General features: G+C 47.9%; 51 protein-coding genes and 1 tRNA gene (2 of these 52 running past the window's edge). 10 read left to right on the top strand and 42 right to left on the bottom strand.

Annotated features, from left to right (window positions below; translation table 11 throughout):
• The 5 genes from ACETK5_RS07720 to ACETK5_RS07700 all read right to left on the bottom strand — a co-directional run.
• Positions 1 to 534: the 5' portion of a GNAT family N-acetyltransferase gene (locus ACETK5_RS07720; RefSeq protein WP_394054932.1), read on the bottom strand. The gene continues 273 nt to the left of window position 1, outside the view; only the first 534 of its 807 coding nucleotides appear in the window; it begins with the start codon at positions 532 to 534; its stop codon lies beyond the left edge, outside the window.
• A 101-nt stretch (positions 535 to 635) separates the two neighbouring features.
• Positions 636 to 1,355 carry a DsbA family oxidoreductase gene (locus ACETK5_RS07715; protein ID WP_394054930.1) on the bottom strand — a complete coding sequence of 240 codons (720 nt, stop codon included), beginning with the start codon at positions 1,353 to 1,355 and terminating at the stop codon, positions 636 to 638.
• A gap of 132 nt (positions 1,356 to 1,487) precedes the next feature.
• The gene (locus tag ACETK5_RS07710; protein ID WP_394054928.1) at positions 1,488 to 2,072 is read right to left on the bottom strand and encodes a uridine kinase family protein; all 585 of its coding nucleotides are present in this window, start codon (positions 2,070 to 2,072) and stop codon (positions 1,488 to 1,490) included.
• A gap of 172 nt (positions 2,073 to 2,244) precedes the next feature.
• Complete coding sequence (locus ACETK5_RS07705) at positions 2,245 to 2,505, bottom strand: YqkE family protein (RefSeq protein ID WP_071220257.1); 261 nt, start codon at positions 2,503 to 2,505, stop codon at positions 2,245 to 2,247.
• 132 nt (positions 2,506 to 2,637) lie between these two features.
• Positions 2,638 to 2,710 (bottom strand) — tRNA-His (locus ACETK5_RS07700).
• 192 nt (positions 2,711 to 2,902) lie between these two features.
• Here ACETK5_RS07700 and ACETK5_RS07695 point away from each other — a divergent pair.
• Positions 2,903 to 3,751 carry an alpha/beta hydrolase family protein gene (locus tag ACETK5_RS07695; RefSeq protein ID WP_394054926.1) on the top strand — a complete coding sequence of 283 codons (849 nt, stop codon included), beginning with the start codon at positions 2,903 to 2,905 and terminating at the stop codon, positions 3,749 to 3,751.
• Between the two features lie 73 nt (positions 3,752 to 3,824).
• On the opposite strand, the gene ACETK5_RS07690 is transcribed toward ACETK5_RS07695, so the two are convergent.
• From ACETK5_RS07690 to ACETK5_RS07655, 8 genes are all read right to left on the bottom strand, one after another.
• On the bottom strand, positions 3,825 to 4,340 hold the full coding sequence (locus tag ACETK5_RS07690; RefSeq protein ID WP_394054924.1) for a GNAT family N-acetyltransferase: 516 nt from the start codon (positions 4,338 to 4,340) through the stop codon (positions 3,825 to 3,827).
• 2 nt (positions 4,341 to 4,342) lie between these two features.
• The gene (locus ACETK5_RS07685; protein WP_394054922.1) at positions 4,343 to 4,798 is read right to left on the bottom strand and encodes a RidA family protein; all 456 of its coding nucleotides are present in this window, start codon (positions 4,796 to 4,798) and stop codon (positions 4,343 to 4,345) included.
• A 130-nt stretch (positions 4,799 to 4,928) separates the two neighbouring features.
• A complete protein-coding gene (locus ACETK5_RS07680; protein WP_394054921.1) occupies positions 4,929 to 6,533 on the bottom strand; it encodes an S-layer homology domain-containing protein in 1,605 nt (534 codons plus the stop codon).
• A gap of 105 nt (positions 6,534 to 6,638) precedes the next feature.
• Complete coding sequence (gene pulA, locus ACETK5_RS07675; protein ID WP_394054919.1) at positions 6,639 to 8,591, bottom strand: type I pullulanase; 1,953 nt, start codon at positions 8,589 to 8,591, stop codon at positions 6,639 to 6,641.
• A 12-nt stretch (positions 8,592 to 8,603) separates the two neighbouring features.
• Positions 8,604 to 9,908 carry a DUF4129 domain-containing protein gene (locus tag ACETK5_RS07670; protein ID WP_394054917.1) on the bottom strand — a complete coding sequence of 435 codons (1,305 nt, stop codon included), beginning with the start codon at positions 9,906 to 9,908 and terminating at the stop codon, positions 8,604 to 8,606.
• Positions 9,905 to 11,011 (bottom strand): DUF58 domain-containing protein, encoded by a 1,107-nt coding sequence (locus ACETK5_RS07665; RefSeq protein WP_394054915.1) that lies wholly within the window; start codon positions 11,009 to 11,011, stop codon positions 9,905 to 9,907. The genes ACETK5_RS07670 and ACETK5_RS07665 overlap by 4 nt, the downstream gene beginning before the upstream one ends.
• A 12-nt stretch (positions 11,012 to 11,023) precedes the next feature.
• A complete protein-coding gene (locus tag ACETK5_RS07660; protein ID WP_394054913.1) occupies positions 11,024 to 12,004 on the bottom strand; it encodes an AAA family ATPase in 981 nt (326 codons plus the stop codon).
• A gap of 220 nt (positions 12,005 to 12,224) precedes the next feature.
• Positions 12,225 to 12,611 (bottom strand): antibiotic biosynthesis monooxygenase family protein, encoded by a 387-nt coding sequence (locus ACETK5_RS07655; protein ID WP_394054911.1) that lies wholly within the window; start codon positions 12,609 to 12,611, stop codon positions 12,225 to 12,227.
• A gap of 149 nt (positions 12,612 to 12,760) precedes the next feature.
• Between ACETK5_RS07655 and ACETK5_RS07650 the strand changes: the two genes are divergently transcribed.
• On the top strand, positions 12,761 to 13,060 hold the full coding sequence (locus ACETK5_RS07650; RefSeq protein ID WP_394054910.1) for a hypothetical protein: 300 nt from the start codon (positions 12,761 to 12,763) through the stop codon (positions 13,058 to 13,060).
• 148 nt (positions 13,061 to 13,208) lie between these two features.
• Here ACETK5_RS07650 and ACETK5_RS07645 read toward each other — a convergent pair whose 3' ends face one another.
• The 16 genes from ACETK5_RS07645 to ACETK5_RS07570 form a co-directional block, all read right to left on the bottom strand.
• Complete coding sequence (locus ACETK5_RS07645; RefSeq protein WP_394054908.1) at positions 13,209 to 14,141, bottom strand: NAD(P)/FAD-dependent oxidoreductase; 933 nt, start codon at positions 14,139 to 14,141, stop codon at positions 13,209 to 13,211.
• Positions 14,142 to 14,310: 169 nt separating this feature from the next.
• Positions 14,311 to 15,540 carry a chromate transporter gene (locus ACETK5_RS07640; RefSeq protein ID WP_394054906.1) on the bottom strand — a complete coding sequence of 410 codons (1,230 nt, stop codon included), beginning with the start codon at positions 15,538 to 15,540 and terminating at the stop codon, positions 14,311 to 14,313.
• Between the two features lie 288 nt (positions 15,541 to 15,828).
• Positions 15,829 to 17,058 (bottom strand): CynX/NimT family MFS transporter, encoded by a 1,230-nt coding sequence (locus tag ACETK5_RS07635; RefSeq protein ID WP_100537935.1) that lies wholly within the window; start codon positions 17,056 to 17,058, stop codon positions 15,829 to 15,831.
• A gap of 167 nt (positions 17,059 to 17,225) precedes the next feature.
• Positions 17,226 to 18,590, bottom strand: a complete 1,365-nt coding sequence (locus ACETK5_RS07630; RefSeq protein ID WP_394054904.1) for a transcriptional regulator — start codon at positions 18,588 to 18,590, stop codon at positions 17,226 to 17,228.
• 42 nt (positions 18,591 to 18,632) lie between these two features.
• Positions 18,633 to 20,012 (bottom strand): helix-turn-helix domain-containing protein, encoded by a 1,380-nt coding sequence (locus ACETK5_RS07625; RefSeq protein ID WP_394054902.1) that lies wholly within the window; start codon positions 20,010 to 20,012, stop codon positions 18,633 to 18,635.
• A 303-nt stretch (positions 20,013 to 20,315) separates the two neighbouring features.
• Complete coding sequence (locus tag ACETK5_RS07620) at positions 20,316 to 21,704, bottom strand: helix-turn-helix domain-containing protein (RefSeq protein WP_100537938.1); 1,389 nt, start codon at positions 21,702 to 21,704, stop codon at positions 20,316 to 20,318.
• 295 nt (positions 21,705 to 21,999) lie between these two features.
• Entirely contained in the window at positions 22,000 to 23,433 is a 1,434-nt protein-coding gene (locus ACETK5_RS07615; RefSeq protein WP_394054900.1) for a VanZ family protein, read from the bottom strand.
• A gap of 81 nt (positions 23,434 to 23,514) precedes the next feature.
• On the bottom strand, positions 23,515 to 26,106 hold the full coding sequence (locus ACETK5_RS07610; protein WP_394054898.1) for an ABC transporter permease: 2,592 nt from the start codon (positions 26,104 to 26,106) through the stop codon (positions 23,515 to 23,517).
• Positions 26,103 to 26,786: an ABC transporter ATP-binding protein gene (locus ACETK5_RS07605; RefSeq protein ID WP_100537941.1), complete on the bottom strand. Its 684-nt coding sequence runs from the start codon at positions 26,784 to 26,786 to the stop codon at positions 26,103 to 26,105. Before ACETK5_RS07605 ends, ACETK5_RS07610 begins: the two co-directional genes overlap by 4 nt.
• Before the next feature lie 24 nt (positions 26,787 to 26,810).
• Positions 26,811 to 27,749 (bottom strand): VanZ family protein, encoded by a 939-nt coding sequence (locus tag ACETK5_RS07600; RefSeq protein ID WP_394054896.1) that lies wholly within the window; start codon positions 27,747 to 27,749, stop codon positions 26,811 to 26,813.
• Positions 27,750 to 27,844: 95 nt separating this feature from the next.
• Positions 27,845 to 28,843 carry a sensor histidine kinase gene (locus ACETK5_RS07595; RefSeq protein WP_326113069.1) on the bottom strand — a complete coding sequence of 333 codons (999 nt, stop codon included), beginning with the start codon at positions 28,841 to 28,843 and terminating at the stop codon, positions 27,845 to 27,847.
• On the bottom strand, positions 28,844 to 29,527 hold the full coding sequence (locus tag ACETK5_RS07590) for a response regulator transcription factor (RefSeq protein WP_394057352.1): 684 nt from the start codon (positions 29,525 to 29,527) through the stop codon (positions 28,844 to 28,846). It abuts the gene before it with no gap.
• Between the two features lie 321 nt (positions 29,528 to 29,848).
• A complete protein-coding gene (locus ACETK5_RS07585; RefSeq protein ID WP_100537944.1) occupies positions 29,849 to 30,643 on the bottom strand; it encodes an ABC transporter ATP-binding protein in 795 nt (264 codons plus the stop codon).
• Positions 30,643 to 31,563 (bottom strand): ABC transporter permease, encoded by a 921-nt coding sequence (locus ACETK5_RS07580; RefSeq protein ID WP_096774428.1) that lies wholly within the window; start codon positions 31,561 to 31,563, stop codon positions 30,643 to 30,645. The genes ACETK5_RS07585 and ACETK5_RS07580 overlap by 1 nt, the downstream gene beginning before the upstream one ends.
• Before the next feature lie 61 nt (positions 31,564 to 31,624).
• A complete protein-coding gene (locus ACETK5_RS07575) occupies positions 31,625 to 32,665 on the bottom strand; it encodes an ABC transporter substrate-binding protein (RefSeq protein WP_394054893.1) in 1,041 nt (346 codons plus the stop codon).
• Between the two features lie 281 nt (positions 32,666 to 32,946).
• Positions 32,947 to 33,585 carry an SGNH/GDSL hydrolase family protein gene (locus ACETK5_RS07570; protein WP_076322084.1) on the bottom strand — a complete coding sequence of 213 codons (639 nt, stop codon included), beginning with the start codon at positions 33,583 to 33,585 and terminating at the stop codon, positions 32,947 to 32,949.
• 201 nt (positions 33,586 to 33,786) lie between these two features.
• Between ACETK5_RS07570 and trhO the strand changes: the two genes are divergently transcribed.
• Entirely contained in the window at positions 33,787 to 34,692 is a 906-nt protein-coding gene (gene trhO / locus ACETK5_RS07565; protein WP_100537947.1) for an oxygen-dependent tRNA uridine(34) hydroxylase TrhO, read from the top strand.
• Between the two features lie 101 nt (positions 34,693 to 34,793).
• Here trhO and ACETK5_RS07560 read toward each other — a convergent pair whose 3' ends face one another.
• The 3 genes from ACETK5_RS07560 to ACETK5_RS07550 all read right to left on the bottom strand — a co-directional run bounded on the left by ACETK5_RS07560 (position 34,794) and on the right by ACETK5_RS07550 (position 37,243).
• The gene (locus tag ACETK5_RS07560) at positions 34,794 to 35,042 is read right to left on the bottom strand and encodes a YuzB family protein (protein WP_015736210.1); all 249 of its coding nucleotides are present in this window, start codon (positions 35,040 to 35,042) and stop codon (positions 34,794 to 34,796) included.
• Positions 35,043 to 35,133: 91 nt separating this feature from the next.
• Entirely contained in the window at positions 35,134 to 35,925 is a 792-nt protein-coding gene (locus ACETK5_RS07555; protein WP_326094713.1) for an SDR family oxidoreductase, read from the bottom strand.
• A gap of 235 nt (positions 35,926 to 36,160) precedes the next feature.
• Positions 36,161 to 37,243, bottom strand: coding sequence for a lactonase family protein (locus ACETK5_RS07550; RefSeq protein WP_394054890.1), 1,083 nt, complete (start codon positions 37,241 to 37,243; stop codon positions 36,161 to 36,163).
• A gap of 173 nt (positions 37,244 to 37,416) precedes the next feature.
• Here ACETK5_RS07550 and ACETK5_RS07545 point away from each other — a divergent pair, with 173 nt between their 5' ends.
• Complete coding sequence (locus ACETK5_RS07545; protein ID WP_165789659.1) at positions 37,417 to 37,584, top strand: hypothetical protein; 168 nt, start codon at positions 37,417 to 37,419, stop codon at positions 37,582 to 37,584.
• A 75-nt stretch (positions 37,585 to 37,659) separates the two neighbouring features.
• Here the strand turns inward: ACETK5_RS07545 and odhB are convergent, their stop codons facing one another.
• From odhB to ACETK5_RS07525, 4 genes are all read right to left on the bottom strand, one after another.
• Complete coding sequence (gene odhB, locus ACETK5_RS07540) at positions 37,660 to 38,934, bottom strand: 2-oxoglutarate dehydrogenase complex dihydrolipoyllysine-residue succinyltransferase (RefSeq protein ID WP_100537950.1); 1,275 nt, start codon at positions 38,932 to 38,934, stop codon at positions 37,660 to 37,662.
• Between the two features lie 5 nt (positions 38,935 to 38,939).
• Positions 38,940 to 41,816 carry a 2-oxoglutarate dehydrogenase E1 component gene (locus tag ACETK5_RS07535; protein ID WP_394054887.1) on the bottom strand — a complete coding sequence of 959 codons (2,877 nt, stop codon included), beginning with the start codon at positions 41,814 to 41,816 and terminating at the stop codon, positions 38,940 to 38,942.
• A 229-nt stretch (positions 41,817 to 42,045) separates the two neighbouring features.
• Positions 42,046 to 42,948, bottom strand: a complete 903-nt coding sequence (locus ACETK5_RS07530) for a DUF72 domain-containing protein (RefSeq protein WP_394054885.1) — start codon at positions 42,946 to 42,948, stop codon at positions 42,046 to 42,048.
• A 116-nt stretch (positions 42,949 to 43,064) separates the two neighbouring features.
• Positions 43,065 to 43,574: a metallophosphoesterase family protein gene (locus ACETK5_RS07525; RefSeq protein WP_326120194.1), complete on the bottom strand. Its 510-nt coding sequence runs from the start codon at positions 43,572 to 43,574 to the stop codon at positions 43,065 to 43,067.
• A gap of 244 nt (positions 43,575 to 43,818) precedes the next feature.
• Between ACETK5_RS07525 and ACETK5_RS07520 the strand changes: the two genes are divergently transcribed.
• Entirely contained in the window at positions 43,819 to 44,454 is a 636-nt protein-coding gene (locus ACETK5_RS07520) for a LysE family transporter (RefSeq protein ID WP_100537954.1), read from the top strand.
• Here ACETK5_RS07520 and ACETK5_RS07515 read toward each other — a convergent pair.
• Positions 44,451 to 45,827 carry an amino acid permease gene (locus tag ACETK5_RS07515; protein ID WP_326113059.1) on the bottom strand — a complete coding sequence of 459 codons (1,377 nt, stop codon included), beginning with the start codon at positions 45,825 to 45,827 and terminating at the stop codon, positions 44,451 to 44,453. The genes ACETK5_RS07520 and ACETK5_RS07515 overlap by 4 nt on opposite strands.
• Before the next feature lie 223 nt (positions 45,828 to 46,050).
• On the opposite strand from ACETK5_RS07515, the gene ACETK5_RS07510 reads away from it, so the two are divergent.
• The 3 genes from ACETK5_RS07510 to ACETK5_RS07500 are packed head-to-tail and all read left to right on the top strand — an operon-like array spanning position 46,051 to position 49,714.
• Entirely contained in the window at positions 46,051 to 47,169 is a 1,119-nt protein-coding gene (locus ACETK5_RS07510) for a GerAB/ArcD/ProY family transporter (RefSeq protein ID WP_394054882.1), read from the top strand.
• On the top strand, positions 47,166 to 48,578 hold the full coding sequence (locus tag ACETK5_RS07505) for a spore germination protein (RefSeq protein ID WP_326113056.1): 1,413 nt from the start codon (positions 47,166 to 47,168) through the stop codon (positions 48,576 to 48,578). The genes ACETK5_RS07510 and ACETK5_RS07505 overlap by 4 nt, the downstream gene beginning before the upstream one ends.
• Positions 48,575 to 49,714, top strand: coding sequence for a Ger(x)C family spore germination protein (locus tag ACETK5_RS07500; RefSeq protein ID WP_394054880.1), 1,140 nt, complete (start codon positions 48,575 to 48,577; stop codon positions 49,712 to 49,714). Before ACETK5_RS07505 ends, ACETK5_RS07500 begins: the two co-directional genes overlap by 4 nt.
• Positions 49,715 to 49,804: 90 nt before the next feature.
• Here the strand turns inward: ACETK5_RS07500 and nagE are convergent, their stop codons facing one another.
• The 4 genes from nagE to ACETK5_RS07480 all read right to left on the bottom strand — a co-directional run bounded on the left by nagE (position 49,805) and on the right by ACETK5_RS07480 (position 55,986).
• Positions 49,805 to 51,280, bottom strand: a complete 1,476-nt coding sequence (gene nagE / locus ACETK5_RS07495) for an N-acetylglucosamine-specific PTS transporter subunit IIBC (RefSeq protein WP_326113054.1) — start codon at positions 51,278 to 51,280, stop codon at positions 49,805 to 49,807.
• A gap of 359 nt (positions 51,281 to 51,639) precedes the next feature.
• Positions 51,640 to 52,137 (bottom strand): PTS sugar transporter subunit IIA, encoded by a 498-nt coding sequence (locus ACETK5_RS07490; protein WP_100537960.1) that lies wholly within the window; start codon positions 52,135 to 52,137, stop codon positions 51,640 to 51,642.
• Position 52,138: 1 nt separating this feature from the next.
• Positions 52,139 to 53,026, bottom strand: coding sequence for a BglG family transcription antiterminator (locus ACETK5_RS07485; protein ID WP_100537961.1), 888 nt, complete (start codon positions 53,024 to 53,026; stop codon positions 52,139 to 52,141).
• 275 nt (positions 53,027 to 53,301) lie between these two features.
• Positions 53,302 to 55,986, bottom strand: a complete 2,685-nt coding sequence (locus ACETK5_RS07480; protein ID WP_394054877.1) for a CHASE3 domain-containing protein — start codon at positions 55,984 to 55,986, stop codon at positions 53,302 to 53,304.
• A 250-nt stretch (positions 55,987 to 56,236) separates the two neighbouring features.
• On the opposite strand from ACETK5_RS07480, the gene ACETK5_RS07475 reads away from it, so the two are divergent.
• Positions 56,237 to 56,803: a cupin domain-containing protein gene (locus tag ACETK5_RS07475; RefSeq protein ID WP_394054875.1), complete on the top strand. Its 567-nt coding sequence runs from the start codon at positions 56,237 to 56,239 to the stop codon at positions 56,801 to 56,803.
• Between the two features lie 67 nt (positions 56,804 to 56,870).
• Here the strand turns inward: ACETK5_RS07475 and ACETK5_RS07470 are convergent, their stop codons facing one another.
• Positions 56,871 to 57,248 (bottom strand): DivIVA domain-containing protein, encoded by a 378-nt coding sequence (locus ACETK5_RS07470; RefSeq protein ID WP_009590687.1) that lies wholly within the window; start codon positions 57,246 to 57,248, stop codon positions 56,871 to 56,873.
• Between the two features lie 237 nt (positions 57,249 to 57,485).
• On the opposite strand from ACETK5_RS07470, the gene ACETK5_RS07465 reads away from it, so the two are divergent.
• Positions 57,486 to 57,671, top strand: the beginning of a protein-coding gene (locus ACETK5_RS07465; RefSeq protein ID WP_100537963.1) for a TraR/DksA C4-type zinc finger protein. 378 nt of this gene lie beyond the right edge of the window; the window shows 186 of its 564 coding nt (coding positions 1-186); the start codon lies at positions 57,486 to 57,488; the stop codon falls past the right edge of the window.

Genomic DNA, 57,671 nt, shown 5'->3' with positions numbered 1-57,671 from the left:
GCTCCATCCCGGTCGTGAATACAATACACGATTATTCGAGGCTACAGATGGAATTCCTTGATCAGGCAATCCTGTTCCACGGCAATGAACTTTAGCATAATCCTCAAATTCATCTTTGTCTATTGTTCTGATCACAATTCCATTACCTTGCACCCCCTCCAGCTCCTGCGGGTTCATATACATGGCATTATGAAAAGCAGATTGATAGAATCCGCGATCGGCAAGCGCAGCCAGAACTTCCTGATTCACCAGGCCGGGTACAATCTCGAACTGGAACTTGCGATCCCTCGATTGATAAAAGTCGATGATATCATCCAGGTTATATAGATCCTCTGAACGCAGTCCTTTCACCGTGTTAAAAGAAGGCCAAGGCATCGTCTTGCTGTATAAGCACAGCGCATGGCCGAAGCGCTTCATTTCGACCCCTTCGGGATTTCCGGTCCGACCTTCGATTGCTTTCATTCGATCAAACATATAATCCGTTTCCGAATCCTGAATTCGATGGATAAGTTCCTCAGATGGAAGATGCTGCATATTGCCTCCTATGTATTAATGATTAGTTCTCCTTAACGTGTGATAAAAAGAGCCCGAAGATCGCTTACTGATGCTTCGGGCTCTTACTTGCTGTGTATGTTTTATTTCGCGCTGCCCGGCAGATCGCATGATCCGTCGGCGCACATGCCGTCGCTGCTGTCCGAATCATTCATCATCACTAGCGGATTCGCTTCACGATAAGCTTTATCTAGAGCGTCCGTGAACACTTCCAGCGGCTGCGCGCCGGATACGGCGTATTTGCCTCCCAGCACAAAAAACGGCACTCCCCGAATTCCCAAATTGGTTGCTGCTGCTTCGTCTGCCCTTACTTCGGATTGGAAGTCGTCACCCTCGAGCGCGGCCACAGCCTGATTCCGCTCCAGGCCGACTTCAGCTGCCAGATCAGCAAGCCGATTCTTATCACCAAGATTCTCGCCGTCTGTAAAGTATGCACGGAACAACCGCTCCGTCATTTCTTTCATTTTACCATGCCCGGATGCAAAATGAACCAGGCGGTGAGCATCAAATGAGTTGGCCGGGATGACGCGATCCATGTGATAAGTAAGCCCGACGCTTGCCGCTTGCTGGGTCACGTTGTCGTTCGCAGCCTTGGCCTGCTCGATACTCATGCCGTATTTGGATGCCAAGATCTCGTCCATGGTAACCCCGGCCTTATACGATGCATTGGGATCAAGCTCAAAGCTGCGATATACCACTTCAACCTGATCTTTATTAGGAAATTGCTCGAGTGCCGATTCGAAACGGCGTTTGCCAATATAACAGAACGGACACATAAAATCCGACCATATTTCAACTTTCATTCTTTTCGCCTCCTAGCGAGCATGAATACTAACTTACTTATTGTAACCCGCTTTCAGCATGACATCAACACCTCGCATAAATATGGAAAGGTCTAAGAAGGATGTTTACGATACCGAGTACAGGCGCGCCAGTTATCCAAGCTGTTTTCTGTTCTCCCGTAATCTGGTAAAAATCCAATCCGTCACAACCTCGACGCCTTGATTTCCCGCCAAGGAACTATTCATCACCAGATCCGCATGCCAGCGGGTAGGCTCAACATATTCATCGTGCCTGTATCTTACAAGCTGCAAATATTCCTGAAGCACACTTTCCTCGCTGTGTCCCTTATCTATAAACCACCGGTTCCTGCGAAGCATTCTTTCATCCGCGGGGCAGTCTACGAACAGCTTCAAATCAAGCGAGTTCCGAAGGTATTCGAATTGATACAGGAGAAATCCTTCAACAACGATTACATCGTATTCGCCACTATGGACGGCGTGCTCATAGTCCTCGGTCAGACGCTCGATATCGACGGCATCCGGATGGTTAAAATCCTCAAATATTTGATTGGTGAAGGGCGCCTTGGCCAAGGGCCTAACGGACTTATAGTATTTATCCATATGGAAGATGGCCACCCGGTACTCGCTTAATCTCTCCTTGAGCTTAAGACTTAGCGTTGTCTTGCCGCTGCCCGAACCCCCGCCAATCCCGATCCTTAAAGTCTGCCTACGCTCCATATCCTTTCATCTTCCTCCGTATGTATGTCCAGTGTATAGGTTCCATTATTATACAACCGATCCCAGGAAGTTGAAAGTTCCTGCGTTACAAGAAAAACCTCTCCCGCCCCCGGCGTAAGATCACAGAAGACAGACCACGATAATAAAAAAACAGACAGCATACCGCCGCCTGTCACTTATATTTTTTCCAATCCATCTCGCTGTGTTCCAGTAAATATTCAAAATCATTGTCGCGCCGTTTCTGTTCGGCCTTGCGCACAGCTTCCCGTTCCTGCCTTTCCTTCTCCAGCCGCTCGGCTTCATTGGCTTTCAAGGATTCGGTTGTTGCCTTCAACTTCGCCAGAACTTGAGGGTCCAGCATATCCTTTAACGTTGCGGGTTTATCGGCAGCTTCGGTTCGCGGCAAGGGAGACTTCTGTTTCTTTTTTGCCATGTTCATTCACCTCGATTTCCACATTATTATATCATCTTATGAAGGACCTGGCATCTATATCTGCTTGGTTATAACCACGAAAAAAGAGAGCCTCTCGGCTCTCCTTCTCATTATGTATACTTTACTTTTGAGGGCGATCGATGGGACTTGAACCCACGAATGCCGGAGCCACAATCCGGTGCGTTAACCCCTTCGCCACGACCGCCATGACAATGAGCAATGGATATGCCCGAGATCATAATTTATCAGATATTTAGCTATTTGGCAAATTGTAATTTCTTACATCCCATTCTTGATTTCAACCGAAAGAACATACTATACTTACTTGATTCCAACTAGATAATAGCGCCCTTATTCGATACAACATGATGATATAAGCACGGGAGGAAGCACATCGATGATCTATCATATTGACTATGTCTCAGAGGGATTGCATGTCAAGGGGTATCTGGGTCTGCCGCCGCAACTGCCCCGTTCGAGCGCCCATGAGATGTCCGAAGCGTTCAACGCAATTCACGGCGTTACAATAACCGGCACGCTGGCATGCTCCTTAAATAAGGACACTATCCGGGAAGGATTCTCAGGATCGACTGCCCCTAAGCTGCCGCTGGTCCTGTATTGCCGCGGCGGCATAGGCCGGATCGGCGCGGTAAGGTTAAAGTGGGTCGAAGAATTCGCGGCGCAAGGATATGCCGTGTTTGCTCCGGCCTATCGCGGAAACGAAGGCGGCGAGGGCAGGGATGAATTCGGTGGTGCCGATACGATGGATGTGATCACTGCAATCGAATGGCTATCACGCATTTCATGGATAGATAACAGCCGTATTCATCTGTTGGGCTTTTCCCGCGGTGCGATCAATGCTGCCGTGGCAGCTGCTCTGTCACCACATGTATCCAAAATGATTCTCTGGAGCGGTGTCTCCGACCTGACGCAAACCTATGAGGAACGGATCGATCTGCGCAGGATGATGAAACGCGTCATTGGCGGTACGCCAACCAAGTTTCCGGAACGATACCTTCTTCGGTCCCCAATCCATTATGCGGATCGAATTCAATGTCCCGTTCTAATTGTCCATGGGACGCGGGACGAGCAGGTCCTGGTGGAACATAGTTACCGGATGATGAACAAGCTTCAAGAGCTGGGACGCCAGCCCGAAGCCCACCTGTACGAAGGGCTTGGGCATCATTTCCCGCCACCGCAGCATGCAGCGGCGATCCACCGAATGTTCGACTGGTTAAAGAAATAAGTAGAAGTTGAGGAGCGCGCCTCTCCTTCTACCTATCTCCCTCCAAGCAAATGTTGATTGGCAATGCTTCCAACTAGTTGTGCAAGGCAGCCGTCTCAATCCAGTATTTACACGTCCCGTTCGTAATGGAACTTAACTCACCGTGATTCGTTTCAATGATGCGACGAGAAGCCAGGTTGAATTCATCGCAGGTCAGAAGGACACGGTATATGTTCTTCTCATTGGCTTTCTTGACCAGCTCCGCCAGCAGCCGCTTGCCATATCCTTTCCCACGCTCCGACGGCCTGATGACATACCCGATATGTCCCCCTAGCTCTAGCAGATTGTCATTCAAGCGGTGTCTCAGCTTACCATATCCTACAGGCTTGTCGTTATCGTACAGCCAATATATCGTCTGGGGAACATACTGATCCGGCAGATCGATGCCTCTGCCCATTTCGTAATTGCGCTGTACCTTGGAAGCGAACTGTTCCATGCTGCCGCTATTTAGTCCATTAACGAAGCCGTTCCCGCCCTGGCCGATTTCCTGGACCATGAGCAGCAGACTTTCATCCTCCTTCACCTGCAGCTCCCTTAATGCTAATGCCATGACTATTCCTCCACTTGAAAGATCGAATCTACAATGACGGGCAGCTGATCCCGTAAGGATACGGCTCCGAATACGGATCTGGCGTGAATCCCTTGGTCCCCGAACACCTCTAGCATCAAGTCCGAGAATCCATTCAGCACCTTATGATGCTCCTCATAGTCGGTTGTTGCGTTAACGAAGCCTTGAACCTTAACCACGCGCTTCACTTTATCAAGTGACCCCAGCCCTTCTCTTAATACGGCCAGAACTTCAATCCCGGTCAGACGCGCATATTCATACCCCTGCTCTGTTGTATAATGCTCCCCGAGCTTCCCTCTTGGCTGTCCTGGGGGACCCTTACCAGAAACATACATCATCCCGTTAACGACAACATAGTTGGCATACTTGGCTGCTGGCGTGCCGGCTTTAGGCAGGCTAATGCCCAGCTGCTTCAGACGTTCCTCGGCATGAACGGTCATATGATCACTCCTACAGGAAAAATATTCTATATAAATTTTAACTATTGTATCACGGAAAAACCTTTTTACAAGTAAAAAAAAGACCAACCTTACTCTTCGAGGCTGGTCTTAAATTCAACATATCGGATGTTTAGATCCGGAACGAATAATAAGCATAACGCTCCGCATTATGAATGGCCTGCCATACGTCCGTCGTCTCGGCGCCCGGATACCAGTAGGCATAACCGGCAATCTGATATTTGGAGGCCATCAGATGCTTCATGGATAAAGAGCGGGACTCCTCGGTCCATATGCGATGCGGAATGCCGCCGCTGCTATAAGCTGCTTCATACTGCGCTACGTTGGCATTCCATGCTAAGGAAGCCTTGTTCAGACGAATCCGATGTCCCTGTTCAATCAAACTGATGTCCTGCGAGGATACCGACGAAGCGATCTGCCAATCCCTCGTGTACAGCGGATACGCGATGATGCTCTTCTTAGCCGGCACTTGGGTCCGCAGCTTGCTCAGCGCGGATTCACTCCATGGCAGCGAGGATACGGAGCCCGCTTGGGGCGAACCACCCCAGTGCTGGTCATAACTCATGAGCACCATATAGTCCACCTGAGTGCCAAGGGTTGCGTAATCGAATGCAGCCGTCCAATCCGTATTCAGATCAGGTGAAACATCGATGGATAACTTGGCTCCAAGCCGTCTCATCTCGATGGATAATTGCGTGATAAAGGCCGTCAGATTCTGCCGGTCCTGAGGCATGACGTTCTCAAAATCAATATTGATCCCATCCAATCGATACCGGGATACATTCGCTGCAATACGGTCAACGACAGATTTCCGGGTCTGTGCGCTGCTTAAAACTTGGTGAGTTCCTTCCGCATTCCCACGGTTCCCTACCATGGCCCACACCTGCCGACTGTTGTTATGAGCCCAATTCAACAGCTCCTTGTCGGTATGGTCCGTCACCTTGCCGTCAGCCTCTATGTAGTACCAGCGCGGTACCAGAACATTCAAGCCGGCCCGTTTGGCATAGGAAATGTATTGCTTCGTTGTACCATTATATAACCAGCCCATATGAATATTGGCAGGTGTCTGGCTATCGATCATGGACTTCACATTTCCCGATTGGAGGACCCGATCCAGCAGCATCGCCGTCTCTTCCCGGGTGATCGGATCCTGCGGTCTGAATTGCCCTTTGCTTCCTTGCAGCCAGCCTGTATTCGTCGCTTTGCCAACCGCATTCCAAGCCCATTCCGCGATCGAACCCGAATCCGTATATAGGCCGGCTGTATTTCCGTTATCATATCCACTTTCTTTCATGGCACGAATAACCATGACCGCGGCCTCTTGTCTTGTTATCGAAGCATTCGGAAAGAACTTGTAGCCGTTCCCCTCCACGATGGATAGATTAAGGCCTGCATGAATCCAGCCGTAGTACCAAGCTGATTTGGATACATCCTGAAAGGCGGACAAATCATTCTGAACGGGCTCCATCCTGAGCATTCTGGCAACCATGGCCATGAATTCGGCCCGCGTAACCGGATTTCGCGGCAAAAAAGCTCCTGTGCCATCCCCGCTTACGATACCTCTATTGGCTAGACGATGGATCGCGTCTTTTGCAAAGCTTGCCGAGATATCGTGAAAATCGGTCGGACTAGGAGCTTGAGCCGCTGTTGCCTGAAGAGGGCCAAAAAGCGGTGTAAATGACAACAGCAAACAAAGTGACAGGAAATATTTCTTCAAAGGGACGCCTCGATTCTATTCTATCATCTGATACCTTCAGCATATCAGATGATCATAGAATCAGGCATTATTCATTTCTTGGTAATAATCGCTGCCAGTATCGATTTAAGAGGATAAAATGACAGCACCGATCCCTTTTACAACAAGAGAATTCCGGGTTAAACGCGTAATATGCTCTTCGCCAAGCAGAATCTTCCATTCGCCCAGCTCAGGTAAAGCCAGGGAGGACTCTTTCCGTGCGGCATAATAGAGCACATAGATATGTTTCTGTGGATCGCCGCCCGCATGATCTCGAAGCGTGTAAGCGACAGTATGCTCAGGACATCGTTCAAAGTGAAGATGCTTACGAATCGACGCAGCATCCCTTAATCTGAATGCCGGATGCTGCTTGCGGAGCTGAACGAGCCGTTGAATGTATTTCACGCCATCCTGGTGCTTCGATGCCATACCCCAGTCCAGCCGATTCACTTCATCACTAGAATTGTAGCTGTTCTCCACTCCGTTCTTGGAACGGTAATACTCTTGGCCCGCATGCAGGAAAGGGATTCCCTGACTGGTCAGAATCATGGCCGATGACAGCCGGTGCATATCGCGACGTATGGCATCATTCTCCCCTTTGGTTGACAGCATAATTTTGTCCCATAGGGTATGGTTATCATGACACTCCACATAGTTTACGCACTGATCCGGCTCAGAAGCAAACGCCTTGATATCTTCGGAATACGGGATGCCGCCTACGATGCCCTGCTTCACCTTGTCTTCATATCCATCTCCGCCGCTCACAAAGCCTCTATAATCAAACTGGAAGATGTCTCCTTTGACCGTATCTCGAAAACCGTCGTTAAAATGTGCGATTCGCGGCATCACAGCTGCTTGCTGCTGATTCGCTCTCTTCTTCTCGTCCAGCTCGGTATTCATGACCCAACCTTCGCCGATCGTGATGAGGGTCGGATCGATCTCGTCCAGGCGCGCCCGGATTTCATTCATCGTCTCCACATCCAGCAATCCCATCAGGTCAAATCGGAAACCGTCAATCCGGTACTCCTTCACCCAGTGCAGGACGGATTCCACAATGAATTTCCGCATCATCGGACGCTCGGATGCCGTGTCATTACCACACCCGGATCCGTTGGAGAATTTGCCGTCCTTCGTATAGCGCAGGTAATATCCGGGAACCAGCTTCGTGAAATTGATCAGATACCCGTCATATACATGGTTATACACTACATCCATGATGACTCGAAGGCCTTGATCGTGGAATGTCTGAATCAGCTGCTTCAGTTCACGAATCCGAACCTCAGGCACATACGGATCCGTAGCATACGAGCCTTCGGGAGCATTGTAGTTCTTCGGGTCGTATCCCCAATTGTACTGCGGCTCATCAAGCCTGGTTTCGTCCACGCTTTCCGTTGCAAAATCGTAGATCGGGAGCAGCTCCACATGGGTGGCCCCAAGCTCGACAATATGATCAAGCCCTGTACGAATCCCTCCGGGACCTCGGGTACCTGTCTCCGCCAGACCTTTAAACTTGCCTTTATGCTTCACTCCGCTGTCTTGATGAATGGTGTAATCACGAACATGCAGTTCATAGATGACGGCATCTAGAGGACTATGGAGCGGCGGTTTGTCCTCTGTCCAGAGTTCTGGATCGGTCGAGGCCATATCCAAGATGTAGGCACGATCCCCATTGACGCCTACAGCGGCGGCATAGGGATCGACAGCTTCGTTCCATTGATCCCCGATAAGGACCTGATAGGTGTAGAACATGCCTTGAAGGTTTTCTCCTACTTTCAGCAGCCAAGTTCCTTTCACATCACGAGTCATCGCGAACCGCCGGGCTTCTGCTGCCTGCCAATCCGGATAGAGCAGAACGTATGCCTCACTTGCCGTCGGTGCCCACAGGCGAAACGTGGACTCTTGAGGTTGATAAGTTAAACCCAGATCCGTTCCATCGTAATAAAATAACTTGTCAAATTCCTTATCAAAGACGGAGACTCCCCCGGTGACCGCGGGATCTCCGTAGTGAATAACAGCATTGCTTTCTTTTTGTACCGACAAGATGTTCACTCCTCATGTATGCTTCCTATCCAATCGCACCTGTTCAACTTCTTCTTCCGTGATGGTACGGGTACCATAGCGGGCTTCCTCGTAAAGCTCAATCAAGGATTGTGGAATACGTTCCTTCCGCCCGTCCCATTCCTTAAGATCGCTTTCGGTTTCCCGCGGTGTTAGCGACGCTTTCCAATTATAGCCTTCCCTGATGCTTCGGGAAAGTATCATGCGATACATTTGGCGAATTTTCTCATTCAAATGCTCCGATCCTTCTCCTGCCCGAAACTTCCCGCCGATACGCATGCCGGACAACAGCCGTTTGAGCCGCTTGGATGCCGGGTCATGTTCAATATTCTCCACTTCATCCTCATAACCTAGCGAGGGCTGAAGGTTCTGTCTGTTCATCATCCTGTTCATCCATGCAGAGAATCTTCTATACAGCTTAGGCAGTATTTTGCCAAACCTGAATAGAACATACAGTATCCCGATCCCGATAATGGTGAACACGCCATAGATCAGCACTTGCTCCAGTACTTTCATCCATGGACTCGGCGGCTTGGTTTCTTCATCGAGAAATGACATTTCGGGCGGAGGCTCCGACATCGAAGGCGGCTCCGGGGCCTGCTCCGCTCCGGAGCCGAACCATCCGGAGATCCATGCAGCGATCCCCCGAGCCATATCAGAGACCCATTGCTGCAGCTGCGGTAGAAAAGCGACGACCGCAACAAGAAGCAGCAATACGATGATAAACCAGCGATTGTAGCGCAGCACGCGCCGTTCCAATACGGGCTGATCATTGCCTGGCAGCGTCTCATCCAACACCAACTGCCGATTGACAATCAACAGGGTCAATCCTAACGCGGCTGCCCCCATCCAGGTCAGAGACGATATTCCACCACGGAACGAATCCATGAAACTTAATATGAAACTGCTGACCCCGTACACAATCAAACCGATTAAGAAATACGTCCCCGGAAACATCAGATTCCAGCTTACCTGCTCCATTCGGCTTCCGCGATAACTGGCAATAAAGATCAAGGGGATAAAATAAGCTAGGGTAATATCGACGCCTATAAATGCGATGGATACCGCAATGGAAACCAGGCAAGCCCATAAGGTTGCCTTAAACTGACGATCCAGCTTGAACCATTGCGCACCTGTATAGCCAAGTAAGTACCCGCCTAATACCAGGGCAGGCCATACCCAGCGGTACGATTCAGTTAGCAGATAGAAAGCCGGAATAAAGAGTACCGGAAAATAGAGTACGCATTCCACGAATCCCTGCAAAGAAGCCTTTATAAATCCAGAACCTCGAGAGGTCATGCCGACACCTCCTTCGCAGGAGTCGGCACATCACCGAGAGGAAATACCTGAATCGTGTGCCCATTGTCCCGAAATCGCTGAAACATCTCTTCCAGCCTGGGGCTGACGTAAGTGCTCAAAATGAGGATATCCCTTGCCTCTTCATGCCGGGATAGCTCATGGGCCAGATAATCATGGAAAGAAGCCTTTCGGATCAGCTCCAGCCTCGCCAGCATTTCAAATATCAGATGCTGCTGGGTCATGCCGCCTGCAACCGGGACAAATGCCTCATCGGTGGAATCCTCGCCAAGCGTTCCATTCGTCCCCATTCCGATCTCCATGCCCTGCGACAATAAGTGAGCTGTAATGCCGGCCGCCAGGCGGATGCCATACTCGATCGGCTCAGGCCGCGTCGCTTTGCTCCACATCTGCTCATGATCCTCTATATTCAGATAGATTAAGAGTCGGCTGTCCGCTGTGGTATCCCGCCTGTGGACCTGCAGCGTGCCCGTTCGTGCGGTCGCTTTCCATTGAATATCCTTCAGCGGATCGCCGTCGCGATATTCGCGTACGCCCGATATCAGGAAAGGGTCCTCCAAGATCCATCTTCGGACCAGCATTTCGCCCATCCAAGTCTGGACCGGGAGGGCCATGTCCGACACATCCATCGGCATCGGGTACACGATAATTCCACCGGACAACGTCTTGCTCTGGACAATCGACTCCATTCCGACCAAATCACCCGTCGTCATGGATACCGTTCCCAGCTTGTACAGACCTCTGCGCTTAGCGATAATCCGATGTCTGCGAAGGATCTTGGTCCAAGGCAGAAGACTGAAGAAGCTCTTGTGGTTCTGATTGAATTGCCCCTCACTGATATCCAGGTTCAATTGGTTATCAAATGCCAGGCCCGAACGAAATTGGGATTCTACCCTTAACCAGGGTACAGGCAATGCTTTGCGGTTCTCAATGATTTCGATCAATTCCACGGAATCTCCCTCATAACAGGTCGACACCTTAAAGGAACGGCTGTAGTTCAGCCTTTTCAATGCCATCCGTTTGAAAAGCTTGCCCTGAACAACGATGACCACTGCGGCGATTAACAATATCCAATAGGCTCCCATCGCCATCCGCCCCTACGACGAAATTCCTTCTTCTGTCGGTACGGGAACCTGCTGCAGCAGCCGTTCGATCACTTCTTCCGCCGCGGCAGCGCCGCCGCGGCTGTGGAGCGTCCCTCGAAGCTTCAACCGGTGCGCCCATGTCGGCACAGCCAAATCTTTTACATCATCAGGGGTAACAAACTCCCTGCCCTTCAGGACGGCTTGTACCTGCACCGCCTTCAATAATGCTTGGCAGCCCCTTGGGCTTACGCCGGAGGCAACCGCTTCATCCCTTCTTGAATGCTCGGAAAGCGCAACGATATAGGATAACATCTCATCACTGACATGTACTTTGCTGACGATATGTCTGGCTTGTACGATCCGCTCAGACGTTGCAATTGCCATGAGAGACTCCAAGGGCTGATCCTCTTTAAATCGCTTCAGAATATTCACGCTTTCCTCTGAGGTAGGGTATCCCATATTCAGTTTGAACAAAAAGCGGTCCAGCTGTGCCTCCGGCAGCGGAAACGTTCCTTGCTGTTCCAGCGGATTCTGCGTCGCAATGACCAGAAACGGTTCTTTCAGCTGATGGGTTACCCCGTCAATGCTGATCTGGCGTTCCTCCATGCACTCCAATAGACTGGACTGCGTACGAGGAGTCGCCCGGTTGATTTCATCGGCTAGAAGGATATTCGTGAACAGAGGCCCCGGTCGGAATTCAAACGTCGCGGATTGTTGATTATAGAAATAAATGCCGCTCAGATCCGACGGCAGCAAATCCGGCGTAAACTGTACTCTCTTAAACGTGCAATCAATCGACTTCGAGATGGATTTGGCCAACAATGTCTTACCTGTACCCGGCACATCTTCCAACAGAACATGACCTGAAGTGACCATGGCAATAAACAGTCTGTCAATCAGCTCCTCTTTACCTACCATAACTTTGGAAACGTTTGCTCGAATGTCGTCGGCAAGACGGCGAACGCCATGATAATCTATAGTGATTGTAACCACCCCTTATGTAGTTTAACTTAACAACAAAGTTCGTCATGACATCCCATAATTCCTGTTATTCGGGACAAAATAAGACCGATTGCCTCATATATGGCTTCTCTTTCCGTTACCATGAGGATATTTACGGATCTCCCGCACTCCGATACGCCAAGAAGCCGTCCAAGGACAGCTTCCGAGAATGCACCCTATTGACGTACGACCTGATATTACTAAGCTCTGATTATTCTGCCGTCCTCTCTTCATGGGAAGCTGAATCCGTCCCGCTTTCCGGGATCAATAGTTTCGTCAGCTCCGCCTCAGCCTGCTCGCGGCTATCGATCCGGATATCGATATAATGCCTAACCTCAGGCGGCCGGGTATAAAACGGCTCCAGTGACGCAGTCCATAGCTTATAATCCGGATGTCCGCGGAAGCCGATCAGGCGATCCTTAATACCGCTCCAACGGACGAGGAATATATATTCATCCCGGTTCTCCACGCACTTGTGAAGCTCATGGCTTACATATCCCTTTTTCGTTAACAGAACGCCGGAAACTTCCCGAAAGACACTTTCAAACTCGCTTGCCAGCCCCGGTTTGATATAAAGTATCGCTGATTCCAGTATCATATCGTATCCCCCTCTTCGATATCCATCCGATCAACGGTAAAAAATAACGCTTGTATTTGGCAGCGCCATGCTAGGAAAACAAGTAGGTGCAGTCAAGTATATGCTGATATAATGAGAAGCATGAATACACTTATAAGGATGAGACAAACATGGCATTCGGCATCTCGAGACAGGAATTGCAGCAATGGAAGCAGAAGGTCGCACAAGGCGACATCGCTTTTTTGACCCATTATTGGTACGACAAGCGGTTTCCGGAGTTCCATACCGTAACCAAAGTAGGCTGCTCGAACATCCAGCGCCTTGAGGACTGGTGTGTATCCAACGGGCTTAATCCGAAATATATCCATTACCGCCAACATTACCCGCACTTTGATCTGATCGGTCCCAAGCAAACCGAATTACTGCAAAAGTATAGGCTCGATGAGCATATCACCCGATTCGGTCTGTAAATACCGATCGGCGTAATATTATCAAAACCCGCCTTGATCCGCCGGCCCTTCTCGCTCATGCCGTGCCTGATCAGGCGGGTTTTTTAGAATGCTTTATCAACCGGATCGTTCCGAGGTTTTCTAATGGTTCTGTTCTATTTCTATACCCTCATGTAAGGGCTTCGCTAGTCATCTTCTTTAATGTCTTGTTGATCCAGATCGCAGCCGTCGCGCCTTCCCCCATCGCCACGGTGGTTAATTCGGAATGGACGCCCAGGTCACCGGCCGCCCAGAGTAATTCGACACTCGTCATTTTGGACCTTGGATCGGTCTTGACATGACGGTTGTGCTCCAGCTCTGCCCCCAGCTGCTCGGCCAATTCGGAATAGATCCTATTCCCGCCAAAAGATATGAACCCCCGCTCTGCGGGCACGATGCTCCCATCCTCCAGCACAACGGCCGATAGGATGCCGTCCTCCTCCCGAATTTCCGACACCTTTTTCTCTATATACGGAATCCCTAGATCCGCCAATTGGGACATATGCTCGGAAGAAGCCGGCTCCCGCTCATGATTGATGTAGATGATATCCTTGGTCCGCTCCGATAGCAGCACGGCCATACTGGCACCGGGATCGCCCGATCCCAATACGACGGTCTTACGATCTTGAATTTCATAACCATCGCAATCGGGGCATACAAAGACGGATGTGCCCAGCGTGGACATCAGGCCTGGCAGCTTGGGAAAACGGTCCATCACGCCTGTTGCGAGCAGCAAGGTTTTGGTCCTGTATTGAACGCCGTCTTTACCGGTTAACACAAAATATTCCGCTTCATCCCGTTCCGCTTTCCGGATATCATCGGCTGCAAACGAAACGCCGACAGACTCCGCCTGCTGACGTCCCCGCCCCCTGAGCTCTTCACCAGATACCCCATCCGGCCATCCGAGGATGTTGCGGTAGCTCTTGCATATGGTGGAACGCCCCGTTCCCCGGTCGATCACCAGGATATCGTAGGCAGAATACCGCCCCAGCTGTATAGCCGCCTGCAGACCTGCAATCCCGCCGCCTAGGATAATGCAATCTTTCACTTCGGTATGCAACATGTAGGTTTATCCACTCATTTCTATATCGAATTAAGGCTGGAACTCTTGGCATCAAGATTTACTTCAAGAAGAGAGGTACACCCTAAATATTTAACCAATCGGCCGTGATTTACTCCTGAAAAATCAAATAGACCCCGGCACAATGCGCCGAGGTCTGAAAATCAATGAATCACAGGAGTAGCTGTCCGGCTAATGCACCGGTAATCACAACAAGCCACGGAGGGCTCTTCCAGAACATCAGCATCCCGAACAGACCCGCGCCAATCACAAATTCAAGCGGACTATGGATAGAGGATGTCCATATGGGATGGTACAAAGCGGCCAACAGAATTCCGACCACTGCGGCATTCATGCCTGTCAGCACGCCTTGCAGTTTAGGGTTTCTGCGGATGCTGTTCCAGAACGGCATTGCCCCTACGATGAGCAGAAATCCAGGCAAAAAGATCGCAAGTATAGCAACGACACCTCCGGGTATCCCCTGAATCAAGACCCCAAGGTAAGCGGCAAAAGTAAATAACGGACCGGGTACAGCTTGTGTTGCCCCGTAACCGGTTAGGAAATCCTCTTTAGACATCCAGCCGTTCAATACCGTCTCACTCTCCAGCAGCGGGAGAACAACGTGCCCTCCGCCGAATACAAGCGATCCGGCTCGGTAGAAGCTGTCCACAATGGCTACCCAACCATTATCGGTCAGCCCTCTAAGGAGCGGCAGACCCACTAATAACACGACAAACATTCCCAAGCAAAAAAGTCCGGCTCTCCGTCCGATCGGCATCTTGATCTCAGGTGCAGCCTCTTCGTTTGCTTGACGCTTGAACAACCACAGTCCCGATATGCCGGCCAGCGCGATGACCGTCACTTGAGAAACGGGACTCTGCCACAGCAGAACGACTGCCATCCCTATTAACGCTATGGCCGCCCGCACGGGACCTGAGGCCAGCTTTCCTGCCATCCCAAGTACCGCTTGAGCTACGATGGCGACTGCGACAATTTTGAGCCCTTGAATCCAGCCTGCCGAGCCGGGATCGAAGGTTTGCATCAGATAGGCGAAAATCATGAGCATAAGCACAGATGGTAACGTAAAGCCGAGCCAGGCGACGATACCGCCCCAAAGTCCCGCTCGTATCATCCCAACACCAATGCCCACTTGGCTGCTGGCCGGTCCGGGAAGAAATTGGGCTAGGGCCACCAGATCCGCATAACTTTTTTCGTCCAGCCATCCTTTGCGCCGCACATAAGTCTGGTGGAAGTATCCAAGATGTGCGATCGGTCCGCCAAACGATGTGAGTCCCAACTGCAGAGCGGTCCACCAGGTTTCGCTGAGGGCACGCCACCTGCCAGAGGGCTGCCTATTGCCGACTTGAGCTTGTACTTGTTCTTTCTCTGTCTCCGGATTCAATATCCATCGCTCCCCATATGCTTGGTGTAATGTAATAGAACCTCGTAACCCGTTTAACCCTTAGGTATACAGATCATCTTTTATCAAATTTCAGAGTATACCAAGTCCTCATTGTCAATCTACCCATTTATGTAAACGCTATGTAAAATCTATAGATTTTTTTGAATGCTATCAAGTGAAAACCGGACATGCTCTAAAAAAAGAGCGACCCAACAGAACTTTTGTTCCATGGATCGCTCTTAGTATCATACTTACTGTATGCGTCAATACAATGTGACTTCTATACCTTTAAGCCTCCGGCTTCGTTTCGTTTGGCACGGAGAGATAACCCGGCTTCGCTGCCCCGAAACCGAAGATGAACAACACCACAACAACGGCGGACAGCACCGCCAGCGGCACCTTCCATCCTCCTGTCGCATCATGCAGGAACCCGATCAGCATCGGACCGACGGCGGCCAATAAATAACCCAGTGACTGCGCCATTCCGGATAACGCGGCAGCTTCTTGAGCCGTTTTGGTACGAAGGGTGAAGAACATCAGGGATAAACTGAAATTGGCCCCGCCTGAAATACCTACCAGCATCACCCACAGCAAATTCAACGAAGTCATGCCGGAAAATAAGCCTGCATATCCGGTCAGCATGCACAATGCAGAGATCGTTACCAGCATACGCTGATTGGGATTCCGGCCAGCCAGAACAGGAATAATGAAGGAAAATGGCAGGCTGACAAATTGGAGAATCGAGAGCATCCATCCCGCAGCACTATAATCCATGCCTTGGCTTCTCAGAATCTCGGGCAGCCATGAGACGTTCACGTAGAACGTAAACGATTGAAGTCCCATAAATAAAGTAATGTACCAAGCAAGCGGTGACCTCAGCACACTCTGTTGTTTGGTTGAAGTCGAACGGACCTCAGCTGTTTTTCCGGAACTGCGGCGCTGGATGATCCACACAATCAGAGCCAAGACGGACAATGAACCCCAAATGAGCAGGGACCCTTGCCAACCAAGCCCTGCTTGGGTAGCCAGCGGAATGCTAATCCCGGATGCGATGGCGGCGAGCAGGTTCATCGAGGCAGAGTATGTGCCCGTCATCAATCCGATATGCCGCGGGAAATCCCGCTTGACCAGACTTGGAAGCAGCACGTTCCCTACAGCTATGGCCATTCCAAGAAATGCGGTTCCGATTAACAGCGTATATGGGGATGATACCGAGCGTATGCCGATTCCGAATGTCAGCACCACCATACTCAGCAAAAGGGTATTCTCCAGTCCCCATTTTTTGGCCATGGCCGGTGCCATCGGCGACAGCAGGGCAAAGGCTAATAGCGGCAGCGTGGTGAGCATACCCGCCAAGGTGTTCGAGATTCCCGTATCGTCGCGAATGATCCCGATCAGCGGGCCGACCGATGTAATCGCCGCTCTCAAGTTAATAGCAATAAGGATGATTCCTGCAAACATCATCCATGTGCGCCCTCCAGAATTTGTGTTTTGATCTATTGATGTTCTTGATGTCATGACATGGACTCCTTACTTTCAAGCGATATGTAAAAATAAACTTATCCGAGTTTATCACAAACCCGGGCATTAGGCCATAGCCTCGGGATGCTATCATGGCAGCTTTTAGGGCCAGTCCGCCGCCGATTCAACGTTGTGCATTAGCCTGTAGACGCACAGATAGAGCCCTACACAAGCGGGCTCCAAGCATACACGGATAATTTTTGGACATTGCGAATGAATTCATTATACCGTTTCTGTATTTCCTCGGATGCGTACTGACGGAACTGCTCGAAGATTCCCATGCACCGCAGCATCCCGTTGTCACTTTTGATTCTGATCGAATACTCGAGACTATCCAGGATATAGGATAACCCGCGATCATACTGTTTAGCATTCAAATAGTATATCCCTAACTCAGCGAGGAGGCGGGTGTATTGGTTTATTGTAATTTGCTCACTAACCTTTCCGAATTTGTTACTTTGTAATTTAAGTACCAAGTAATCACGAAACTGTTCCAGTATATGATCTATGTTGAAGTGATGTCGATTAGCAGCTATTACAATATTGCATAAGGCTGCAAAAATCTCAGCTCTTCTTGTGATAACATAATTTACATATTCAGGTAGGATGCTAGAATGACCAGCCATCAGTTTATAATAGTAACGATTCGCTTTTGCCCAATCTTTAAACTGATTAATAGTTAAAGTTTCTTCATCTGTGGGTGCTGTTATCCAATTAGTGTATTCATACATGGAGAGATAACCTAATGCCTCATCAAAGTTTCCTGCTTCACGACAGACATTGGCTCGAATTAGATACGAATATAATATGTAAAATATAACTGGCTTCTCTTGTTCATATTTGTAATTGTTTTCATATTTTATTTTTGCCTTAAGACCCATTTTTTCGGCAAGAACTTCCACCGTATCCCACCGAAGCAGTGAAATATTAACGTTAATAAGCTTCCTATAAGCTTCTAACTGGTAAACTTCATCCAACCGATCAATATAATGCTCAAAAGTTACGGCCAATTGTAAATTAGCTTCCATGTTATCACTTAGCCCCAACCCAAACAGCCGATAATGACATAATGCAAGCCTTTCAGAGTGTTGGAACTTTTCACTTTCAGCAACGCATTCATATAGTATAGCTGCCGCCTTATACTTTTCCTCATTGAAAAACTCTTCCGCCGTTTCGAAAAGCATCGGTGCGTAAATCATGTTTTCCATCGTCATACGGGCTGCTAGTTGCAGACAATCCAGTTTATCTAACTCTGCACAACGTTGAAGAAAAGCTCCTAGCCGCCTCCAGTCAGGGGTTGTATGAAATATACATTCAAAAATGTAACGGTCGTAAAAATACCCTTCAGAATGTCCTATACTTGTAGTGATACGATCTAATTGATTTACCGACATTGGGCGATTTCCGTTAAGTATACTACTCAAAGATCCACTGTTTATATTTGATATTTTCGAAAACTGATTAATAGTCAAACCATGTTCATGCAAATATCTAGCTATTTCACCGCGAATTGTGGCTGTCGTTTCCAAGTAACAACACCCCCAGAAAAATCTATATTTAGCATTTCCCCCCTACACAAGCGGGCTCCAAGCATACACGGATAATTTTTGGACATCACGAATGAATTCATTATACCGTTTCTGTATTTCCTCGGATGCGTACTGACGGAACTGCTCGAAGATTCCCATGCACCGCAGCATCCCGTTATCACTTTTGATTCTTATCGAGTACGCGAGGCTGTCCAGGATGTAGGATAACCCCCAATCATACTGTTTAGCATTTAAATAGTATATCCCTAACTCGGCGAGGAGGCGGGTGTATCGGTTTATTGTGACCTGATCGTTAACCTTTCCGAGCTGATTTTGCCTCTCTTTGAAAACCAAATGCTCCTTATACCGATCCAATATATGATCGATATGTAGTTGATAGCGATTGGCTGCGATCATAATATTACATAGCGCCAAAAAAATCTCGTCTTCCCTTGAGTCCACATAATCTACGTACCGGTTTAAAGCATCTGGTTGTCCGCTCATTAAACCATACATATACCGATTAGCCTCAGCCCATTCCTTGAACTGCTCCATAATCAGTGATTCTTCCTCACTAGGTTTGTTTATCCAATCAGGATTTTCATATAATGATACATAATAAAATGCATTATCGTAATCTCCACGTTCTTGATGCGAAGAGGCCTGAATTAAATACGAATATAATATGTAAAATATAAAGGGTTTCTTTGGATATTCGTAAGCACCAAAAATATTTCTATTTTGTTGATAATGAATTTTAGCTTTATGTCCCATCCTTTTGCCAAGAGCTTCAATTTTATCCCACCGCTGTAAGGATATATTCACATTAATCAGCTTAACATACGCATCCAATTGATACATATCATCCAATCTATCGATATAGGGTTCAAAGTATACTGCTTTTTGTAAATTCTCTTCCTGATTCTCACCTAATCCGATTACGAATAATCGATACTGACAAAGAGCTAACCGTTCGGAATACTGAAACTTTTCACACTCAGCCACACATTCATATAACAAAGCTGCCGCTTCACGCTTCTCCTCGTTGAATAAGGTCTCCGCCATATCAAAAAGCATCGGTGCGTAGTTAATATTTTCCATCGTCATTCGTGCAGCTTTATGCAAACAGTCCAATTTATCCAATTCCGCACATCGTTCAAGAAAAGGTCCAAGCCTCCGCCAATCTGGAGTGGTATGAAAAATACTTTCCGTTATGTAAAGTTCGTAAAAGTGCCCCTCTTCCAGACCCATCCCTTCGGTAATCCGGTCTAACTGGTGCATGGACATGGGACGATTTCCATTCAGGATATTACTGAGTGTCCCGCTGTTGATACCCGATATCCTGGCAAATTGGTTGATTGTCATACGATGATTCTGCAAATATCTAACTATTTCTCCGCGAATCGTGGCTGTCGTCTCCAAGTAACAACACCCCCAGATGGAAAACCAAATATTAGTATAGTAAATAATTAATTACATGCTATTATTTTACAATCGTTAGGTCAATAGTAGATGAACTGAACATGCCTTTAATATTTCTATAAGATATAATAAAAGACGCCTCCGATGACTCGGAAGCATCTTACTATGACCCACCTGTTCGAGTTTAAAGACAATTATGTACCGCCAGATCCAAATCCATGAGTTAAAGTTGAAAATACCGCTATTTCTTTGTTATTGTCAGCATGAATCGTTGAAGTTGGAACAGCAAATGTCCACACGATACTAAACATAACTAATAGAGAAACCAATTTTTTTCTCATTTAATTTTTGCACCTCGCTAACTAAATTAGTATACCGTTTTTGTGATTCAAAAGATGAAAAATGACGATACTGTTCGAATAACCCCATGCATCTCAGCATGCCATTGTTACTATTAATTGTAATGGAACTCCCCAGACTTTCCAATATAAATTCTATTCCTTTATCATATTGCTCCGAATTTATATAGTAGATCCCTAATTCGGCCAATAAACGCGTATGTCTCTCTAATGTTACTTGCTTACTAACTTTACCTATGTGATTTCGTTGTTGCTTATAGATTAAATATTCTTTGTAATCTTCCAAGATATGATCTACCTGAAATTTATGTCGATTGGCCGCTATCATTATGTTACACATTGCCACAAAAATCTCGTCTTCACGTGTCGAGACGTATTCCATATACTCAGAAAGAACCTCAGCTTGTCCGACCATTAACTGGTACACATATCTGTTAGCAACTGCCCACTCTTTAAACTGGTTAATAATTTGTAGTTCTTCATTATTAGCGTTACTTATCCATGAAGGATCAGCATATTGTGATACATAGTATAGTGCCTTTTCATATTCTCCACGCTCACTGTAGCTATATTCTAATGATAAATGTGCGTATAGGATATAAAAAATAAGTGGATTCTTCCTCTTTATCTCAATATGATTTTTTGTCTCAATATACTTATACTCAATTATTGCTTTATGCAACATTAGCTCAGCGAATTCCTCAACTTTATCCCAACGATGTATAGAACCATTTACATTAATCAAATCAACTAGTGCATCCAATTGATATACTTCATCTAATCTATCAATATAAGGTTCAAAGTATACTGCAGCCCTTGAATTAACCTCCTGATCATCGCCTAACCCAAGCGTAAACAACCGATACTGACACAGAGCCAACCGCTCCGAATGCTGAAATCGTTCACTCTCAGCCACGCTTTTGTAGAGCAGAACGGCCGCTTCATGCTTTCCCTCTTTGAAAAAAAACTCTGCCGTTTCAAAGAGTAAGGGTGAATAAGAGATATTATCCATCGTCATCCGGACAGCCTTATCCAGACAATCCAGCTTCCCCAGCTCAGCGCATCGGTGAAGATACGGACCCAGACGACGCCAATCCGGCGTAGCATGGAAAATGCATTCATCTATGTACAGCTCATAAAAATAACCCTCTTCCAGACCCATACCTAACGTAATCCGGTCTAACTGCTGCATGGAAATCGGGCGGTTCCCATTCAGAATGTTGCTGAGCGTGCCGCTATTGACACCCGATATCTCAGCAAACCGATTAATCGTCATTTCGTTCTTATGTAGAAACTCTTCCATTTGTTCGCGAATCGTGGCTGTCCTTTCCAAGCTAACACCACCCTTTAGGATCAGAACCCAAATATTAGTATATTTCTCTATACAGTAATCATATTGATTAATATTCCAGCGGTCAATACTTAAATACGTCATTTTTTTACAAAAAATAACCAATACAATTTAAAAATGCCAAATTCAACACTTTTCTTTACTATTTATATATCGTCAAATTGATGACTACGATGAGAAAAAGCGCTCCGAAATTTTCTGAGCGCTTTGAAAGTTGGACAACAATAACGGCCCTGACTTCAATCATGTCAGGGCCGATTACCTACGATATACTCTCCTAGCTTCTTCTTGCCTGAATTAATGTGAACCAATTTGTATCCCCATTAAATACACCGTTTACTCTGTATACAGGCTGATAGAAGTTCTTTGTGTCATAAATGAATGATAGCTCAATCCCTGTTATATCAAGTCGGTCACCTTTTTTAATAACGAGTTGATCCGGCTTTAATATTGCATTTCTTTTGATTTGAGGAAATTCACCATTCTTTATACGCTCATATACCTCTGCAGGAGACCGTATATCTACTTCCTTCATAAATTGATTCTCTTGAAGCCCATTATTTATCGAGTAGATAGTGCCATCTTGTTTAAGAGCGAGTAACAGTTCGCCAGTCCAATAACTTTCGTTTAACCCCGCTTTATCCGGGAGGGACCATTGATATTCCCCGCCATCCAATGCTGTAAAATCAGCGTCTTGAGGGAGTAGGCCAAGATCGGCCATTATGGTTCTGGCCTTTTGTGATAGCAGTTCTTGGTCATTGAATGAAGCTCGCTCCGGTGTATCATTGTTCTCGGTTAACGACCAGTTTCCCTCTTGGGATTGATAGAATGTATATGGTGTTCCTGATTTATCTTTCAATAGAACCTCACGATCGCCATCCCGATCCTTAACCTTCAACTCAGATAATCCTAACTTCTGCTGCAGCAAGGCTTCGACTCCTTCCGGCTGAGTGATTTTCTTGTAGACGGGGGCCACTGCAGGTGCCGAGCTCAGCTGAAGGGATGTTGTCACATGAACATCTTTCATATTCCATTTGGTAAACGAGTTTATGGCCAGGTTACCGAACTCCTGCTGAAAGTAGACGATATTTATGCCGACAAATAACAAACCCATCAATAAAGGGATCGCCAGGTTTCCCAGCAGGCTTTTCATTCTTATTCTTTTGTTATGAACAATGGAAGCAGCAAGTCTGTATAATTGATATCCAAAAATACCACCAAGCGTGTTGTTTATGATATCATCAAGCTCAAACAGCCCTGCGCCTGTAAGCGTCTGGTAGGTTTCAATAAATAGCGTAGAACTTACAACGACCAGAAGCAGCCACTTGAATGCTTTACATTTTTGGCTGATGAAAGGCAGCAATATTCCCATCGGGATAAACATGATGATATTAAATAACCCATTCTGAAGATCACGTAAGGAATACTTATTCCATGCTTCAATATAACCGCTGAATGGATGGAGATTCATCTGCAAGAAATGGGAGTGGCCGCGGCCGAACATGGTGAGCTCGAGCACAAAAACAACATATCCGATGAACAAGGCACCGAGAAAAAGCTTTTTCATGTGAATCCGTGGCTTTCCCTCTGATTGTTGATTTCTATAATAAAGGTAATAATATAGTCCGATTAGAACGAATTCGATCCCGATAATTACGATGACCGGCAGCAATAAAAAACGTAGATTAATATAAATTTCATCGATCCCCAAGACGAGGTCCTCCTTATGATTTTATCCTGATGATGATTGACACTATCTTGTCATGCCACTTCAAGTCAGAGCCGGTCACTTTTATATACTCTCCTGCTTTAACGCGTCGATAATGTTTTCCTTTTTTACTTTCGCGCTGGAATATAGCATGGCAGAACCGACAATGACAAATACGGCGGCAATGACAGATAGAATACTCATCCAGGGGAGGACGAATCCGTAGCTAAATTTGTTTGCAAAGGCCATATAGATCATATACATCACGACGAAGCTGATAGGAAGCCCGAACAGCAGCGACTTGGCTCCATAAAAAACACTCTCGTAGTTCATCATTTTCGCAAAGCCTTTTGGCGTCATTCCAACGGATTTCAGCATCGCAAATTCCCGCTTTCGAAGCGAGATGCTCGTTGCGATCGTATTAAAAATATTCGCAATACATATCACTGAGATTAATACGATAAAGCCATAAGAAAAGACGGACATCAATAGTATCATCTGTTCTTCCTGTTTTCTGGATTGATACAAATTGTACACATGCAGATTAGGCTCTTTCATTTCTTCGATTTCCTGCTGCGTTTTCAGCGGGTCCGCACTTTTCAGATAGAGAAAGGTTTGAACGAACTCTCTACTCTTATCGTCTGCCAGTTGATTCAGGACTCGTTCCGAGACGACGATATTTAACCCGCCTGTTCCGATTGAGTTCATCCCCATCGGAGATTGATCCGTCAACGCCGCAATGTACACTTTACTTACATCCGTCTCTTGTTCCGTTTCCTCATGGATCGTTGTCAAATCGAGACTTTGCCCGACATTCGCATGAATAGCCTTCGTTTGGACGTATTTTCCCGTATCCATATCTTTATAATCGATGGTATCGATCACAATTGCGGCGGGACGATCCGGATCCGTCAGTAACTCGAAATCTGCGCCGACTGCTTTGGCATAGGCTTGCAGGTTCGAATCGTTTAGTGCATTGATTTTAATATCGTAAGGATATTTTCCGTCCTTCAGGATGCTCTTATCCTGCTTGACCGCCTCCTGCAATTCATCGGCGATGGACGCTTCTTCGATCCAAGCGTTCCTATACAATTCATGAATCACGCTGTATTCCGATACATCCGAAAGGGATGCAATGGACTGAACCAACCGATCGTCTATTCTTTTTTCATTGCCGTAAGATAGTTCTATATCATAGTTGACGCCTTCCTGCGACATGGCCAAGGATTGTTTCAGATTACCGGTAAAAAATGATACCGTTAAAAACAGAACGATGCTGATCACGAGCGAAAATACGGTGGCATGGTATCTCCGCTTGTTCCTTTTTAAGTTTTTCAATCCGATCTCCGCTTCGATTCCGAAGAGCTTTCGAATCCATTTTGACGTTTCCACGCTTTTGCCCGTAAGCTTCACATCGGTTGTTTGACGAATCGCATCCATGGCGGAAATCCGGGATGCTTTGACGGCCGGGAGATACGTCGAAATGAAAATCGTCAACATGGAAACAGCGCAGGCAATCAAAAGCGATAACGGCGTGACGATTACCGTTAGCCTTTCAGTGATTCCTAAAGCCCCTTGAATGATAACGTTTATGAACTGAAAGGTAATGCCGATCCCGGCAAGACCGCATAGGATCCCAACGGGAATGCTGATCAAGCCAATAATGACCCCCTCAAAAAACACCGAATTTCTCTTCTGCCTTTTCGTAGCCCCCACGCTTGCAAGCATCCCTAAATGGCGAGAACGTTCCGAGACGGAAATCGCAAAAGCATTATAGATGAGCGAAACCGAGCCGATCATAATGACCGCCATCAGGATCACCGATAAGGAGAACATCGTGCTGTACGAGGCTTCGCTTTTGGAGACGCCATAATAATGCAGCAAATCGTGATGATATTGGACCGTTTCGATATGGTTGCTCTCTGCCAAGTTTTCCGCATGAGCGAACAAAGACTGATTGACTTTTTGCAATACTACCGCCGCATGGACTCGATCGTTTGCCCCGATGAGGTTTTCATCGACATAGCTAATGGTCGTATACCCCGGGGCCCACGCCGGTTCCCATACGGGAGGCTTGATGAAGCCTACGACCGTGTAATCCCTTGTCTTTATATGTTGCAGCGTTTCGTTCTTTTCGTTATCTCTCATACGCAGGGATTCCGTTTGACCCAGCGGTTGATCGTTCCCTACCTCGAATCGTTCGCCAACGCGGAGAGTGAGACGATCCCCGATTTCATATTTCACCTTGGCGTTTGTCGCAGCGGCTTCAGAAATCACAACTTCCTTGTCGGTTTGCGGCAGACGCCCCTTGCTCAATTCAATCGGAAATTGCGCTAAACCTTGTGCATCATACGCCTTGATGAACCAATATGGCTTATTGGGATTTTGTCCCCCTTCTAATGGGGCATAGCCAAGATCGTTTGTGATCGCAAGGGTCTTGGTTGCGTCATCGTTTTTTATCGCTGCAAGCTGTTTCTTGTTTACATCTTGATATAGGACATGCCATTCCCCTTCATCTGCGATGGTTTGCCTTTTCATTAAATCCAAGTAAGAAAAACCAAGCGTTGCAACAGCCGTCACCATGGCAACTGACATGATGACACCTATGATGGTTACAAGCGTTCGTCTCTTGTTTTGCCTCAAATGTCTGACGGTGAGTTTATTGACAATATTCAAGGGCGAATCACCTCGTCTTTGGCAATCCTTCCGTCTTCAATCGAAATGACTCTGTCAGCTTGCAAAGCGATTCGTTCGTCATGCGTGATCACGATCAATGTCTGGTGATAGGTTTTATTCAACATTTGCAATAAGTCGATGATCTCGCTGCTATTCTTGCTGTCCAGATTCCCGGTCGGCTCGTCCGCCAGCATAATGGCAGGATTACTGATGAGGGCTCTGCCGATCGACACCCTTTGCTGCTGTCCGCCTGATAATTGATTAGGCAGATGGTTTAAGCGACGCTGCAGATTCAAAGTCTTCACGAGACCATCCAACTGCTTCTTGTCTACCTTTTGGTTATCAAGCAGGAGCGGGAGCGTAATATTCTCTTCCACCGTCAAGACGGGAATCAGATTGAAAAACTGGTAGATCAGTCCGATTTGTCTGCGCCTGAAGATAGCCAGCTGCGTTTCGTCCAAGTTATACATATCCGTATCCTCTACGAGGACCTTGCCGCTCGTCGGCAAATCCACACCGCCCAGCATGTGCAGAAGCGTGGATTTCCCCGATCCGGACGGGCCAATGATCGCAACAAATTCACCTTTTCGAACCGAAAAGGAAACATCGTCAAGCGCCTTTACCGCCGATTCGCCTTTACCGTATATTTTAGACAGATGATCTATCTTTAAAATTTCCATTGCCATATCTCCCTCCCTTCATGCTCAATTCCAGCTATATACCATCTCTTTATATCCAACATCCCACAGGGTTACATTTCCCTCAATGGTTATCGTAAGCTCATTGGCCTGTGGGAGAAAAATGGAGGTCATATCCGGCTCATGGCGTCCGGCTTCTACAGATACAGTCAGGTACTCATGTCCATCGGCGGTAACCCTAATGCTGCCTTGGGAATCCTCCTGATCGGGAATTCCATAATTCAAAAAGAGGTACACCTCCTTCTTATTGCCTAACGTGTACCTGTACGTTTCCTTGTTTTTGCCTTCAATGCTGTACATATTATATTGGGGTTCCACGTTTTGACCGCCTATCTTAAGACGGTTCGGTTTCGTTCCCGTTGATGGATTGCCGTTACTATCCTTCCATTCGTTTATCGCCACAAAGGGGCCCATCTCTTTGGTGAACACTTGATCAACCACCCCGAAGATCCCCCACACCCCGAGCATCATAACAACGCTGGAAATACCCGCAGCAACAATATTTCTCCAGATGTTTTTCGCGCGAAAGGCAAGTTTGTACGTCCCGAAGCCGATGGCTGCGCCCGTTGAGTTCTGTATGACGTCGTTCATGTCGAAGCTGCCGAGGAAAGTTAGTGCCTGAATCGTCTCCAGCACGAGAATGGACAGGATGAACAGAATCATGAAGCGAACAAAGCTAGTCCGATATAACAACGGAATCAATATGCCAAAAGGAATGAAAGCAGCGATGTTCCCGAAACCCACAAAATCCATCAGCGTAGGATGTAGAAGATCTGATAGACTTGGCACCCTAAAAAAACTGTCAGGTAAAAACATAAAGGTGTACTCTGAGATTTGATCTACCTTACCCACTCTGCCGAAAGCGAAAAACAAAAAATAAAGAATAAACAGGGTGTAGAAAAACGTGATAGCTAAAATAATCTTGCGTTGTTGCTTCAAATGCATGGTCCGTACCTCCATCGTTCATCTGTTGAATATCATTTTATCTGTCTAAAATGACTTTTCAGTGACGATGAAGGTGACAATTTAGTCACTTACGATTAAATCACTTGTTTATAGAACTTCATTCGAAACTGCGTACCCTTGTCGCTGCTTGTCACATCGATCACTCCGTTCTGACTTGCAATAATGCTGTAAGCCATCGCAAGACCAATACCGATGCTCCCCTCGCTCGCATTTTTCCCTTTATAAAAACGTTTGAAAATATAAGGCAAATCTTCTTTTGGGATTCCTTTTCCGTTATCGGCTATGATAATTTCCGTAAATAGCGCATTTTCGGAAAAAGAAATGGCTATGAGTCCGCCTTCATGCGTGTGCTCGACGCCATTTTTCAAAATATTGATAATCGCTTCGGCCGTCCATTTGAAATCACCGACAAAAGAGACGCTGTCATCGCCCTTGATGGAAACCGTTTGGTCCTTGATTTCCATCGGAATCAACACCGGTTCTAATGCCTTTTGTATCAGCTTATGAACGAATACTTGATCTCTTTTGAACTGGATGGTCTTTTCCTCGATTTTCGATAGCTTTAACAAGGAAGAAACAAGCCAATCGATTCGTTCAAGCTGAATACGGATATTGCGGGTGAACTCCGTTCTTTTCGCAGGTGGTAGATCGGGTTTGCTTAATAAATCCGCCATGACCGTCATGGAGGTAAGCGGTGTTTTAAGCTGATGCGAGATATCGGAAATGGCATCCGTTAGCCCCGTTTTGTCTCGCTGCAGAAGCGAACGCTGCTCTGATAGCATGAGCGTCACTTTATAAATATCATTTTTTAATATGCTAAGCTCGCCTTCTTGATTATCGCGAGCGTCAAGTGAATAATTGCCGCTGTTAATTTCACGCAAATAGACGGACAGCTTTTCAAGTTCGCGGTATCTCCATCTCGTGAATAACAGACTGCTTCCAACAAGTAAAAAAGACATGATGAAAACGAGCGTCGCAGCAGCAGACGAAATGAAAGCAGCGGCAACGACCCCCGTTAAACTGATTGAACCCATGATGAACAATAAAATTCGAATCTCTCGATTACGCAGCATCTAATCACCGACCTTATATCCTAAACCGCGTACCGTTTTGATCATCGTAGGATGCTGCGGATCATCCTCCAGCTTTTCCCTTAGCCTTTTGATATATACCGTTAGCGTATTGTCGTTCACGAAGTCGCCTGCCACGTCCCAAATCTGCTCCAAAAGCTGATTTCTTGAGAGAACTTGTCCAATATGGTTGCCAAAAATCAATAATAAGCGATACTCCAAAGCGGTCAATGAAATTTCGGCGCCGTTTTTATACACTTTTCCTTCCAGCGTATTCATGCGAACCTGGTCCATGTTAATGATCCCTTGGGTCTGAGACGACTTATGGTATCTCCGCAAGACCGACTTGATCCGCGAGAGAAGCTCGCGAATACGAAAAGGCTTTGTAATATAATCATCGGCTCCCATGTCAAGCCCCATCACGACATTGACCTCATCGTCGATCGCCGTTAAAAAGATGACCGGAATATCTCGTCGTTCTTTCACCATTTGGCACAATTCATAACCGCTTCCATCCGGAAGCGATAAATCAAATAAGCATAGAGCGAATTGATCTATATCTTCAGTGAGCACTTTTTTTGCAGAAACGATATCATAGCAAAGAACGGTAGAAAAGCGATCTTGCTGCAGCGAATATTCCAGCCCGGACGCGATCGTTTTATCATCTTCCACTAATAATATTTTCATTTGCAGATCATCTTTATGAACAACCATGAAGAAATAAGCCTCCTACATTCAAATGTCCGCTAGTTCAAGCTTAGCGGTCGTCAGGAATTTCAAAACACACTCTTGATGTTATTCCCGATACAAGATGTGGCTCACCCAACATTAACACGTTAGCAGGAATCCATGCAAAAAGCGATGGAATCAACACCAGCCATATCATGAACCGACCTCGGCAGGTGACTGACCAGAAAGAAATTAACGTATAAAAAAACGCTAAGCCTGTCAAGATTGAAGGCTTAGCGTTATATTCGTTAACATGTTTCCCGTCTCAACGCAAGATGCTTACCCAAGAACCAAACGATCATCCGACAGCTTATGGCCGCTAATCTGCTCAAATTCCCCGAGCAGCTGCTCCACCGTCAGCGATTTCTTGCGCTCTTCGTTCACATCCAGAATGATACGTCCTTTGTCCATCATAATGAGGCGATTGCCAAGACGGATGGCTTGCTCCATGTTATGCGTGACCATGAGCGTGGTCAGCTTCATGTCCCGCACGATGTCATCGGTAATCCGGGTAATCAGCTCCGCACGCGCCGGATCGAGCGCTGCCGTATGTTCATCCAGCAGCAGAATTTGAGGCTGCGTGAAGGTCGCCATCAGCAAACTCAGTGCTTGACGCTCCCCTCCGGACAGCATCCCCACTTTGGCCCGGAGGCGATCCTCAAGACCAATGCCGAGACGCGCTAAATGCTTGCGGAAACCCGCCCGCTTGGAGGCTGTAACGCCAATGCTGAGCCCACGGGACTGACCGCGGCGATGAGCCATCGCCAGATTCTCTTCAATGGTCATATGCGGCGCAGTGCCCGCCATCGGATCCTGAAATACCCGGCCGATCCAGCGGCTGCGACGGAATTCCGGCAGATGACTGATCGAAGTGCCGTCAATGCGCACTTCACCCGCATCCGGCTTCATTACCCCGGAAATAATATTCATCAGCGTGGATTTGCCTGCACCATTACTTCCGATAACCGTTACGAAATCCCCCGGCTTCAAGTGAAGATTAACATCCATCAAGGCAATCTTCTCGTCCACCGTTCCCGGATTAAACAGCTTGGACACATGGTTCATTTGAAGCATCAGAGCGCACCTCCTTTGGTCTTCCCTTGCGTAGCTAACAATTCGGTTGAGCGCCTCCGTGCCTGTGAACGCTGCTTCATCGCCCGATTGATGGTCGGAACCACGAGAGCGATAATGACGATGATCGCGGTGATCAGTTTTAAATCCGAAGCTTCCAGCCATGGAATCTCGTACGCAGCGGCAACAACAATCCGATAGATAATCGAACCGCAAACTACAGCCAGCGTTGTCCTGAATACCGAACCGGTCCCAAGCACGGCTTCGCCAATAATTACGGATGCTAAACCAATAACAATCATCCCGATACCGGAGCTAATGTCGGCAAAACTGGATTGCTGGGCAACAACTGCGCCAGATAAGGCGACTAGACCGTTTGAAATGCTGAGCCCCAGAATGGTTGTGGTGTCCGTGTTCGCACCAAAGCTGCGGATCATCCGCTTGTTGTCCCCTGTCGCGCGCAGTGCAAGACCAAGATCCGTGCGGAAGAATGCATCGAGCAGCAGCTTGCCGATGATCACAATCACTAACATAATATAGATCGGATCAATCGATCCGAAGATATTCGCTTCCTGGCTCAACGAAATATTCGGCTTACCCATAATCCTCATATTAATCGAATATAGGGCAATCATCATAATAATGCCTGACAGCAAACCGTTGATCTTACCTTTGGTATGCAGCAGGCCTGTACAGATACCGGCTAACATACCTCCGGCAAACGCAGCCAGCGTAGCAAGCCATGGATTCACACCGTTGGTAATCAGAATCGCTGCAATCGCTGCGCCTGTCGTAAAACTTCCATCCACTGTTAAATCCGGAAAATCCAAAATTCGGAACGTGATATATACGCCGAGTGCCATCAGCGCATACAGCAGCCCCAATTCAATCGGGCCATCCAGCCTCATCACGAAATCCAGCATGTCATTGACCTCCTTAAGGATTAAGAAGTAAGGCGCGGGCTGTTATCTCCGCGCCTTACAGTTACTCGATGATGTTGTTGTCCGGGTCTTTGACTTCCTGTTTCATGGCGTCGGTCACTTCAATACCATATTCAGCCGCAACCTTCGTGTTCAAGATCAGATCCAGCTTATCCGGCTTCGTCACTTCCATGTCCGCCGGATTCTTGCCGTTTTTCAGGATCTCTACAGCCATCTGTCCAACCTGATAGCCGTGGTCGTAATACTTGAATCCGACGGTTGCAAAAGCCCCCTTCTCCACCGTATCGCGGTCACTGGAGAAGAACGGAATTTTATTCTTTTGTGCCGTTTGGATAATCGCGTCAACGCCGCTGACCACAACGTTATCCAACGTGATATAGTACGCATCTACCTTCCCGACTAACGACTCTGCCGCCTGTTTCACTTCCGAAGTGTTTGTAACAGCCGCCTTAACCAGCTCGATGCCATGCTCGGCAAGCGCCTCTTCAGCCGTCTTTGCCATAACTACTGCATTGGCTTCCCCTTCATTAATAACAAGACCGATTTTCTTCACGTCCGGGAAGTTCGTGCTGATGAAATCCATCAGCTGTTTAGCTGCCTCCGGATTCGTATCCGATGCCCCGGTGACGTTGCCACCTGGCTTCTGCAAGTCGCTCACCAGCTTCGCGTCTATCGGATCGGTCACCGCTGCGAACAGCACCGGCTTCTCCTTCACGTTCTCAGCCACTGCCTGCGCAGACGGGGTTGCGATAGCGACCACCAGATCCGACTTCGTATCCTTCAGCTTCTGGCCAATCGACAGGTTGTTCGCTGGATCACCTTGCGCATTGTTGTAATCGATTTTCAGCGTATTGTCTTCCTCGGAAATTCCGGCTTCCTTTAAAGCTGCCAGAATGCCTTCCCGCGTTGCATCCAAGGATGGATGCTCTACGATCTGCGAAATAGCGATGCTATAGGATTTCTTCTCCGCTTCTCCGCCGCTTCCCGTTTGACTCGTACCGCCGCCTTCCGGCTTGTCCCCGCATCCTACAGCCGTAACCAGCATTGCGGAGAGTGTAAGTGATAACCACATTTTTCTCTTCATCATGATTCCCCTCTCATTTGTTAACCGCTTCAATAATTTTCTACATAAAGCGACAACGCTTCCCCGCTTTCATAGACGAAAGCATTAAAGTCAAAAAATAAGTCGTTCCTATTGAACAACGGTCTATTATGAACATTTTATATGTACCCAATTGTTTTCGTCAATCAAGATTTTATAAAGCATGTAATGGTTTACATAAAGAACATCCCCGGACGTTACACGCTTCCGGGGATGTCAGCTAAACGAAATATGATATATATAGTAGAAAAAATCCGGAGCGTCTACAAAATGGACCGGCCCTGCATCGTCGCTAGCCACGCTTCAGCCATGAGCGCATGACCTGCCGGGGAAGGATGAACACCGTCAGATGCCCAATAACTCATCTCTATCTTGGAGCTGGCTGCAGCAAAAATGCCGTCGAGCGGAACGTACAGCGTCTCAAATTCTCGCGATAATTCGCGAACGGCCTGAATTTTGGGATCCAGATCCTCCCGCCATTCCTTCTTCGCTTCCGTAACAGGCAGCAAGAACGGCTCCATGAGAATAAAATTCGCGCCGGTTAACTCGCGGGTTTGGATAAGCAGCTCACGATACCCTTCATAGTAGGCTTCCACGGACGTTGCTTCACCACGGTTATACTTCCTGCCGGTCTCATTAATACCGACCAGAATGGATACCCATGTCGGATCCAGGTCAATGCAATCTTCCTCCCAGCGCCCCCGTAAATCGACAACCCGGTTACCGCTGATTCCGCGGTTTACAAAACGCAGCCTTTTCAAAGGCAGCTCCATACCAAGCCGGGCAGCAGCCATCAGCGCATATCCATGCCCCAAACTGTCCGACTCCTCGTAATTTCGCCCGCAATCGGTAATACTGTCGCCTTGAAACAATACGAGTGCATTTTGCTCGATATGTACCATGCTGTTCAACGCCTCCAATAATTGAAAGTGTTCTCAAGCTCACCCCTTCATCATAACCGCTTTCCTGCAATCGTGAAACCCCTTAAATTCACATATCATGGCAAACTTTCTATACATTTAAGTTGACTATGTGGAGTGAATTCACTACAATTCTATAGGTACACGTATGGCTGAATATATAAAAGAACAGGTGATTAAATCATGTCAGAGCAACAGAACTATCAGATCCTTCTCTATTATAAATTTGTTCAAATCCCGGACCCTGAAGCGTTCAAAGACGAGCATCTGCAATACTGCAAAGATCTTGGGCTCAAAGGACGTATCCTGGTTGCCTCCGAAGGCATCAATGGTACGGTATCCGGAACGATTGAACAAACTGAGCAATATATGCAGGATATGCACGCCAACCCGCTATTTGCGGACATGGTGTTTAAGATTGACCCATCCGAAGGGCACGCATTCAAGAAGATGTTTGTCCGTCACCGCGAAGAACTCGTTACCTTCCGGGTGGAGGATGAGCTGGACCCTAATGAAATCAGCGGAACCCGTTTGTCGCCTCAAGAATTCTATGAATACTTGCAGCGTGATGATGTGATCGTCATCGACGGTCGGAATGACTACGAATACGATATCGGCCACTTCCGCAATGCGATACGTCCAGAGGTTCAATCCTTCCGTGAGTTTCCGGAGTGGATTCGCGAGAACCTGAGCGAGCACAAGGATAAAACCATCCTGACTTACTGCACAGGGGGCATTCGCTGCGAGAAGCTGACCGGTTTCATGCTGAAGGAAGGCTTCAAAGACGTTGCCCAGCTTGAGGGCGGCATTGTCACCTACGGTAAAGACCCTGAAGTACAAGGCCGTCTGTTCGACGGGAAATGTTATGTATTTGATGAGCGTATTGCCGTACCGATCAATCAAACAGACGAGGATATCATCGTTGGTAAATGCCACCATTGCGGAAAGCCGGAAGACCGGTATATCAACTGCGATAATGACGCTTGCCATCTGCAGCATGTATGCTGCGAAGAGTGCGAGGAGCTTCATCATGGCTGCTGCTCTGCAGAGTGTGAAGAGATTGTTGCTGCAAGCCACAATGCTTCCTGAGCCAAACCCAGCCATAAATAGTTATCCCAAACGAAAGGGCAAGGTGCGATTCACTCGCACCTTGCCCTTTTACTATACGATCTCGTCTGCATTCAGACGTATTAAATATCATGGAAAACAGCCAATTCAGCTTCGATAGCAGCTTTGATCTTCTCGACGCATTCTTCCGTCGTTGCCGCGAATACACGTTTACCATTCACCAGTGCATATGGCCGCAGCTTGCACAGACCGCAAAGATTCATGCAATCCGCCCGCAGGACAGCGATTTCGGGATACAATTCCTCAAGATGCTCAAGCTCCAAAGCACTCATCAAGTTGCTGTCGCATATTTCCACAACGACAATCCCCATCCCCATCTTCATCACCACTATTCAATTTGACAATACGTTCATTCATTATGAGGAAAACGCCCGGTTTTGTCAAATCGGTCTTTGTTGAAGGTTAGTGAATGAGGGATTCCGCTCCGTCGATATAAATTTCAGTGCCGGTAATATGGGAAGCATCATCGGAGGCCAGAAATGCTACAAGCTGGGCAACCTGTGATGGCTGTCCCGGCCCGTCCGCCAACGGCTGGTCACCTTCCGGATATTCAATCGGGATCGTCACCTCGTCGAGCTCTGGCTTCTCGATGGTGCTCTCATCAATGTTGGTTGAAATCGCGCCGGGACAAATGGCATTTACCCGAATTTTATAACGTGCGAGCTCCAGAGCCGCCATCTTCATGAAAGCAACCTGTCCGGCCTTCGTGGTGCTGTATGCTGAGAAACCAAAGCCGGTAAACACCCGGTTACCGTTGATGGAGCTGGTAATGATGATGCTGCCTCCATGCTCCTTCAAATAGGGAATGGCGTATTTTACCGTGGCAAACGTTCCTCTTAGATTGGTATTGATCGTAGCATCCCATTCATCAAGCTCCATGATTTCGATTGGAGCCTTGGTCCCGTTGATCCCTGCATTCGCAAACACGATATCCATCTTTCCCCACTTCTCGGCAGCTTGGCTGAAGCAATCCTTCAGCGATTCCGCCTTGGAAATATCGCAGTTGCCGGTCAGCGCTTCGCCCCCGCCTTGTTCAATCGTTTGTTTCACCTTCTCTACGCGTTCACGATCAATATCGATCAACAGCAGTTTAGCTCCTTGCTCCGCCAAAAGAAGGGCTGCGGCCTGGCCGATTCCGGAACCAGCACCGGTAACGATGGCTACTTTACCATCCAAACGTTGATTTGTTGACATTGCCACAACCTCCTCGTTTAAGTTTTCCTGATTATAGATAACCCAACGAGTCCGTGTCTGAATCTTGGCTGCCTCGAGCTGTGTATGATGCGTATACGTAATTAATCTCCTCTCTGCCCAAAATCTCCAGTCCATAAAAAAGAAATCGCTCCCCGACTCATCATGGTAAACATACCAAGAGTCCGTGGGAACGATTTCTGAAATCATCCGCTATCGATGACTTGCATTTCCGATCCTATAGCTGGAATACCGCTGGTTTTACACACACCGGTTTGGATTGCGAGACTGTATATCCCGTAAAGGCAAGCTTGCCGTCTTCCGGATTCACATCAAACAATACAAGATTATTCCCGTCCCTATTGGCGACAACCATGAACTTGTCCCCAGGCATCAGCGCAAAATGACGCGGGTGTCCGCCTTCTGTCGAAATATATTGAACCGGACTTAAGCGACCGGTATCTTCATGCACGGAGAATACAACAATGCTGTCATGTCCGCGGTTAGACCCGTATACCGTTTTGCCGTCCGCAGACACGGCAATCTCGGCGCAGTAACTCTCCCCGTCAAAATCCGCAGGCAGTGTCGATATCGTTTCCAGTATTTCTAAACGCCCCTCGTTCGGGATGTAGCGAAGCACCGTGACACTGGAATTCAACTCGTTGATGACATAAGCGTATGCACCGCTTGGATGGAACGCTAAATGACGGGGGCCTACGCCAGCTTCCAGCTGGGTTTCGCCATGAAAGCTCAATTCTTGGGTATTCTCATTTACCGTGTAAGCGAGAATTTTATCCAGTCCCAAGTCCTGTACGAACAAGAATCTACCATCTGGACTGTAAAACGCCGAATGCGCTCTGGATTGCTGATCTTCCCGTACAGAAACGAGATCCGCGTGTTTCTTCTCATCCAGAAGTTCACCGGCTTGTCCATCCGTACCGATTGCATGAAGGCCTACCAAACCTCCATGATAACTCGAAACAATCAGATGCTTGCTCGCTTCATCTCGCTGGATATGGCAAGTAGAGCTGCTCACACTGCGAACCCGGTTCCGTTCAGTCAGCTTGCCGGCAATAGGGTCAATCTCAAAGCTGATGACCTCGCCTGTCTTTCCGCCTTCCTCTGTAATTTCGCCAATGGCATATAAACGTCTGGCTTCCGGGTCTACGTTCAGAAAGGTCGGATTCTTAATGCCGGATACCTCATCAAGCAGCTTCAGTTCGCCGCTATCCCCGTTAAATTCATATACGCATACTCCGCTTTGGTTGTTTTCCGCATACGCACCTGTAAACAGCAGCGTACGTTGTGATGGATTCGCCATAATGCCTATCTCTCCTCTCATTTATCTATAATTTTCATGTTTTATGTAATGTACTTTCAGTTACCATGTTAACTTCAACCCCCATGAAAATCAAATGACTTGACGTCGTTTGCCTGTTTGTCTTTTGTCATACCGGGTATGTATGTATTATATCGACTGAAGGAGGTATTCCCATGAAACAACCGAACAGCGAGGAAGTACGCAATCAGCAGGACACGGAGAATGACTCTCAGGAACAAAGGGACAAGGTGAAGAAACATCAGGATGTGGAGCCTCAGGCTGAGAATTGGAACCCTCGGGATCTCCCCGATCCAAACGATAACCATAAATCAAAATCATAATCGCTTATATAAGAAGGCCGCATGGCAATGTCCATGCGGCCTTCTTATTATGAATATGTCGCAAAGCTGGGATGATTAACCTTCCAACAGCAGCGACTCTGGATCTTCAAGGAGCTCTTTAACCGTTACCAGGAAGCGAACCGCTTCGGAACCATCAACGATCCGATGATCATAGGATAGTGCGATATACATCATAGGACGATTCTCCATACGCTCTGCATCAATAGCTACCGGACGAAGCTGGATTTTGTGCATGCCGAGGATACCCACCTGAGGCGTATTCAGGATCGGCGTAGACAACAGCGAACCGAAGACACCGCCATTCGTGATCGTAAATGTACCGCCTTGCAGCTCAGACAAGGACAGCGCATTATTGCGAGCCTTCGCAGCAAGGTTGCCGATTTCTTTCTCAATCTCGGCAAAGCCAAGACGATCAGCATCGCGAACGACCGGAACAACAAGTCCTTCTTTCGCGGATACCGCAATACCGATATCATAGAATTTCTTCACAACAATATCATCGCCATCGATCTCGGCATTCAGATGCGGGAACCTCTTCAACGCACCTACAACCGCTTTGGTGAAGAAGGACATGAAACCGAGGCCTACGTCATGCTTCTCCTGGAAAGCTTGCTTACGACGCTTGCGCACATCCAGGATTGCTGTCATATCCACTTCATTGAAGGTCGTCAGCATGGCAGCCGTATGCTGCGCTTCGACCAAACGATTCGCAATCGTTTGACGACGGCGGGACATGCGTGTGCGTTCTACCGGCTTTCCATACTCAGCGGCCGGAGCTTGTGCTGCCGGTGCTGCCGTGGAAGCTGCAGGCTTGCTTGGTGCTGCAGGCTGCTTGGCTTCATTATGATTCTTCACATCATCATGGTAAATCCGACCGATCGGGTCGCGGCCCTGTACCTGGTCCAGATCAATCCCGCGTTCACGAGCCAGTTTGCGTGCGGATGGCGATGCAGTCAGACCCGCTCCTTCCTCGTTCTGAGCCGGTACCGGAGCTTGCGGCTTCGGTGCTTCTGCCGCCGGTGCCGGAGCAGCCGCCGTTTGCGCGGATGCAGGAGCTTCAGCTGCCTTCGGTGCCGGTGCGCTTGCAACGCCTTCCTGCGGAGAAATTTGACCGATCACTTCACCGATCGTTACATTCTCCCCTTCTTGACGAAGGATTTTTTCCACAACGCCTTCTGACTCTGCGCTAATTTCAAGATTAACCTTATCCGTTTCTAACTCGAGCAGCACATCACCGATGTTAACGCTATCCCCTTCTTTAACGTGCCATTTGAATATCGTTCCTTCGGTGATGGATTCGCCCATAGCTGGTACAGTAATTTCGCTCACAGCCGCTACCTCCCCAATGAGATCTCTTGATTTATAGTTTTACGATTAAGGGCAAAAGAAATGATGGTCTGTTGCTCATAAGCATGAACATCCTGATAGCCGCTAGCAGGGCTCGAACGCTCAGGACGTCCGCTGTAACGGACCTCTGTGCCTTTAGGTGCAATTTCACGAATTCTTGGTTCCATGAAGCTCCAGCTGCCCATGTTCTGAGGTTCTTCCTGAACCCACAGAATCTCTTTCAGGTTCGGATACTTCTGCAATACACGGGAAATTTCTTCTATCGGGAACGGATACAGCTGTTCCACACGAAGAATATGAATCCAGGACTGATCCTGATCCTTCTGTTTATCCAGTGCGTCCTCCAAATCGATCGCAACTTTCCCCGAGCATAGCACCAGGCGTTCCACCTTCTTCGGTGATTGGCCAAGACCCGGCTGTTCCATCACTTTCTGGAAACCGCCCTCACTGAACGCGTTCACAGGCGATGCCACGCGTGGATTACGGATCAAGCTCTTCGGAGCCATGATCACCAGCGGTCTGGCATCTTCCGTTTCGGTCAATGAAGCCTGTTTGCGCAGCAGATGGAAATACTGGGCAGCGGAAGTCAGATTCGCAACCGTCCAGTTGTCTTCTCCACTCAGCTGGAGGAAGCGTTCCAATCTTGCACTGGAGTGCTCAGGACCATTCCCTTCATACCCGTGAGGAAGCAGCATCACCAAGCTGGACTTCTGTCTCCATTTCGAGCGGCCGGCTGTGATGAACTGGTCAATGATGACCTGGGCACAGTTAACGAAATCGCCATACTGCGCTTCCCAGATAACCAAGGTCTCAGGAGAGTACACATTGTAGCCATATTCAAATCCAACAACGGCTGCTTCGGTTAACGGGCTGTTATGGATCGCGAACGAAGCCTTGGCTTGCGGCAACCGGTGCAGCGGGCAGAAGGTCTCCCCATTAACCGCATCATGAAGCACGAGGTTACGATGGGCAAATGTTGCACGTTCAGCATCCTGTCCCGTAATCCGGATCGGCTTGCCGTCTGCAAGAATCGTAGCGAATGCCAGCGTTTCGGCATGGCCCCAGTCCACCTTCTCGCCTTCGTCGAGCGAGTTGCTGCGGCGCTCGAGGATACGTTGAAGCTTCGGATATACCGTAAAGCCTTCCGGCCACTGCAGGAGCTCGCGATTAATCCCGCGCAGCACTTCTGCAGATACATTCGTAGCTGCTTCGGTCTTGGATTTACCGTCCGTAGCGTTCAATCCAAGCAGGATCTGATCAACAGGATCCTTCAACTTCACGCTCTCGTAAGAATTCTTCAGGACCTCCAGGACGCTATTCTTCAGACCATCCACTTGTTCTTGTGTCAGAATGTTTCCATCCACCAGCTTCTTCATATAAATCGTGCTGACGGTTGGATGATTCTTCACCTTCTGATAGATCAGCGGCTGGGTTGTTTCCGGATCATCGGTTTCGTTGTGGCCATATTTCCGGTAGCCCACAAGATCGATCAGAATGCTCTTCTTGAACTTGTTGCGATAATCGCTCGCAAGACGAGCAACCGCGATACATGCTTCCGGATCATCCGCGTTCACGTGGATAATCGGAATCTCATATCCTTTCGCCAAATCACTCGCATAATGAGTCGATCTGGAATCTCTGCCTTCCGTCGTGAATCCGATACGGTTATTCACGATAATGTGAATCGATCCGCCCGTACGGAACGCCGGCAGTTTATTAAAGTTCAAGGTTTCCGGCACGACCCCTTCGCCAGGGAACGCGGAATCACCATGAATCTGAATGCTAAGCGCTTTGTTTACATCCTGCTTCGGATATCCCGCTTCACTGCGATCCTCCTGAGCAGCACGAGCAAAGCCCTCTACCACCGGATTGACATATTCCAGGTGACTCGGATTGTTCGCGAGGGTAATGCGAACCTGCCGTGCTTCATCCTTCTTCAGATAACGGTCCGCACCCAAGTGATACTTCACGTCACCTGTCCAGCCGTAGTTAATGCCCATGGAGCCTTCGGATGGAACGAGATGTTTATTCGGAGAGTGCATGAACTCCGAGAAAATCTTGCTGTAATCCTTGCCCAGCACATGAGCCAGGACGTTCAAACGACCGCGGTGCGCCATCCCCACGAGGATGGAGTTAACATCCACTTCGGCCATTTGACGAACGATCTCGTCAAGCAGCGGAACGAGTGCTTCGTTGCCCTCAACCGAGAAGCGTTTCGCACCTACGAACGTACGGTGCAGGAATTCCTCGAATTGCTCGGCCTCAAGCAGCTTCTTCAAAAGCCCTTTGCGCTCGTCTACGCTCATGCCGGACAAATAACGTCCCGATTCGGCCTGCTGGTTGAGCCATTTGCGTTCTTCTTCATCGTGAACGTGGCTAAATTCATAGGCAATGGAGCCTGTATATAGTTGTAACAGCCGCTGGATTGCCTCTAAGCCATTCTTGATATCGCTAGGAGCCTCCTCCCAGACGATCTCTGCAGGCAGGGCTGCCAAATCCGCTTGGCTGAGTTGGTAGCTTTCTGGTTGAAGCAGACGCGTGTCAGCTTCGTTTCCAATTCCAATCGGATCAATGTCGGCGGCCAGATGACCGTAGGTTCTAATGTTCCATACCAGTTTGCCGGCAGCTACCCCTTTTTTCAGTAATTGCGGGTCGTAGCTAACACCTTGTCCCTGCGAATCCGCTTTCTTTTCATTGTTTTCCAAAGATGGAGGCGGTCCCCAGCTGGCGAACAGCTCACGGTATCCTGGCTCCACAGATTGCGGGTCTTGCAAAAACTTCTCATACTGATCTTGAATGTACCCCAAGTTCGGACCGTGATATTTCTGCCAAGGTCCCTCTGTCATTCTGTCAAGGGTCTTCATCGCTGACTCCCTCCGTCAGATTATTTTGATTGCTCAAGGACGGAATTTCTAATTTTACATTTTACATTAAATAAACGTTTTCTTACGATTACATTATAATACATTTGGCCTCAATACCGAAAATACCCTTTATATATAATAATGATCTCAGAAACAGATGAATTTGCGTCAATTTTTTGACGATTTGTCCGTGACCCTCCCATTTCCCTGTACAGGATTCCAATTAAAGTCATTTATCTGAAAAAATATCCACTTCCAGCCAGTCCATCTGCCGCAGCGGTTCGGGTCCGGTATCCATCCCCAGCAGCTGGAGAAGCTGTTTGGCGTTGTCGGAAGCATCGCCCCCCGAATTGTTGTTGAATATAATCCAGCACTGCTTCGACTTCTCAAGCAATTGCTCTATCCATTCCTTCCACTGCTCCAATTCCTCTAAGCTGTAACGATATAAATATCGCACCTCGCGCCAGTTGGGCTGACCACTGGAGTGCCACCCTTCGGCGTTACGTCCATGCATCCGGATCATCACAGCCTCTGTACCCGATGTCTCAAGCACGACCGGTACGGATCCAATGCCTGCCTGCGGCTCGTCGGCAATGCTGTGGATCCAGCCCTCGCTTCGCATAAACTCAAGCGTCTTCTCCCGAAACTCCGGCGCATACCAGCTCTGATGCCGAAATTCCAGCGCTATCGGAACATCCTTCATCCACTCCCGCGTACGCTTCAGAATGTCCACATGTTTGCGTTCGCAACCGAACCATGGCGGATATTGAAAAAGAACGGTTCTTAATTTGCCCGCAGCCCGCAATTCCTCGACTGACGTGAGCAAATGATCAAACATGGTTTTGACGCTCGGGTATCTGTCCTTGCCCTGGCCGCGTGCATGACCTGTCATGCCTTGATAAGCTTTAACAATAAAACCAAAGTGGTTTGGGACGGCAGCTGCCCACTTATTCATTTGTTCCGGTGAAGGTATGGCATAGAACGAGTTGTCCATCTCCACGATGGGAAAATGTCGGCTGTACATTTCCAGCCTGTCCGAAGGCCTCGCCCCTTCATCATACAGCTTGTCATGATCTCCCCATCCGGACAGCCCCACCTGAATCACATGCTCATGCTTTTCTTCCTTTAACATAACAATCCTCTCATCCACATGATTTACCATATCGGGGACTTCTATTAATTAACCTCATACGGGATCTTTCAAAAGCAGGCAACCCCTTACTGATTTTACCAACGCCTTCATAAACGTTACTTCTGATCGTAAAAAATATGATGCGCCTCCAACGCTCCGTTTAGGATGAGAATCCTTCCATAGGAGTACCTGGGCTGGCGCCTTTTATCCGTGGCGGAACCGGGATTGAAGAGCAGCACCCCTTGTACATGTTCTTTAAACGGGATATGGGAGTGACCGAACAAGATACAGTCCACCTCCGTGTCCGCAAAAGCTTTCCTTGCGCGGGAGGGGGTTGTTCCTCCTTGTCCGTGCCCATGCACAATACCGATGCGTTTGCCTTCGATTTCGACCAGCTTCTTGTAACCTAACCGTTCTATGATCCGCTCGTCGTCAACGTTTCCGGCTACTCCTTCCACCGGAGCGTATTGACTAAGCTGTTCATAGAGCTCCCAATTGGACCAGTCTCCTGCATGAAGAATAAGATCCGAATGTCTTACATCTTCAAGCAGCGAGGCTGGGAGCTCTTTCGCTTTTCTTGGCATATGGGTGTCTGACAATACCGTAATCCGAAATGGATGACTCATCTTGATTGACCCCTTCTTCATGATTTGAAATGCTGGGATATCTGCTTTCTGACACTAATCTATATCCTACCAAATAAACGAATTCAAATAAAACCGCGCAGGTGAACTGCGCGGTTTTATTGGTCTGTTGTAGACAGAAAAAATTTCCAATCATAAGTTTTAGTTTGTCCTGGTGCTGAATACAATGTACGAGCATGAAGGTACAAGCTTTCTTATCTATGATCATGACGAGAGGTGGAAGTCAATGAGTATTTTTATAAGCTACATGATTCTGGGACTTTCTCTATCAGCACCCGTAGGCCCGGTCAATGCAGCGCAGCTCGACAAGGGGATCAAAAAAGGTTTTTGGCATGCATGGCTGTTCGGAATCGGTGCGGTCCTGGCGGACATCCTTTATATGATCCTGGTCTACCTGGGCGTTGTTCACTTTCTGAATACACCGTTCATGCAGACCTTCCTGTGGCTGTTCGGCGCCTTTGTTCTTATCTATTCCGGGCTGGAAAGCATCCTGAATGCCAATAAAGTGACGATCAGTCAAGACAGCAATGAAGATTCGTTGTGGAAAAGCATGCTCTCCGGGTTTCTCATGTCCGTGTCCAATCCGATGACGATCCTGTTCTGGCTGGGCATCTACGGCTCAATTCTCGTTAAAACCGCAGCGGACGACGGATCCGCCAATCTGTTTCTCTACAGCGTGGCCGTCATCGCCGGAGTAGTGATATGGGATTTGTTCATGGCTGCGCTCGGCAGTGTATTCCGCCGATATTTAAGCAATAGAGCGCTCTCCCTGGTCTCCATTCTTTCCGGAATCTCGTTGATCATCTTTGGCGTCTATTTTGGAATTCGCGCTCTCGCCCTGCTATACCCGCTCATATTCTAACGGGCTGGCTTGGGACGAAACTTGGGCTTGTCCGCCTCCCTGACGTGGCCTTGGCCGGATTTCTTCCACACGGCGCGCATGCATAGGACAACCAGACCGATTACGAGGATAAACCCCAGACTGATCCAGAGCCCCGGGCGGCTTGTGGGGTGCAGTGCGGTTCCACTGACCGCTCCTGCGATTAAAAGCATCCCGATGTATCTTTTGATCTTGCCCCAAACCGTAAGCTCTATGAGTCGGCCTGCCGATATGAGGATGAAGAACCAGTTATACAGCAGCATTAGTCCTGCACCCGTGGTCAGATACTCATAAATCTTGCCTGGCATGAGCAGAGACAACACAATGGATACAATCAACCCGATAGCTGTAAGGGATAGTGCATATATGGGCGTATCCCGCTTAAATTTTTTCCTGGAAAAAAGCTTGGGAGCGTCCTTATCTTCAGATAACGTAACGAGCATCGTGGTCACAGCATACAGCGAAGCCACCATGGTTGAGAAACCGGCTATAATCAATACAGCATTAAATATATGCGGGATAAAAGGAAGCTGATAGGAGCTTAGCGCCACAACAAAGGGACTTTTCGTCGTGGAGAATTGGTTCCAAGCCACCATAATCACCGCCATGCCAATCGAAAGTACGTAAACGATGGATAGCAGCAGAATCATCACTCTACCCGCTTTGGGCGCTTCCTTCGGATTCTTCAAGCGAATCGCCATGACCCCCATGACTTCAATTCCGCCAAAGGCATAAAATGCAAAAATTAGAGACGACCACATGCCCATGCCACCAGCCGGAAAAAAGGCATTGAAACTGCCTGGAACGTGCGGCTTCGTCCCTCCTTTTAACCACCCCATCAAAGCGGCAGCAGCAATAACGAGAAACATGACAATCGCGGCGACTTTAATCACGGCCAATACATTCTCCAGCCGGTCGAAGCCTTTGTTCCCGATCCATATGACAAACAGTCCCAATATGGCGAAACCTGACGCAAATATCCACATCGGAACGCCTGGAAACCAAAAACGCGAGAATATCGCAAGCGCCGTCATCTGGCTCCCCATAATCAAAACTTCGGAACACCAGTACATCCACCCTGTAGAGAAGCCTGCCCATCGGCCATAGGCTTTTTTGGCATAGGTTCGGAACGAGCCCTTCTGCGGATCGTCGGCCGTCATTCGTGACAGCACATCAAACACAAAGAAGGTGGCTGTCGCAGCCAATATAATCGAAAGAAGAAAAGCCGGTCCTCCAAGCCGGATACCTAATGCGGATCCAAGAAAATAGCCTGTGCCGATCGTTGATGCAACCCCCAGCAGCGATAGCTGCCACCATCTCAAGTTCCCTGCCTCCGTCTTCGCCCCTTTGTTCACGGTTCAGTCCTCCAGATTATTGTTATGGGTTCGTTCAAAACTTTCCTTATTATGAAGGGAACCTTCGTGATTTATGTACCGCGGATCCCAACCTAAAAATGCCTTATGGCAAAGAGAAGCCATGGAATTAAGCTCATATCCAGCCTGTGGCTGGGTGCTCTCGCATATTTTGGTTGTTCCCCGAGAAACCTAAACGAAAGAAAGCTGAATTGGGGGATCACAGATGTCAGGAGCTCGCGGTATTCCAACAAATCAGGCGTTTATGATTATGATGCTTACGGCCGGCTTGACCAATCATGTCATGATCATACCTGTGCTTCTGGAGAAATCCGGACGGGATGCCTGGATCACCATTATCGTGTCGGCCGTATTATTCATGCCCTGGATTCTGCTTATTTACCGGATCATTCAAAAGGTCGGCAATCGTTCTATCACGCAAGCGTTGGACGAAAGCAGCGGCAGAGGCGCTCGAATACTGGCGATGAGTATGTCCGGTTTGTATTTTTTCACCTTTGCCTTTTATACCTTAAAGGAAGTTATCGATTGGACAAAGTCGACCTATATGATCCAAACTCCCGTTATTGCTACCGCGTTGTTACTCGTGGTGTTATGTCTTGTCAGCGTAAATCACGGCATAAAGACCATCGGCGTTTCAGCCGGAATCTTGCTTCCTTTCGTTGTAATGCTAGGCATATTCGTATCCTTGTCCAACCTGAAAGTGAAAAATTACAGTTACTTGCTCCCTGTACTTGAGGGCGGCTTTATGCCGGTGCTGAGCGGAATCCCGACCATGTTGGGGGGGCTGTCCCAATTTATCTTGATCTTGTTTCTGCGGCCTCACCTGCAGAAAAAGCCCGGTTTCCTTACCATCCTGCTCATCCATCTTGTTCTCGTATTCCTCACGTTTGGACCCACGATCGGCGGCATTGCCGAATTTGGACCCGAAGAAATGAAGCTTCAGCGTTATCCTGCTTATGAACAGTGGCGTCTCGTAAAGTTAGGAAAATTCGTGGAGCATGTCGATTTTTTATCGATTTTCCAATGGCTTAGCGGAGCTTATATCTCGATTTCGATTTCGATTTTTTTGCTCTGCGAAACCGTTCTTCCCAAGTCCAAGCAAAGTGTTGGCGTATTAGCCGTCTCCACGCTGCTGATCATTCTGTGTGCCTCACCGATCAGCAATTTGAAAATGTACTATGCCATGGCCGACTACTTCTTGCCCGCATCCGCTGTCTATATCACCGTCTTAAGTCTGCTCTTGTTCTTCTTGATCCGCAAGCCACAACAACAACAACAACAACAACAACAACAGACTTCAGCGAAAGGAGAATCTCAACAATGACCATAACAGAACAACAACTCCGAGAGCGTTATGCCGATTCCGATGACATCTATATCACGTCTTATCCGGGTGCGGAAGGCGATACGCTGCCATGGGCGATCATGGTTTACAATCCGATGATGTGCGATCCGCAGATGATGTCCAAGATTCTGCTACCTGTTATCAGCAAAGAATGGAATTTATCCGTTCCCCAAAAGCAGCCGTTCGATCCAAATCTTCTGGATTATCATCTTACCCTGGACTCTTCGGAGTCCAACATGGAATCGGTCGATGATATTGTTTACTCTGGCTATGTTGCGTTGTATTTTCCTAAGGAGAACAAGCTGTATTCTTACAGTGCTAGTAAAAGTATTACACGTGCACCGGAAGAGAGTGCCTCCGTAACCTCTGTCAAAGGACCTCGCGACGGATTTGTCGAGGAATTGGATATCAATGTATCGCTTATTCGGAAACGGTTGAAATCTCCCGAGCTTGTCTACTCCTCCTTTAAGCTGGGCGACAAGAGCAAAACCTCCGTCGGCATCATGTATTTAAAGGACAAGGTGATACCGGAGACCGTCAAGGAGGTCGTGGATAAACTAAATCATTTCACTGGGGACCCTCCCGTGGGCATCGGCGAGCTTGCAGAACATTTATCGCCTTATCGCTTCACGGTCCTCCCGATGTTCGATTATACGGGCAGAACGGATTTAGCATACGATTCTTTAACGCGCGGACGTTTAATCATTATTATGCAGGGAAGTCCCGTGATATTGATTGCGCCTGCCAGCTTCATGCAGCTGGTGTTTGCCGCGGAAGATCCCCAAATGCCGTTTTATTTCGTCATGCCTTGGAGAATTTTAAGGCTGGTTGGATTCTTGATCTCCGTTCTGCTCCCAGGATTTTATATTACTTTGATGTCGTTTCATCAGGATCAAATTCCTTTTCCCTTGCTCGCAACCATTGCCAACACCCGGCTAGGAATGCCCATACCGACCGGAATCGAAATGCTGGTCATTCTGTTCCTGCTCACCTTGCTGCGGGAAGCTGGCATGCAAATGCCCTCACCCATTGCATCCACCATTACGGTTGTTTCGGGTATCATCATCGGTGACGCTGCGATTCGGGGCGGCTTTTTCTCGCCGACGATGACGGTAGTCGCTGCGCTTGCCTTTGTTGCGGGCTCCACTCACTCCAATCAGGATTTTGTTATCTCTCAGACGATTCTTCGCTTTTTTGTCCTTACCCTGTCCTCCCTGTTCGGGTTATTCGGCTTCTTCATATCGGTCTTCATCATCGTTCAGTATGCAGCCCACCATAACCCTTTCGGACAGCCATACCTTGCCCCCTTCTCCCCCTTCTCTAAATCCAAAATCTTGGGCAATCTCATGCGAGTCCCGGGGAAACGAAAAAAAGGCGGCGCGCTATGAAACGGGCATGGATTCTCGTATGTATAGTATCTTTGCTGCTCTCAGGCTGCTGGGACAACAAAGAAGTTCAGGATATCAACTATATTACGGCTATGGGCGTCGATTATAAGGACGACAAGTATATTATCTATGTGCAGATGCTGGACTTCGCAACGATTGCCAAACAAGAAAGCAGCAAGCCAACGGAGAAAGCGCCGATTTGGGTCGGCCGAGGAACCGGCACCACTTTGACTGAAGCCCTGATCGATTTATATACATCGAGTCAGCAGCGGATCTCTTGGGGCCATGTCACGGCCTTGGTCCTTTCGGAATCGGTATTAAAACCTAAGCAGTTGTCCCAAGTGTTCGATTTGACCAACCGTTCGCAGGAAATCCGTTACACGAAATGGATTTATGGCACCCAGGATAAAATGGAGGATCTCTTTACGGTGTCGCCGTTCTTCCAGCTCTCACCCCTGCATTCGCTGCTTCATGAACCCAGAGAAAGCTATATCCAGTTCTCGTTTATACGTCCGATTCAATTCGTGAACTTTATTCGTCTCTACCGGGAAAAAGCCGCTACCGTCGTATTGCCCTCCCTTCATATTTCAGCTCAAAATTGGTCGGAAAATTTGAAGCAGCATCCGATTTTAGAAGTGAACGGCGGCTTTCTGATCAAGAACAAGGAATTGATGGGTTGGCTCAAACGATCCGATCTGCTGGGCATCCGCTGGTTAGCATCGCCTCAATCCCACGCTGCCATCATTGTTCAGGGCAACGACGAAGCCGTCGGGAGCATACGGCTGGAGAAGCCCCAATCCTCGATTGAAGTTATTCGTAAACCAAATGATGCGTCGTATCGGATCAAGCTGAATATCATCGGGACGGTACAGAATATGTACAAAAAGGTGGGAATTAAGGAGATGAAGCGCCTAACGGAAGATACCCTGCGAAAAGAATTGTATAATACCTTCCATAAAGCAGCATTGATCCACGCGGATCCCTACGAGCTATGTCTCCAATTGTACCGGATCGATCCGAAGCTCTGGAAGAAATTAGAGAAAGAGAAAAAGGATATCTACGACGAAACGTCGCTCGAGTTTGACATCGATGTCAATATCCGATACTGGGGACAACGCAAAAGCCTGAACCGATAAGGGGCTTCCTGGACTAGCTGCTGTTCCCCGAAATGCGATAACAACAAAAAGAAGCAGACCTTTATCGTCCTGCTTCTTTTTGTTGTTCGTTTATTTCTTCATAATTTCCTTGATGTCGTCCTTAATGGATTCCGCCTGCGGTCCGAATACGACCTGAACCGCGCCTTGACCCAGACGCATGACACCGGATGCGCCTAATTTCTTTAACTCCGAATCCTTAACAGCCTTCTCATCCTTAACCACGAGGCGCAGGCGTGTGATACAAGCATCGATGCTGGTAATATTATCCGCACCGCCGATGTTTTGCAGAACCTTGGCCGCCTTGGACTCATTGGATACTGCGCCAGATGGGGACGGCGCTGCTGTATCAGCATCGTCAGAAACCGGATCCAAGTCGTCGTCATCCTCGCGTCCAGGCGTTTTCAAGTTCAGCTTGACGATCAGGATTCTGAACAGCAGATAGTAAACGACACCGAAAGCCAAGCCTACCGGCAAGAGCAGCCAAGCATTGGTAGACAGCTTCAGATTCACCAGGTAGTCGATCAGGCCTGCCGAGAACGAGAAGCCCAAATGCACATCAAGGACATACATGATCAATCCGGAAAGGCCTGTCAAAATCGCATGCACCACATACAATACCGGAGCAATGAACATGAACGCGAATTCAAGTGGTTCCGTGATCCCCGTCAGGAACGATGCCACTGCCGAACCGATAAAGATGGAGCCGACAAGCTTGCGTTTGGACGGCTTGGCGGTATGCATAAACGCCAGCGCCGCAGCCGGCATCGCAAACATCATGATCGGGAAGAAACCGGACATGAACATACCAGCCGTCGGGTCTCCCGCAAAGAAACGCCACAGGTCGCCGTGAACGACTTCGCCAGCGGCATTCGTGTAATCGCCGATCTGGAACCATGCGATGGAGTTTAATACGTGATGCAGACCCAGAGGGATCAGCAAGCGGTTGGCCGTACCGAAAATGAACGATCCGATGCCTCCAAGGCCGACAACCCAGTTGCCGAAGGCGGAAATGCCGTCCTGGACTGGGCTCCAAATCATGCCGATCAGCACCGCGAGCACCATCGTGGAGGCTGCTGTGATAATTGGAACGAAGCGTTTACCCGCGAAGAAGCCCAACCAATCCGGCATTTTAATGTTGTGGAATTTGTTATACAGGTAGGCGGACCACAGACCGACAAAGAACCCGCCAAGAACGCCCATATTCAGCTTCACATCATCCGGTATAAACGGCATTTGCAGCGGCACTTGCTCCAGAACTCTTGTAAGCACCATGTACCCAATAAGGGCGGATAGACCCGCAACGGCGTCCCCGGCGAATCCGATCGCGACGCCGATCGCAAAGATAATCGGCAAATTATCCAGAATGGCAAGGGCGCCGGAAGTCATGAACGGAGTTACATATTGATTCAGAAAAGCTCCGAGAGCTCCCAAAGGTATATCCTTTTGATAGTCGATCAATCCAAGCCCCTGCAAGATTCCCGCCGCAGGCAAGGTGGCCACCGGCAGCATAAGGGACTTACCCAGCTTTTGCAATTTAGCCAGCATGTCAATCATCCTTTCAACTTCAATAATTTAGCTTTTACTGAAACCGTTTACATAATGCGTCGAATGAATAACCATTTATTCCCTTCCATCAAGGAACAAAAAGACTCAGAAAATCCTCCTCCTTGGTAGTACATGTATTCACCATTTTAAGGCGGCATGGATGCCATGAATGATTCTATACCAACAAAAAAAGCCAAGAAGCACGGTGACTATAAAAGTTATAGTCCGTTTCTTCTTGGCTCATGCCCATGTTTATGGTAACACGCCTTAAAACGTATTCTTTTGATGTTGTTATCTTAATTCACGTCTTCCTGTTTTGTCAATAACCAATATTTCAATCAATCGCCTATGGAATTGAACTACTTCAATTCAATGGTCATGACAGGATCCTGGCCGGACACGACACTGCCGGTCTGACCGTCAACCTTGGAAGCCACCTCATCCGCATTGGTCACAATAATCGGGGTAATCGTCGGATAACCTGCGGCTTGGATTGCAGCCATGTCGAATTCGATGAGCGTCTGACCCGACTTCACCTGATCGCCTGCTTGAACATGGCTTGTGAAACCTTCACCTTTCAAACCGACTGTATTAATCCCGATGTGGAATAAATACTGCAAACCGGTCGCCGGATCCTCCAGCATCACGGCATGCTTGGATTTGATTACATGCGCAACCGTCCCGTCAAAAGGCGCAATTAATTTGCCCTCGGAAGGCTCGATGGCAATGCCTTGGCCCATATGACCAGCAGCAAATGCCTCATCGGGCACTTGTGATAAAGGCACCGCTTTACCCGACAATGGTGCTGTAAGTTGAATGGCAGTAGCTGTTTTTTTCTTTTTCCAACGATCAAACATATTAAGATTCCTCCCTGGGTTGATTCTTTTGCTGTAGTCGGCCTGTGAAGAGCCGATATAGATGCATCGCTAGAAAGCAAACCTCCGCTTCAGGTACTTTCTTGCCGAGTTCTTTCTCCATCATGCCTGCGAGGCGTGTAGCCAGACCATACTCATTTGTGAACTTGGAGCGGATCTGGTCCGCGAACGGATTATCCACATGGATTTCTTGATTCAACATACGGTCTACCGAGAACCTCAAATGCATCAGAAGACGGACATAGTCCATGCTTCCCCGGTCAAAAGCAACCTGCCGTTCCTCTTCAATATACCTTACCAGGCTTCCCACCACATTCGATGCCTTCACCAGATGGCCTACGGGCACATGGCTGACAGCTGAATACACATGATAGGTCAAAAAGCCGATCTCATCCTCCGGAACTTCGATATCGAAGGTCTGGCCGATCAATTCCGCTGCCTTGGCTGCGATATCATATTCTTTTGGGAAGCTGATCCGGGTTTCTTCAAGGAAAGGATTAATAATATCCATGCCTTTACGGATTCTGTATATCGTAAACTGGATATGGCTTGGAAGTGCCAGGTACACCTTGTCATTTAATGTGCCCGGAAATTCCTGTCCAATGATATTGAGTATCTGATCCGTGATCTCCATCACCTGTGGATCAAATTCTTCCAGCAGATGGTGAGCTTGACTCCACTGCTCCCGATCCTCCAGCCTGAAGAGCTTCTCAATCCGCTTATCATCCGAAGCGATCGTTCCGCCTGCTTTGGCGCCGAAGCCAATGCCTTTGCCTAAGATGACGTATTCCGATTCTTTCTTACCGCCGGTGACCATCACGACATTGTTACCAATAACACGTACGACTGTAAACAACTCGATCCCGCTCATAAACTTCCCCCTTTCCTTTAAGTTTAATCAGTGAAACGGCGAAGGATTCATGTCCAAAGAAATGCTGCTATACTTATTCCCCAAAACATTAAAAAAACCAAGAAAAGACCCCATGTGAAAGCTGTCTCTTCTTGGCTCATGCCCTGTTAAGGTAACACGCCGCTTTATGTTGCTGCTATGAATCCATCATAAAACAATTGTCTTGCATTCGTCAACATACGACATCACGACATCATCTTAAGCTACGCCACAGGAATAATATTCGGTCGATTTCCTTAAATCCCGATCCATTGTTGAAGCATATGGATCACTTCTTGGATATGAATGGGTTTGTGAAGATATCCATTCGCGCCGTCTGCAAGAAACTGATCCGTATCCCTCATCGTGTTGGAGCTCATCACGATAATGGGAAGTTCCGCCCATTCCGGGTTCTCGCGAATCCGCTTCATCGTTTCGACTCCGTCCATTTCCGGCATGACCATATCCAGCAGCACCGCATCAATGGTTTGATGTTTGTATAACATCTCCAAGCATTCGAACCCGTTCTGGGCAGTATGCACGGTCATCTGGAGTTTCTCCAGCACATTGGTCAAACCGTACACGTTCCGAATATCATCATCAACGATCAATACGGTTTTGTACTCCAGACGGCTAGGTACTTCCATGTCGAACGCCTCCATTCGGAGATCACTCCAACTGGCACTGCTCGAAGTGGCAGCTACTTCAGGCAGCAAAAACAGACTTTCGCTGGTGCCATTTTCCGTAATGAGCGGTAAATATAAAACAAAGGTACTCCCGATTCCTTCCTCGCTCTCCACGGTAATATACCCGCCCAGCAGCTTCGCTAAATGCAGCGATATGGATAAGCCGAGGCCCGTTCCCCCGAATCTTCTGGCCGTGGTCTCTTCGCCTTGCTGGAACGCTTCGAAGATCGGTTGAAGATGTTCTGCGGCAATCCCGATGCCGGTATCCTCAACGGAAAAAGCAATAACGTCGCCACTGATCGCAAAATCCGAGGTTACAATCGAATTCATCTTCTTCACCCGTAATTTAACGCTGCCGCTCTCCGTGAACTTAATCGCATTCGAGAGCAAATTACGCAGAATTTGATGCAGCCGCATCCCATCGCTGTACATCATGTCAGGTAAATTGTCGGCCATCTCAATTTCAAATTCCAGATTTTTGGATTCCGCGCTTTTGGAGAAGTACCCTTCCATCAGTTCTGGGAGCTCCGTCAAATTCACCAAGTCCATTTCGATCTGCATCTTTCCGGCCTCGACCTTGGACAGATCCAGAATATCATTGATTAAATTCAGCAATTCACTGCCTGAATTATGAATGACGGAAGCGTAATGCTGCTCTTCCTCTGTCAGGTTCCCCTGCTTGTTCTCAGCTAAAATCTGGGAAAGAATTAACATGCTGTTCAGCGGTGTCCGCAGCTCATGGGACATATTGGCCAGAAATTGAGACTTATATTTCGAACTCTTCTCCAGCTCTTTCGCATATTTTTCCAATTCGCCGGCTGCAATTAATGCGGCCTCCTTCTGGGCCCCTAATCGTTCGTTCAGCATATGCATTTCTGCGGAATGGGTTTGCAGCTCCTCGGTCTGTGCCTGCAGTTCTTCAGTCTGACTCTGAAGCTCCTCATTCAGCGTTTGGGATTCATGATACAATTGCTGGATTTCCATTTTGCTTTGAATCGAGTTCAAGGTTACCCCAAGCTGGAAATTCAGTTGTTCGATCAGCTGAATTTCCAGCTCATCGAAGGGCTTGAACTTGGCTAATTCAATCACACCAAGCACTTGTCCTTCAAACATAACAGGCGCCAGCAGCAGCGTGGTAGGCTCAGCATCACCCAGCCCTGATTCAATCCGCACATAGTTAGGTGGGATATCGTCCAGAATAATTATCCGCTGTTCCAGCATGCACTGTCCCACCAAACCTTCACCAGGCAAAAAGCGATCTCTGACCTTGTTCCAAGGCTCGCCATCCGGATCGGCAAAAGCAGCTGCCTTTACCAGTTCCGATCCCCCCCGGTTAATAAAAACAGCACCGTACGGCAGCTTCATGATCAATGCCAGCTTATGAATGAAAAACTGTACGGCCGTCTCCACGCGATCAGACGATTGAAGGAGCGTTGACATAACCGAAATATGATCCTTAGCCCAGTTCTGTCTGCCGACTTGTTCAAGAAGCTCGTTGGTTGTGTCCGCCAACTGGCGGACCTCATCATTGGATCGCACATGAATCCGTTGGGAGAGGTTACCGCCTTTGACAATATCGGAGATGATATGAGTTACCTGAGTGATCGGCCTTACGATGCTCTTCGATATCACCAAAGCCCCACATATGGTAATCAGCGCTGCTCCAGCCCACAGGAGATACATCGTATACAATAAATGGGTATTGCTATCCTTCATCTCTTCGATCCTGCTGGTTGTCAATTCACGTTCCTTGCTTCTAAACGAAAGGAACAGCTCATGAATGGAGTTCATGGCTTGCTGGCCGGGATCGTTAATAAAGAAATGAAGAGCCTCCTCATCCTGTCCGAGCTGCTTCAATTGGACCGCAGGCTGACCGGCGTTGGTGATCCACTCCTTGATATTCTCCTTGATATTTTCCAGATGATTGGCTTGCTCCGAATTATCGCTAACAAGCTTGTACAGCTTGTTATAGTTAATCTGCCAAGACGACAGCGCTTGGTTGAACGGCTCCAGATAGGTATCATCCCCCGTAATGACATAACCCCTTTGGCCAGTTTCCATTTCAAGTAAATTCTTCTCGATTTCGTGCGTAAGATTATGTACTTCGATATCATGCTTCTCTATAAAATCCGCCTCTTGCTGCAGTGAAGAGATGCGGTCTGATACAATCCAGAGAAAAGCTCCAAGACATAATAATATCATTAAATATCCGACTACAATCTTGCTGCGGATGTTGAATTTCAGGTTGTTAGACAAATGGCTAACCTCCCTTGTCATCTATCAGTCTAAGTCTGCTCCTATCCTCATAGTAATTGTTATGAAAATGGTTTACAAGCAAAACCAGTTTGGATGACATCAATGATTCTTTAGTCGTAGGCAGTCAGATTTATACACGTTTGGGCATATATTATAGAGGATCAAGCTTGGACAACATTATAGATCTCATTCTTAAAAAAGGAGGAGTCACTCATATGATGACCTTTAAAGCGCTTGAGGAGATACTGCATTGACGAGGCATGTTTATCATCCCAGGAAACAGGCTGAGCGTATAACGGGCCTCGGAGTTGCGAATGTGTCGTCACTGGAGCTGCCCCTTCTTCGAGGCATGATGATGTCAGAAATTCACCTTGAACGCGGCAAGGGCCTCTCTCCCCATAGCCACCCGGACACGGACGAATTATGTTATGTCATTCACGGAGAAATCAGCTATTTCCTGGTTGATCCGCATACTCATCAGAATCTCGTGTATCAGTTAGTACCCGGTCAGGTGATACACGCCCCGATCGATTGGTGTCACTGGATAACAGCGTTAACCCCTGGAACGATCTTGCTATTGATCTATAACACCGAGCGTCCACACCAAATGGACATTGCCCCGGTCTGGGCTTATACCCTCACGGGTCCAGAAGCGCTGCAATGTAATAGCACGATCGCGAAACCTCATTCGAAGGCGCTTATTGCACCTGTCCCGCTACACAAAAAGATGGAGAGTGACGCTTCGGACGAGCCTATGCCGGCGCCACCCTTACTCATGACCGGGTACCCAAACAACAAAACCACACGCAGCCGGTGATCGGCCATGTGTGGTTATTGTTATAGGGACGCTTCTTATGTAATGATTTCGCTCGCAACGTATAACATCAATCAATATAAAATCTTTGTTCAGGACGGATCTGCTTCTTAAGCAAACGCAAGTCAGCTTCCAGCTTCGCCACCGTCTCTTCAATCTCTTCCGGATTCAGTGCCGGGCGTTCTGCTTCCGGCTTAACGCCAGCTCTAAGATCGCGAATCGTGATTTGCTGCTCCTGCCATTTATCCATAAGATCGGAGATGGTGGCATAAAACCGCTCATAATCCTGAATCACTTCATCCAGAAAGGAATCCACTTCCTCCTGATCGTAACCCCGCAGTTTATTCGAAAAATTCTTTTCATGGATAGACAAAGCGTCCAGTTGAATGCCTAGTTGCCGAAATAGCTTTTTCTGTTTATCCAATCGGCGTTTCATGTGTTCATCCATAATGATTTACCTCCAAATATTGGTGCAGCCCTACTTTTTTAGCCTTCTCTCTCTATCTTTGTTTATATCATATTAAGCACCGGGATTAAAACACTCCGGGGCTTTTTTGGAGAATGTTCCAAAAACGATAGGCTGCCGTTCCCATGATTCATGTGATTGTTACCAATCGATTTCGGGTATTGATTTTACATAAGAAGCTTTATTTTGTACTTAGCGAAAGAGAGGAGCGACTTTTATATGACGACGATGACGAAACAACAATACAGTGAACTTAAACGACGGTTGCTCAGTGATAAAGAACGATTGGAAGAACAATTGAAGTCACGCGAAGAAACCAACAGGGACCATTCCCTTCGGGACTCCACGGGAGAACTAAGCGCAGCAGATAACCATCCCGCAGACGTAGGGACCGAGGTTTTCGAA

The organism is Paenibacillus ilasis (assembly GCF_043195395.1).
GTDB lineage: Bacteria > Bacillota > Bacilli > Paenibacillales > Paenibacillaceae > Paenibacillus_AQ > Paenibacillus_AQ lautus.
The sequence above is the reverse complement of the archived record's forward strand: the minus strand, read 5'-3'. Positions and strand labels throughout refer to the sequence as shown.

Coding starts and splice junctions, on each gene's coding strand:
- ACETK5_RS07550 (WP_394054890.1), bottom strand. CDS start 37,243: ATGGCGAATCCATCACAACGTACGCTGCTGTTTACAGGTGCGTATGCG.
- ACETK5_RS07705 (WP_071220257.1), bottom strand. CDS start 2,505: ATGGCAAAAAAGAAACAGAAGTCTCCCTTGCCGCGAACCGAAGCTGCC.
- ACETK5_RS07545 (WP_165789659.1), top strand. CDS start 37,417: ATGAAACAACCGAACAGCGAGGAAGTACGCAATCAGCAGGACACGGAG.
- ACETK5_RS07710 (WP_394054928.1), bottom strand. CDS start 2,072: ATGGAGCGTAGGCAGACTTTAAGGATCGGGATTGGCGGGGGTTCGGGC.
- ACETK5_RS07685 (WP_394054922.1), bottom strand. CDS start 4,798: ATGACCGTTCATGCCGAGGAACGTCTGAAGCAGCTGGGCATTAGCCTG.
- ACETK5_RS07665 (WP_394054915.1), bottom strand. CDS start 11,011: ATGGGAGCCTATTGGATATTGTTAATCGCCGCAGTGGTCATCGTTGTT.
- ACETK5_RS07530 (WP_394054885.1), bottom strand. CDS start 42,948: ATGTTAAAGGAAGAAAAGCATGAGCATGTGATTCAGGTGGGGCTGTCC.
- ACETK5_RS07580 (WP_096774428.1), bottom strand. CDS start 31,563: ATGCTGGATTTCGTGATGAGGCTGGATGGCCCGATTGAATTGGGGCTG.
- ACETK5_RS07695 (WP_394054926.1), top strand. CDS start 2,903: ATGATCTATCATATTGACTATGTCTCAGAGGGATTGCATGTCAAGGGG.
- ACETK5_RS07690 (WP_394054924.1), bottom strand. CDS start 4,340: ATGGCATTAGCATTAAGGGAGCTGCAGGTGAAGGAGGATGAAAGTCTG.
- ACETK5_RS07525 (WP_326120194.1), bottom strand. CDS start 43,574: ATGAGTCATCCATTTCGGATTACGGTATTGTCAGACACCCATATGCCA.
- ACETK5_RS07500 (WP_394054880.1), top strand. CDS start 48,575: ATGAAACGGGCATGGATTCTCGTATGTATAGTATCTTTGCTGCTCTCA.
- ACETK5_RS07505 (WP_326113056.1), top strand. CDS start 47,166: ATGACCATAACAGAACAACAACTCCGAGAGCGTTATGCCGATTCCGAT.
- nagE (WP_326113054.1), bottom strand. CDS start 51,280: ATGCTGGCTAAATTGCAAAAGCTGGGTAAGTCCCTTATGCTGCCGGTG.
- ACETK5_RS07595 (WP_326113069.1), bottom strand. CDS start 28,843: ATGCTGCGTAATCGAGAGATTCGAATTTTATTGTTCATCATGGGTTCA.
- ACETK5_RS07605 (WP_100537941.1), bottom strand. CDS start 26,786: ATGGAAATTTTAAAGATAGATCATCTGTCTAAAATATACGGTAAAGGC.
- ACETK5_RS07645 (WP_394054908.1), bottom strand. CDS start 14,141: ATGTTGCATACCGAAGTGAAAGATTGCATTATCCTAGGCGGCGGGATT.
- ACETK5_RS07570 (WP_076322084.1), bottom strand. CDS start 33,585: ATGGTACATATCGAGCAAAATGCACTCGTATTGTTTCAAGGCGACAGT.
- ACETK5_RS07575 (WP_394054893.1), bottom strand. CDS start 32,665: ATGAAGAGAAAAATGTGGTTATCACTTACACTCTCCGCAATGCTGGTT.
- ACETK5_RS07585 (WP_100537944.1), bottom strand. CDS start 30,643: ATGCTTCAAATGAACCATGTGTCCAAGCTGTTTAATCCGGGAACGGTG.
- ACETK5_RS07490 (WP_100537960.1), bottom strand. CDS start 52,137: ATGTTTGATCGTTGGAAAAAGAAAAAAACAGCTACTGCCATTCAACTT.
- ACETK5_RS07715 (WP_394054930.1), bottom strand. CDS start 1,355: ATGAAAGTTGAAATATGGTCGGATTTTATGTGTCCGTTCTGTTATATT.
- ACETK5_RS07510 (WP_394054882.1), top strand. CDS start 46,051: ATGTCAGGAGCTCGCGGTATTCCAACAAATCAGGCGTTTATGATTATG.
- ACETK5_RS07535 (WP_394054887.1), bottom strand. CDS start 41,816: ATGAAGACCCTTGACAGAATGACAGAGGGACCTTGGCAGAAATATCAC.
- ACETK5_RS07560 (WP_015736210.1), bottom strand. CDS start 35,042: ATGGGGATTGTCGTTGTGGAAATATGCGACAGCAACTTGATGAGTGCT.
- ACETK5_RS07635 (WP_100537935.1), bottom strand. CDS start 17,058: ATGACATCAAGAACATCAATAGATCAAAACACAAATTCTGGAGGGCGC.
- ACETK5_RS07650 (WP_394054910.1), top strand. CDS start 12,761: ATGGCATTCGGCATCTCGAGACAGGAATTGCAGCAATGGAAGCAGAAG.
- ACETK5_RS07555 (WP_326094713.1), bottom strand. CDS start 35,925: ATGTCAACAAATCAACGTTTGGATGGTAAAGTAGCCATCGTTACCGGT.
- ACETK5_RS07655 (WP_394054911.1), bottom strand. CDS start 12,611: ATGATACTGGAATCAGCGATACTTTATATCAAACCGGGGCTGGCAAGC.
- trhO (WP_100537947.1), top strand. CDS start 33,787: ATGTCAGAGCAACAGAACTATCAGATCCTTCTCTATTATAAATTTGTT.
- ACETK5_RS07470 (WP_009590687.1), bottom strand. CDS start 57,248: ATGGATGAACACATGAAACGCCGATTGGATAAACAGAAAAAGCTATTT.
- ACETK5_RS07520 (WP_100537954.1), top strand. CDS start 43,819: ATGAGTATTTTTATAAGCTACATGATTCTGGGACTTTCTCTATCAGCA.
- ACETK5_RS07670 (WP_394054917.1), bottom strand. CDS start 9,908: ATGACCTCTCGAGGTTCTGGATTTATAAAGGCTTCTTTGCAGGGATTC.
- ACETK5_RS07590 (WP_394057352.1), bottom strand. CDS start 29,527: ATGAAAATATTATTAGTGGAAGATGATAAAACGATCGCGTCCGGGCTG.
- ACETK5_RS07485 (WP_100537961.1), bottom strand. CDS start 53,026: ATGAGCGGGATCGAGTTGTTTACAGTCGTACGTGTTATTGGTAACAAT.
- ACETK5_RS07600 (WP_394054896.1), bottom strand. CDS start 27,749: ATGCATTTGAAGCAACAACGCAAGATTATTTTAGCTATCACGTTTTTC.